49 protein-coding genes, 1 tRNA gene, 2 pseudogenes and 1 riboswitch (1 of these 53 only partly in view) are annotated in these 51,992 nt (G+C 44.3%); of the genes and pseudogenes, 31 read left to right on the forward strand and 21 right to left on the reverse strand.

Features of this window, described 5'->3' with window-relative positions; all coding sequences use genetic code 11:
• On the forward strand, positions 1-177 hold the final stretch of the coding sequence (locus KQI39_RS06695; RefSeq protein ID WP_216417339.1) for a protein kinase domain-containing protein. Its footprint begins 3,462 nt before the window's first position; 177 of the gene's 3,639 nt are visible here — the last part of the coding sequence; the start codon falls outside the window, past its left edge; it ends in the stop codon at positions 175-177.
• A gap of 28 nt (positions 178-205) precedes the next feature.
• Here the strand turns inward: KQI39_RS06695 and KQI39_RS06700 are convergent, their stop codons facing one another.
• The 3 genes from KQI39_RS06700 to KQI39_RS06710 form a co-directional block, all read right to left on the reverse strand.
• Complete coding sequence (locus KQI39_RS06700) at positions 206-907, reverse strand: protein phosphatase 2C domain-containing protein (protein WP_216417342.1); 702 nt, start codon at positions 905-907, stop codon at positions 206-208.
• Between the two features lie 13 nt (positions 908-920).
• Positions 921-1,271: a DUF2500 domain-containing protein gene (locus KQI39_RS06705; protein WP_148445007.1), complete on the reverse strand. Its 351-nt coding sequence runs from the start codon at positions 1,269-1,271 to the stop codon at positions 921-923.
• Positions 1,272-1,538: 267 nt separating this feature from the next.
• Positions 1,539-1,622 (reverse strand) — tRNA-Leu (locus KQI39_RS06710).
• A 238-nt stretch (positions 1,623-1,860) separates the two neighbouring features.
• Between KQI39_RS06710 and KQI39_RS06715 the strand changes: the two genes are divergently transcribed.
• From KQI39_RS06715 to KQI39_RS06735, 5 genes are all read left to right on the forward strand, one after another.
• On the forward strand, positions 1,861-2,937 hold the full coding sequence (locus KQI39_RS06715) for a carbamoyl phosphate synthase small subunit (RefSeq protein WP_015527400.1): 1,077 nt from the start codon (positions 1,861-1,863) through the stop codon (positions 2,935-2,937).
• A complete protein-coding gene (gene carB / locus KQI39_RS06720; RefSeq protein WP_216417344.1) occupies positions 2,937-6,152 on the forward strand; it encodes a carbamoyl-phosphate synthase large subunit in 3,216 nt (1,071 codons plus the stop codon). The genes KQI39_RS06715 and carB overlap by 1 nt, the downstream gene beginning before the upstream one ends.
• A 169-nt stretch (positions 6,153-6,321) precedes the next feature.
• A complete protein-coding gene (locus KQI39_RS06725) occupies positions 6,322-7,224 on the forward strand; it encodes an undecaprenyl-diphosphate phosphatase (RefSeq protein WP_216417346.1) in 903 nt (300 codons plus the stop codon).
• Between the two features lie 34 nt (positions 7,225-7,258).
• Positions 7,259-8,149, forward strand: a complete 891-nt coding sequence (locus KQI39_RS06730) for a hypothetical protein (RefSeq protein WP_216417348.1) — start codon at positions 7,259-7,261, stop codon at positions 8,147-8,149.
• Between the two features lie 90 nt (positions 8,150-8,239).
• On the forward strand, positions 8,240-9,847 hold the full coding sequence (locus KQI39_RS06735; protein WP_216417350.1) for a serine hydrolase: 1,608 nt from the start codon (positions 8,240-8,242) through the stop codon (positions 9,845-9,847).
• A 4-nt stretch (positions 9,848-9,851) separates the two neighbouring features.
• Here the strand turns inward: KQI39_RS06735 and KQI39_RS06740 are convergent, their stop codons facing one another.
• Positions 9,852-10,772: a helix-turn-helix transcriptional regulator gene (locus KQI39_RS06740; RefSeq protein ID WP_173761792.1), complete on the reverse strand. Its 921-nt coding sequence runs from the start codon at positions 10,770-10,772 to the stop codon at positions 9,852-9,854.
• Positions 10,765-10,977: a TOBE domain-containing protein gene (locus KQI39_RS06745; RefSeq protein ID WP_216417352.1), complete on the reverse strand. Its 213-nt coding sequence runs from the start codon at positions 10,975-10,977 to the stop codon at positions 10,765-10,767. Before KQI39_RS06745 ends, KQI39_RS06740 begins: the two co-directional genes overlap by 8 nt.
• Before the next feature lie 194 nt (positions 10,978-11,171).
• Between KQI39_RS06745 and modA the strand changes: the two genes are divergently transcribed.
• From modA to KQI39_RS06760, 3 genes are all read left to right on the forward strand, one after another.
• On the forward strand, positions 11,172-12,026 hold the full coding sequence (gene modA / locus KQI39_RS06750; RefSeq protein ID WP_216417354.1) for a molybdate ABC transporter substrate-binding protein: 855 nt from the start codon (positions 11,172-11,174) through the stop codon (positions 12,024-12,026).
• Positions 12,027-12,090: 64 nt separating this feature from the next.
• Positions 12,091-12,786, forward strand: coding sequence for a molybdate ABC transporter permease subunit (gene modB / locus KQI39_RS06755; RefSeq protein WP_216417356.1), 696 nt, complete (start codon positions 12,091-12,093; stop codon positions 12,784-12,786).
• Complete coding sequence (locus tag KQI39_RS06760; RefSeq protein ID WP_216417358.1) at positions 12,786-13,835, forward strand: sulfate/molybdate ABC transporter ATP-binding protein; 1,050 nt, start codon at positions 12,786-12,788, stop codon at positions 13,833-13,835. Before modB ends, KQI39_RS06760 begins: the two co-directional genes overlap by 1 nt.
• Before the next feature lie 89 nt (positions 13,836-13,924).
• On the opposite strand, the gene KQI39_RS06765 is transcribed toward KQI39_RS06760, so the two are convergent.
• Positions 13,925-15,010, reverse strand: a complete 1,086-nt coding sequence (locus KQI39_RS06765; protein WP_216417362.1) for a PucR family transcriptional regulator — start codon at positions 15,008-15,010, stop codon at positions 13,925-13,927.
• A gap of 109 nt (positions 15,011-15,119) precedes the next feature.
• Entirely contained in the window at positions 15,120-16,235 is a 1,116-nt protein-coding gene (locus KQI39_RS06770; RefSeq protein WP_216417364.1) for an ABC transporter ATP-binding protein, read from the reverse strand.
• A gap of 336 nt (positions 16,236-16,571) precedes the next feature.
• On the opposite strand from KQI39_RS06770, the gene KQI39_RS06775 reads away from it, so the two are divergent.
• The 3 genes from KQI39_RS06775 (at position 16,572) to KQI39_RS06785 (ending at position 19,727) form a co-directional block, all read left to right on the forward strand.
• The gene (locus tag KQI39_RS06775; RefSeq protein ID WP_216417366.1) at positions 16,572-17,030 is read left to right on the forward strand and encodes a transcriptional repressor; all 459 of its coding nucleotides are present in this window, start codon (positions 16,572-16,574) and stop codon (positions 17,028-17,030) included.
• 265 nt (positions 17,031-17,295) lie between these two features.
• Positions 17,296-17,637 (forward strand): DUF6110 family protein, encoded by a 342-nt coding sequence (locus tag KQI39_RS06780; RefSeq protein WP_216417368.1) that lies wholly within the window; start codon positions 17,296-17,298, stop codon positions 17,635-17,637.
• 14 nt (positions 17,638-17,651) lie between these two features.
• Positions 17,652-19,727, forward strand: a complete 2,076-nt coding sequence (locus KQI39_RS06785; protein WP_330653965.1) for a heavy metal translocating P-type ATPase — start codon at positions 17,652-17,654, stop codon at positions 19,725-19,727.
• 74 nt (positions 19,728-19,801) lie between these two features.
• Here KQI39_RS06785 and KQI39_RS06790 read toward each other — a convergent pair whose 3' ends face one another.
• On the reverse strand, positions 19,802-20,746 hold the full coding sequence (locus tag KQI39_RS06790; protein WP_216417370.1) for an AraC family transcriptional regulator: 945 nt from the start codon (positions 20,744-20,746) through the stop codon (positions 19,802-19,804).
• 212 nt (positions 20,747-20,958) lie between these two features.
• Here KQI39_RS06790 and KQI39_RS06795 point away from each other — a divergent pair, with 212 nt between their 5' ends.
• Positions 20,959-23,076 (forward strand): glycoside hydrolase family 36 protein, encoded by a 2,118-nt coding sequence (locus tag KQI39_RS06795; protein WP_216417372.1) that lies wholly within the window; start codon positions 20,959-20,961, stop codon positions 23,074-23,076.
• Between the two features lie 208 nt (positions 23,077-23,284).
• Here the strand turns inward: KQI39_RS06795 and KQI39_RS06800 are convergent, their stop codons facing one another.
• Positions 23,285-24,478, reverse strand: coding sequence for an MFS transporter (locus KQI39_RS06800; protein WP_173761797.1), 1,194 nt, complete (start codon positions 24,476-24,478; stop codon positions 23,285-23,287).
• 183 nt (positions 24,479-24,661) lie between these two features.
• Here KQI39_RS06800 and KQI39_RS06805 point away from each other — a divergent pair, with 183 nt between their 5' ends.
• Positions 24,662-25,507, forward strand: a complete 846-nt coding sequence (locus KQI39_RS06805; RefSeq protein ID WP_216417374.1) for an AraC family transcriptional regulator — start codon at positions 24,662-24,664, stop codon at positions 25,505-25,507.
• Between the two features lie 14 nt (positions 25,508-25,521).
• On the opposite strand, the gene KQI39_RS06810 is transcribed toward KQI39_RS06805, so the two are convergent.
• On the reverse strand, positions 25,522-25,971 hold the full coding sequence (locus tag KQI39_RS06810; protein ID WP_216417376.1) for a helix-turn-helix transcriptional regulator: 450 nt from the start codon (positions 25,969-25,971) through the stop codon (positions 25,522-25,524).
• 480 nt (positions 25,972-26,451) lie between these two features.
• Between KQI39_RS06810 and KQI39_RS06815 the strand changes: the two genes are divergently transcribed.
• On the forward strand, positions 26,452-27,075 hold the full coding sequence (locus KQI39_RS06815) for a sugar O-acetyltransferase (RefSeq protein WP_216417378.1): 624 nt from the start codon (positions 26,452-26,454) through the stop codon (positions 27,073-27,075).
• Positions 27,065-28,426: an MATE family efflux transporter gene (locus tag KQI39_RS06820; protein ID WP_216417380.1), complete on the forward strand. Its 1,362-nt coding sequence runs from the start codon at positions 27,065-27,067 to the stop codon at positions 28,424-28,426. Before KQI39_RS06815 ends, KQI39_RS06820 begins: the two co-directional genes overlap by 11 nt.
• Here KQI39_RS06820 and KQI39_RS06825 read toward each other — a convergent pair.
• Both KQI39_RS06825 and KQI39_RS06830 read right to left on the reverse strand, forming a co-directional pair.
• Positions 28,419-29,705 carry a Na+/H+ antiporter NhaC family protein gene (locus KQI39_RS06825; RefSeq protein WP_216417382.1) on the reverse strand — a complete coding sequence of 429 codons (1,287 nt, stop codon included), beginning with the start codon at positions 29,703-29,705 and terminating at the stop codon, positions 28,419-28,421. The two genes, KQI39_RS06820 and KQI39_RS06825, sit on opposite strands and share 8 nt — an antisense overlap.
• Positions 29,706-29,776: 71 nt before the next feature.
• Positions 29,777-30,583, reverse strand: a complete 807-nt coding sequence (locus KQI39_RS06830; RefSeq protein ID WP_148444990.1) for a Cof-type HAD-IIB family hydrolase — start codon at positions 30,581-30,583, stop codon at positions 29,777-29,779.
• Positions 30,584-30,865: 282 nt separating this feature from the next.
• On the opposite strand from KQI39_RS06830, the gene KQI39_RS06835 reads away from it, so the two are divergent.
• Complete coding sequence (locus tag KQI39_RS06835) at positions 30,866-31,399, forward strand: YgjV family protein (protein WP_173761804.1); 534 nt, start codon at positions 30,866-30,868, stop codon at positions 31,397-31,399.
• 156 nt (positions 31,400-31,555) lie between these two features.
• On the opposite strand, the gene KQI39_RS06840 is transcribed toward KQI39_RS06835, so the two are convergent.
• The 4 genes from KQI39_RS06840 to KQI39_RS06855 form a co-directional block, all read right to left on the reverse strand.
• Complete coding sequence (locus tag KQI39_RS06840) at positions 31,556-32,914, reverse strand: M20 family metallopeptidase (RefSeq protein ID WP_148444988.1); 1,359 nt, start codon at positions 32,912-32,914, stop codon at positions 31,556-31,558.
• Between the two features lie 92 nt (positions 32,915-33,006).
• Complete coding sequence (locus KQI39_RS06845) at positions 33,007-33,666, reverse strand: SDR family NAD(P)-dependent oxidoreductase (RefSeq protein WP_216417384.1); 660 nt, start codon at positions 33,664-33,666, stop codon at positions 33,007-33,009.
• Complete coding sequence (locus tag KQI39_RS06850) at positions 33,663-34,223, reverse strand: ECF transporter S component (RefSeq protein WP_173761805.1); 561 nt, start codon at positions 34,221-34,223, stop codon at positions 33,663-33,665. Before KQI39_RS06850 ends, KQI39_RS06845 begins: the two co-directional genes overlap by 4 nt.
• A 13-nt stretch (positions 34,224-34,236) precedes the next feature.
• Positions 34,237-35,211: a nucleoside hydrolase gene (locus tag KQI39_RS06855; protein ID WP_216417386.1), complete on the reverse strand. Its 975-nt coding sequence runs from the start codon at positions 35,209-35,211 to the stop codon at positions 34,237-34,239.
• A gap of 117 nt (positions 35,212-35,328) precedes the next feature.
• A riboswitch (PreQ1 riboswitch) is annotated at positions 35,329-35,373 on the reverse strand.
• A gap of 212 nt (positions 35,374-35,585) precedes the next feature.
• Between KQI39_RS06855 and KQI39_RS06860 the strand changes: the two genes are divergently transcribed.
• From KQI39_RS06860 to KQI39_RS06870, 3 genes are all read left to right on the forward strand, one after another.
• A complete protein-coding gene (locus KQI39_RS06860; protein ID WP_216417388.1) occupies positions 35,586-36,074 on the forward strand; it encodes a hypothetical protein in 489 nt (162 codons plus the stop codon).
• A gap of 12 nt (positions 36,075-36,086) precedes the next feature.
• Positions 36,087-36,557, forward strand: a complete 471-nt coding sequence (locus KQI39_RS06865; RefSeq protein ID WP_216417390.1) for an ABC transporter substrate-binding protein — start codon at positions 36,087-36,089, stop codon at positions 36,555-36,557.
• Positions 36,558-36,731: 174 nt separating this feature from the next.
• Positions 36,732-37,169 carry a PBECR2 nuclease fold domain-containing protein gene (locus tag KQI39_RS06870; protein ID WP_216417393.1) on the forward strand — a complete coding sequence of 146 codons (438 nt, stop codon included), beginning with the start codon at positions 36,732-36,734 and terminating at the stop codon, positions 37,167-37,169.
• 338 nt (positions 37,170-37,507) lie between these two features.
• Here KQI39_RS06870 and KQI39_RS17310 read toward each other — a convergent pair whose 3' ends face one another.
• Both KQI39_RS17310 and KQI39_RS06880 read right to left on the reverse strand, forming a co-directional pair.
• Positions 37,508-37,651 carry a hypothetical protein gene (locus KQI39_RS17310; protein ID WP_253293093.1) on the reverse strand — a complete coding sequence of 48 codons (144 nt, stop codon included), beginning with the start codon at positions 37,649-37,651 and terminating at the stop codon, positions 37,508-37,510.
• Between the two features lie 241 nt (positions 37,652-37,892).
• Positions 37,893-38,732 carry a helix-turn-helix domain-containing protein gene (locus tag KQI39_RS06880; protein ID WP_216417395.1) on the reverse strand — a complete coding sequence of 280 codons (840 nt, stop codon included), beginning with the start codon at positions 38,730-38,732 and terminating at the stop codon, positions 37,893-37,895.
• A 325-nt stretch (positions 38,733-39,057) separates the two neighbouring features.
• Here KQI39_RS06880 and KQI39_RS06885 point away from each other — a divergent pair, with 325 nt between their 5' ends.
• The 5 genes from KQI39_RS06885 (at position 39,058) to KQI39_RS06900 (ending at position 42,424) form a co-directional block, all read left to right on the forward strand.
• Positions 39,058-39,669: a CHC2 zinc finger domain-containing protein gene (locus tag KQI39_RS06885; protein ID WP_216417397.1), complete on the forward strand. Its 612-nt coding sequence runs from the start codon at positions 39,058-39,060 to the stop codon at positions 39,667-39,669.
• Positions 39,653-40,171 (forward strand): hypothetical protein, encoded by a 519-nt coding sequence (locus KQI39_RS17670; protein WP_330653967.1) that lies wholly within the window; start codon positions 39,653-39,655, stop codon positions 40,169-40,171. Before KQI39_RS06885 ends, KQI39_RS17670 begins: the two co-directional genes overlap by 17 nt.
• 30 nt (positions 40,172-40,201) lie before the next feature.
• On the forward strand, positions 40,202-41,068 hold the full coding sequence (locus KQI39_RS17675) for a DNA primase family protein (protein ID WP_330653968.1): 867 nt from the start codon (positions 40,202-40,204) through the stop codon (positions 41,066-41,068).
• 113 nt (positions 41,069-41,181) lie between these two features.
• Positions 41,182-42,156: a MobV family relaxase gene (gene mobV, locus KQI39_RS06895; protein WP_216417399.1), complete on the forward strand. Its 975-nt coding sequence runs from the start codon at positions 41,182-41,184 to the stop codon at positions 42,154-42,156.
• A 76-nt stretch (positions 42,157-42,232) separates the two neighbouring features.
• On the forward strand, positions 42,233-42,424 hold the full coding sequence (locus tag KQI39_RS06900; protein WP_216417401.1) for a hypothetical protein: 192 nt from the start codon (positions 42,233-42,235) through the stop codon (positions 42,422-42,424).
• A 153-nt stretch (positions 42,425-42,577) separates the two neighbouring features.
• Here KQI39_RS06900 and KQI39_RS06905 read toward each other — a convergent pair whose 3' ends face one another.
• Both KQI39_RS06905 and KQI39_RS06910 read right to left on the reverse strand, forming a co-directional pair.
• Complete coding sequence (locus KQI39_RS06905; protein WP_216417403.1) at positions 42,578-42,742, reverse strand: hypothetical protein; 165 nt, start codon at positions 42,740-42,742, stop codon at positions 42,578-42,580.
• A 540-nt stretch (positions 42,743-43,282) separates the two neighbouring features.
• Positions 43,283-43,495: a hypothetical protein gene (locus KQI39_RS06910; protein ID WP_216417428.1), complete on the reverse strand. Its 213-nt coding sequence runs from the start codon at positions 43,493-43,495 to the stop codon at positions 43,283-43,285.
• A gap of 196 nt (positions 43,496-43,691) precedes the next feature.
• Between KQI39_RS06910 and KQI39_RS06915 the strand changes: the two are divergent.
• The 4 genes and pseudogenes from KQI39_RS06915 to iadA all read left to right on the forward strand — a co-directional run.
• A pseudogene (locus KQI39_RS06915) lies at positions 43,692-44,804 on the forward strand (DDE-type integrase/transposase/recombinase); the annotation flags it as partial.
• Positions 44,761-45,387 carry a uridine kinase gene (gene udk, locus KQI39_RS06920; protein WP_008391942.1) on the forward strand — a complete coding sequence of 209 codons (627 nt, stop codon included), beginning with the start codon at positions 44,761-44,763 and terminating at the stop codon, positions 45,385-45,387. The pseudogene KQI39_RS06915 and the gene udk, both read left to right, overlap by 44 nt.
• Positions 45,388-45,508: 121 nt before the next feature.
• Positions 45,509-46,954, forward strand: coding sequence for a Na+/H+ antiporter NhaC (gene nhaC / locus KQI39_RS06925; protein WP_118254341.1), 1,446 nt, complete (start codon positions 45,509-45,511; stop codon positions 46,952-46,954).
• A gap of 81 nt (positions 46,955-47,035) precedes the next feature.
• Positions 47,036-48,196: a beta-aspartyl-peptidase gene (gene iadA, locus KQI39_RS06930; RefSeq protein ID WP_216417407.1), complete on the forward strand. Its 1,161-nt coding sequence runs from the start codon at positions 47,036-47,038 to the stop codon at positions 48,194-48,196.
• A 221-nt stretch (positions 48,197-48,417) separates the two neighbouring features.
• On the opposite strand, the gene KQI39_RS06935 is transcribed toward iadA, so the two are convergent.
• Positions 48,418-49,149, reverse strand: coding sequence for an aldo/keto reductase (locus KQI39_RS06935; protein WP_216417409.1), 732 nt, complete (start codon positions 49,147-49,149; stop codon positions 48,418-48,420).
• Positions 49,150-49,292: 143 nt separating this feature from the next.
• Between KQI39_RS06935 and KQI39_RS06940 the strand changes: the two genes are divergently transcribed.
• Both KQI39_RS06940 and KQI39_RS17315 read left to right on the forward strand, forming a co-directional pair.
• A complete protein-coding gene (locus KQI39_RS06940; RefSeq protein WP_253293095.1) occupies positions 49,293-51,242 on the forward strand; it encodes a recombinase family protein in 1,950 nt (649 codons plus the stop codon).
• A pseudogene (locus tag KQI39_RS17315) lies at positions 51,217-51,792 on the forward strand (ABC transporter substrate-binding protein); the annotation flags it as partial. The gene KQI39_RS06940 and the pseudogene KQI39_RS17315, both read left to right, overlap by 26 nt.
• Positions 51,793-51,992: the final 200 nt, after the last annotated feature.

Genomic DNA, 51,992 nt, shown 5'->3' on the forward strand with positions numbered 1-51,992 from the left:
GATATTCCTTATGCCTATGTGGATTTTGAGAAAGAGATGGTATATGCGCTGGGACGGGATGACGACAGATATTATGGTATTCCTTTCTACGGGTACGGAGAGATGAGGGAAAAAGCGGAGCAGATCCTGGGAGCCAGAAAAGAGAAAACTGTGGATATCACATATATTTCCGAATGATTTTGCCAAAATGTCCGTATCACTGACGTTATTGTCTGGAACAGGGAGCATCTAACTCACAGAGTACATAGCTCATATCATCAAAATTTCTGGTGTTTATCATTTTCTGATTCAGGAGATCCTGATTCTGCACAGAAAAGATACCGGAAGTGAGAGGAACGTTCAGGCTGTTCATTCCATCGGATAAAAGAATGATCCTTCTGGCACCAGGTTTTGTCCAGCGATAAAAACGCAGATAATAAAAAAGAGGGCAGTTCATGGTCAGATAGGTTGAATTTGGGGTATTTCCACTTTGGGGTGAAGAAACGGTCTGCAGGCGGTTGGAACTGTTAATGTTCCATAATATGCATCCATCTCCCAGATGTACACCGATAAATCTGCCGTTTTTGTCCATGGAAATGGCGAGTATGGTTGTTGCCAGCAGTCTGGGAGCGATCTGCATTTCTTTTGCCATTTTTTTCAGTTCGTTATTTATTGTCCGGGTGAGCTGCATTTTGATATCGGGAAGTGCGTTATGGAGATATTGCTCAAAATTAGAATGAAGATTCCGGGCCAGAATACTTGCAGTTACACTGGCTGCAATGCCACCATAGGGGCTGCTTCCAGCCCCGTCGCATAAAACAATGGTTGTCTGTGTGGCATCGGAAAGTATTCTGATCTGATCCTGACACCGGCTGATATCAAATCCGTGGCATTTCCCGGCAGTGCGGAAAGATCGTACATGAATCATAGAAAGTGTCCTTTCAGCGGATTGGATTGGTTATTTCTCTCTGGAAGGAGAGGATGGTGTTTCCCTGATAGCGGATAATTCCGATATCATTTACAGAAAAAAGTACTTTATGATTTTCAAAGGTTCTGAGTTTTAAACGTTCTCCGTCTTCACATTCAACGAGATACCATCCAACCATGTGTGCACCTGGAAGTTTTGCGAGGATTTTTACACGTTTTGTGATGACAGGCTTGGTTTTGTCGGAATTTTTTATAAAGTAGAAAACTATCCATGCTAAAATGGAGATGCCGGCCAGTACAATAATAAATGCTATGAAAGTGCTGAGAAATTCGTTGGGATCGTAATGATCAAATCTGATAGTCATATTTTTTCCTCCTGTTTTACATATGAATGAAGTTAATTGGTAATTGGTGTCTAAAGTTTAGGGCTTCATGATCGGATCCTCCTTTTGTAAATGTGTTGTCCTTTGAACTGACTACATCATAGCGAAAGTGGGAGAGAACCCGGGTTTTACTTTTTTCTCCGGATTTTTTGAGGAAAAATGAGAAAAATAAAAAGAGCTGCTGCCTCTGGATAAATATTCATCCGGAAGCAACAGCTCCTTTTTGATTTTGGATAAAATAAAAAAGAATGCAGGAAATGGGACTTGAACCCACACGATCTTGCGACCACAGGCACCTGAAGCCTGCGCGTCTGCCAATTCCGCCATTCCTGCATTTTTTCAACCGGCTTACTTCACTTTGTTTAGCTCCGCTCGTCGACTGCTCACTTATAATAACCCAAGAATTGAATAATGTCAATAGAAAAATTCAAAAAAATTAAAAAAATTTGAAAAAAATATTTCGAGTTAGTTTTATGCATTTTTTTTGTATAGGGTGTTGAAAAATGGCGATTCCTGTGATACAATCTTGAAGATTTAGGATAAAATAAGAGAACAAAGAAAGGGAGATTGTATGAAAGCATTTCTGATATTGGAAGATGGCCATGTATTTACAGGAACCAGCATTGGTTCTGCAAGGGAAGTCATCAGTGAAATTGTCTTTAACACTTCCATGACCGGTTATCTGGAAGTAATGACAGATCCTTCTTACGCAGGACAGGCGGTGTGTATGACATATCCGCTGATCGGAAACTACGGAATCTGTTATGATGACCAGGAATCAAGGAAGCCGTGGATTGACGGATTTATTGTACGCGAATTATCACGAGTTCCCAGCAACTTCAGAAGCGTAGACACCATTCAGCATTTTCTGAGCAAAAACGACATTCCGGGAATCGCAGGAATTGATACCAGAGCACTGACTAAGATCCTTCGTGAGAAGGGAACCATGAACGGAATGATCACAGTTGACGAGAACTATGACCTGGATACAATCATCCCCAGATTAAAAGCATATACAACAGGAAAAGTGGTAGAGAAGGTTTCCTGCCGTGAAAAGGAAGTGCTTAAGGGGAACGGACCGAAGGTTGCCCTTCTTGATCTGGGCGCCAAGAAAAACATTGCACGCTCACTGAATGAGAGAGGATGCCAGGTTACTATTTACCCGGCTCTGACATCCGCAGAAGAGATCCTTGGAGACAATCCGGACGGCATCATGCTCAGCAACGGCCCTGGAGATCCGAAGGAATGTACTTCTATTATTAAAGAAATCAAAAAACTCTATGACTCTGATGTGCCGATCTTTGCCATCTGCCTTGGACATCAGCTTATGGCTCTTGCAACGGGCGGAGATACCCATAAGATGAAATACGGTCACAGAGGCGGAAATCATCCGGTTAAAGACCTTGAGACAGGAAGAGTATATATTTCTTCCCAGAACCATGGCTACGTTGTAGACGCAGAGGGCCTTGAGGAGAAAAATATCGCACATCCTGCATTTGTAAACGTCAACGACGGAACAAACGAGGGTATGGCATATAATGGAAAGAACATCTTTACGGTACAGTTCCATCCGGAAGCATGCCCGGGACCACAGGATTCCAGTTACCTGTTTGACAGATTCATGAAGATGATGGGAGGAGAGAAATAATGCCAAGGAATAAGGACATAAAAAAAGTACTTGTAATCGGCTCAGGTCCGATCGTAATCGGCCAGGCAGCAGAGTTTGACTATGCAGGAACCCAGGCATGCCGCTCCCTGAAGGAAGAGGGCATGGAGGTTGTACTTTTAAACTCCAATCCTGCTACCATCATGACAGATAAAGACATCGCAGACAGAGTTTACATCGAGCCTCTGACTGTTGAGGTCGTAGAGCAGCTGATCCTCAAAGAGAAACCGGACAGTGTACTTCCTACACTGGGCGGCCAGGCAGGACTGAACCTTGCCATGGAGCTTGAGGAGAAAGGCTTCCTGAAAGAGCATAACGTACGCCTCATCGGTACCACAGCAGCAACCATCCGTAAAGCTGAGGACCGTCAGGAATTCAAAGATACCATGGAAAAGATCGGCGAGCCGGTTGCAGCATCCAAGGTCGTTACAACCGTAGAAGATGGTGTGGAATTTACACAGACCATCGGATATCCGGTTGTTCTCCGTCCTGCCTACACACTTGGTGGAAGCGGCGGCGGTATCGCGCACAACGAGCCGGAGCTTCGTGAGATCCTTGAAAACGGTCTTCGTCTTTCCCGTGTAGGTGAGGTTCTTGTAGAGAGATGTATCGCCGGATGGAAAGAGATCGAGTACGAGGTAATGCGAGACAGCGCAGGAAACTGCATCACAGTCTGCAACATGGAGAACATTGACCCGGTTGGTGTCCATACCGGTGACTCCATCGTAGTTGCTCCTTCCCAGACACTTGGTGATAAAGAGTATCAGATGCTCCGTACATCTGCTCTTAACATCATCACAGAGCTTGGTATCACAGGTGGATGTAACGTACAGTACGCCCTTCATCCGGAGAGCTTTGAGTACTGCGTCATCGAGGTTAACCCTCGTGTAAGCCGTTCTTCCGCACTTGCAAGTAAGGCTACCGGTTATCCCATCGCCAAGGTTGCAGCCAAGATCGCACTGGGCTACACACTGGATGAGATCCCGAACGCCATCACTGGCAAAACATACGCAAGTTTCGAGCCGATGCTGGACTACTGTGTCGTTAAGATCCCGCGTCTGCCGTTTGATAAATTCATCACAGCAAAACGTACACTGACCACACAGATGAAAGCTACCGGTGAGGTTATGAGTATCTGCCATAACTTCGAGGGCGCTTTAATGAAAGCCATCCGTTCCCTGGAGCAGCACGTAGACAGCCTGATGTCCTACGACTTCTCCCATCTTTCCGATGAGGAGCTCCTTGACGAGCTGAATATCGTAGATGATCGCCGTATCTGGAAGATCGCAGAGGCACTCCGCAGAAATATTTCCCAGGAGAAACTTCACGACATCACAAAGATCGACATCTGGTTCATCGACAAACTGGCTATCCTGGTTGAGATGGAGCAGGCTTTGAAGACTCAGAAACTGGACAAAGACCTCCTTCTGGAAGCAAAACGTATGGAGTTCCCGGACTACATCATTGCAGACCTGACAGGTAAGACAGAAGCGGAAATCAAAGACCTTCGTAAAGAGTACGGCATCCGTGCCGCATACAAGATGGTTGATACCTGTGCGGCAGAGTTCGCGGCAGAGACACCATACTACTACTCTGTATACGGCGATGACCAGACAGAGAACGAAGCAATCGAGACAAAAGATAAGAAAAAGATCCTGGTACTTGGTTCCGGCCCGATCCGTATCGGACAGGGTATTGAGTTCGACTTCTGCTCTGTACATTGTACATGGGCATTTGCGAAAGAGGGATATGAGACCATTATTATCAACAACAACCCGGAGACTGTAAGTACAGACTTCGATATTGCAGATAAGCTGTATTTCGAGCCACTGACACCGGAAGATGTTGAGAATGTAGTAAATATCGAGAAACCGGATGGAGCTGTTGTTCAGTTCGGTGGACAGACAGCCATCAAACTGACCGAAGCACTGATCAAGATGGGCGTTAAGATCCTTGGAACATCTGCTGAGAATGTAGATGCCGCAGAGGACAGAGAGCTCTTTGATGCCATTCTTGAGAAATGCCAGATCCCGAGACCGAAGGGACACACTGTATTCACAGCAGAAGAGGCGAAAAAAGCTGCCAACGAGCTGGGATATCCGGTACTTGTCCGCCCGTCCTACGTACTTGGAGGACAGGGAATGCGTATCGCTGTCAGCGATGAGGATGTGGAAGAGTATATCGGAATCATCAACCAGATCGCACAGGAGCATCCGATCCTTGTTGATAAATACCTCATGGGTAAAGAAATCGAGGTCGATGCGGTATGCGACGGTGAGGACATTCTGATCCCTGGAATCATGGAGCACATCGAGCGTGCAGGTATCCATTCCGGAGACAGTATTTCCGTATATCCGGCACAGACCATCAGCCAGAAAGCAAAAGACACCATCGCCGAGTACACACGCCGTCTTGCACAGGCACTTCATGTAATCGGTATGATCAATATTCAGTTCATCGTTGTAGGCGAGGATGTATATGTCATCGAGGTTAACCCGCGTTCCAGCCGTACAGTACCGTACATCAGCAAGGTAACAGGAATCCCGATCGTTCCGCTTGCAACAAGAGTTATCCTTGGACATAAGATCAAAGAGCTTGGTTACACACCGGGACTTCAGAAAGAAGCAGAGTACTTCGCAATCAAGATGCCGGTATTCTCCTTCGAGAAGATCAGAGGCGCAGATATCAGCCTTGGACCTGAGATGAAATCCACAGGTGAGTGCCTTGGTATTGCAAAGACCTTCAATGAGGCTCTTTACAAAGCATTCATCGGAGCAGGAATCCGTCTTCCGAAACACAAACAGATGATCATCACTGTTAAGGATGAGGATAAAGAGGATATCATCCCGATCGCAAAACGTTTCGAGGCTCAGGGATACCGTATCTTTGCAACAAGAGGTACTGCAAACGTCCTGACTGAGAACGGAATCAAGGTAACACGTACAAACAAGCTGGAGCAGCCGTCTCCGAACCTGATGGACCTGATCCTTGGCCACAAGATCGATGTTGTCATCGATACACCGCCACAGGGTGTTGAGCATCAGAAAGATGGTTTCGTCATCCGTCGTAATGCCATTGAGACAGGTGTTAACGTACTTACAAGCCTTGATACTGCAGAGGCTCTGGTTACAAGTCTTGAGAATACAGACCTGAACAACCTGACTCTGGTAGATATTGCGACAATCGACAATCATTAAGAGTTGCGAAATGTAAAAAATATGTAAATTTTGCGAAATAAAAGATTCAAAGTTTACGAATTGAAAAATATGTAATATACTGATAAGGACGGAGCTGCTGTTTATATACCGGCTCGGTCCTTATCTTATTTTTGCACAGAACGAAACGTGCTTTTGGAAAGGAGTTAACATGAGTTTTATAGAATTGCTGAAGGTTATCCTTCTTGGCATTGTGGAGGGAATCACAGAGTGGCTTCCGATCAGCAGTACCGGACATATGATCCTGGTAGATGAATTTGTCAAGCTGAATGTGTCCGATGCATTTATGGAATTTTTCCTGGTAGTGATCCAGCTTGGCGCGATCATGGCAGTGGTTGTTCTGTACTGGAACAAGCTGTGGCCTTTTTACATAAGGAAGATTCCCAAAAAAACACAGATGGCCCTTCGTAAACAGCCGGCAGTATCCAGAGGAATCCTTACATTTGTGGAGAAATACTGTGATAAGGAGAAATGGATTCTGTGGTTCAAGATCCTGGTGGCATGTCTGCCGACGATCATCATCGCACTTCCGTTTAATGACATCATTGAAGAGAAATTTTATAACTACGTTGTAGTTGCGATCACACTGATCGTTTATGGTGTTCTTTTTATTGTGATTGAGAATTACAATAAACGCCGCAGACCAACCTGTACCAGACTGGATAAGCTCACATTTAAAACCGCACTGATTATTGGCTGTTTCCAGGTTCTCTCCGTAATTCCGGGAACGTCCCGTTCCGGATCTACCATTATCGGAGGAATCCTTGCCGGAACCTCCCGTACGGTTGCGGCCGAGTTCACCTTCTTCCTGGCAATTCCGGTTATGTTTGGTGCAAGCCTTCTGAAGCTTGTGAAATTCGGATTTGCTTTCAGCTCCACAGAGCTGATCATCCTGATCATAGGCGTACTGGTATCCTTCGTGGTATCAATCCTGGCGATCAAATTCCTGATGGGATATATCAAGAAACATGATTTCAAGGTATTTGGATGGTACAGAATCATTCTCGGAATCCTGGTTCTCGGATATTTTATCGGAAAAACATTACTTGCGTAAATATGTGTAAACAGTAATTCTGGAGGTAATTATTATGAAATATAAGAAAATTATGATTGCACTGGCAGCAGCTGCAGCACTGAGTGCGGCCGGCTGCGGAAGTTCCTCAAAAGATACAGTGGAAGTAACTCCGACACCAGTTCCGACTGCGGCACCGACTGCAGCCCCTGCGACTTCCACACCGCTTCCGACTTCTACGCCGGCACCGAAGCTGATTGGTGTAAAAACAAGCACTGCAAAATTTGTATATCTTACCAACAGTACCAAGGGTGAAATCCGTGAGATTTATCTCCGTGCAGCCGGCGGAACAGAATGGGGCAAAAATCTCGTTCCTGCGGAATCTACCATCAAAGATGCGGAGCAGGTACAGATGTATTACACACCGGATTCTGCCACAGATGCAATCTATGATATGAAAGTTGTAGACGGAGATGGAAACGCATATGAGATTTACAGTGCAGAGCTGGGCGATATGGAGAAGGCCAAACTGATGATTCAGGACGGTTCTGCATACCTGACTTACATGAGCTTAAGCGATAAGAGTGAAAAGAGTACACAGGGAAATGTGGAGACTGATAACAGTGAATCTGACAGTACAGATTCCACAGACAGTACAGATACTTCCAGTGTGACCGATACTTCTTCCACAGATGACAGCTCTTACGACAGTTCTGATAACAGCAGCTATGATAACAGTGATGATGGAAGTTCAGACAACAGTTATGACAGCGACGATAACAGCGATGACGGAGACAGCGGAGATTACGATAACAGCGATAGCGGAAACTATGATGGCAATGATGACGGCGGTTATGTAGATGACAGTGATAATAGTGGAAGTGGAGACGATGTCATTGATGACAGTAACAGTGGCAGTGATGGAGACATTGTCTGGGATGATAATGGAGACTGGTCAGAAGAGTAACCAAAATCCGAATATCCCGTAAAAGTTACATAAAGGTACATACAGGAGGAAGGGCCTGCCGGGAACTCCGGCAGGCTGTAAAAAAGAGAAATGGAAGAGAAAAGAGTAAAAGTTAATAACAAAAAACCGGGAATTGCTGTGCTTGCGTGTTTATTTATGCTGACAGCAATTTTTTGCATTGTTCTGGCAGGAAACTGCCGTGAGGTAAAAGCGGAGTCCGGCACAGAGAAAATCCTGTTTCAGGATAATAGTGGAAGGCACCTGAAAAAGTCCGGTGCAAACTGGTGTCTGCGGGATGCAAAAAACAAAAAGATTACAGGACTGCAGTACCTGGCAATTCCGGAAACAGATTTTTTGCACCGTGGCATTTACATGTTCGACAGCAATGGACGTCTGATACAGAAACGGGCCGTTTATTATTTTAAAAATCTGACGGTTCGTGGAATTACATTTCAGGGATATTATGTTTCGGATCCCAATGGCCGTTTTACAAAAGGAGAAAAAGGCCTTGTAAAAATTGCAGATCAGAAAGTAAACGGAAAAGCTTTCGGGGGCTATTATTATGCGGGCGATCGTGGCAGATTAGACGGAAAAACTTATGTCCGTTATATAAAGCAGAGAAAACTTCATGGTATGGCGCTGAAAAGTGGCTATTATTATTTCAACGGCGTGGGAAAAATGTGTTTTGGAACACATTTTCATAAGCTGAATATAACCGTAAACGGAAAGAAATTTAACGGAAGTTATTATTTTGGAAGTGGAAACGGCCGACTGACACAGAAAGCCGGATGGATTACCTACAGAAGCCGCAAATACTATATCGACAAAAATGGAAAGATGGCAACCAATTGCTGGAAGAGCGGTTATTATCTGAAATCTGACGGTACCATGGCCAAGACAATGAAAACGCCGGATGGCCAGTATGTAGACTGGCAGGGAAGAAAGAGCACAAAGTCTGAGTATAAATTAAGCGCTTTTAAGGCTGAGATGGAGCATTTTGCGTCTGCTTACGGAGGAAACTGGTCCATTTACATAAAAGATCTGAAAACCGGAAATATTGTGAATGTAAATGATCAGGCAATGTATCCGGCAAGTACCATCAAAGCTTTTGTCATGGCATCTACCTACGATCAGATCAGACAGGGAAAAATGCAGTACAGTTCCAGCGTTCGAAATCTTTTGTGGGATATGATTACAGTCAGTGACAATGAAAGCTACAATGAGCTGGTAAGACGCCACGGAGGCGGAAGTTTTGTAAAAGGAACCGCGGTAGTAAACCAGTATCTGAAAAAGAATGGATATACAAAGACAGGCTGCCACAGTTCCCTTCATCCGTCATCCTCTTCCTGGGCAAGTGACGGAGGAAGAAATACCGCATCCGCAAAGGACTGCGGAAAACTGCTGGAACAGATTTACCGTGGCAAATGTGTGTCCAAACAGTATTCCAAGGAAATGCTGAATCTTCTGCTCCATCAGACTGTACGCTATAAAATTCCTGCAGGTCTTCCATCCGGAGTGGTATGTGCCAACAAAACAGGAGAAACAAGTTCTGTTCAGCATGATATTGCAATTATTTACGGAAAGAAGAACGATTATGTATTATGCGTATTTTCAAGTGGTGCGTCCGAAGGGCATCTGCAGTCCGGAATCCGGGCGGTATCAACCAGAGTATATGAATATATGAACGCAAACCATTAAGTAATTACAGGGTGATAATTTCTCCTGTATGTGAAGTATCATATCCGGTCTGAAGAGAAAGGGTGCGCCGGAAATTTTCGGATGCAATGGTATCTGCCACTGCCTGAAAACCGGGAGCGCAGAGGTTCTCGGAACGCAGGATGAGATACAGCGTTTCCTCACAGACAGGAAGAAATGTAAGCCCTGGAAAACTTCTGGCAGCACAGCTTTCGCCAAGAGCGGTGTCAGCCTGTCCACCGGCAACGGCAGCGGCGGTGGAATAGTCGGAAACCAGTTCGTTGCGGTATCCGGATATGGCTTCCGGTGAAATTTCGGAAGCCTTCAGCTGCCGGTCAAGAAGAACTCTTCGGCTGCTCCCTTTTTCGCGGTTTGCAAAAATAATGTCTGCCCGTGTAAGATCTGAAAAATCCCGGATATTTCTGGGATTTTCTTTTTTTACATAAAAACCAACCGGATACTGGCAGAACCGGATTGCTGTCAGAGAAACTCCTGGAACAAGACTTTTGATATCCTCCGGGGAAGCGGCAGCACAGGCCAGGTGGACTTTTTCAAAATAGAGGGAATACAGTCCGTTGTAGGTATTCATATGAGACTGCAGTACCGGAAGGCTTCCAGGAGTGGAAGGAAGCTGATTTAAGAGAAGATCCAGGGCAGGGGAAGACTGTCCGCTGATGATCAGTCCACTGGAGTGGAGAAGATAGTCTCTTTTCAGAAGAGAACTTTCCGGCTGATAGTCACGGGTCTGCGCCGCAGTACTGATCTGCGCTGCTCCATCCAGATACTGTGCTAACTGTTCTTCGCTGACACGAAGCTGCTTGCCGATTTTTGAGGAAGAAAGTTCGCCTCTCTTGATAAGTTCGTATACGGTTGTCTTTTTGATTTTCAGTTTATCGGCGACTTCCTGGGCTGTGTAAAATTTATTCATCGATTCCCACCATAACGCTGGTAGCCTTGATTACCGCATAAGCGTCAGAGCCAATTTTCAGTCCAAGTTCCTCCACAGCGGCACAGGAGATGGTTGCTGTGATGATATTTCCTCCGCCAATATCGATGGAAACAATGGAATTTACGGCGCCTTTGTTGATGTTGATGACTTTTCCCTTTAACTGATTACGTGCACTGAGTTTCATAAAAAAATTCTCCTTATCTTCTAAGATTCTGATATTACAGTGAAAACTGTCTAGTGTATTTCATGATAGCATGTGTATGAAAAAACAGCAATGGCCTTACGCTTGACAAGAAACATTCATTTGGGTAAAATTAGACGAAACCATTCAAAACTGAATGAAACTGAACGAAACAGAAAAAGGAGAGGAACAAAAAGATGAAGAAAAAAATCTTAGCAACTCTTACAGCAGGAATTCTGACAACAGGCCTTATGACCGGAAGTGTTTTTGCGGCAGACACAGAGGTGAAAGGTGATGAGAATCTGAAAGGTGAGGTTTATGTTTTTATCGCAGCCAGCCTCAGCAATTCCATGGAAGAGATCCAGAAAGATTTCAATGAACTTTATCCGAATGTGACAATCTACTACAGCGCAGACAGCTCAGGTACACTGCAGACACAGATTGAGGAAGGCGCACGCTGCGATCTTTTCTTTTCAGCAGCAGATAAACAGATGGATGCCCTCACAGAGGAGAAACTGACAAAAGAGGACACCGTTGTTGACCTTCTTGAGAATAAAGTTGTTCTGATCAAACCAAAGGACGGAGAGACAAAGGTAACAGGATTTGAGAACATCACAGTTGCCGAGAATATGGCGCTTGCAGGTGAGGATGTTCCGGTTGGACAGTACGCCCGTGAGATTTTCAACAACCTTGGAATCATGGATGATGTAAACGAGATGGAGATCAACGAGTGCAAGAACGTAACAGATGTACTTGCTGCAGTCAGTGAGGGAAGTAATGAAGTTGGTGTAGTATATGCGACAGATGCTGCATCCGTTGCGGATAAAGTAGATATCATCGCAGAAGCACCGGCAGCCAGCCTTCAGACTCCGGTTCTTTATCCGGTAGGACTTATTGAGGATAAAGAAGCATCTGAGGATGACACCAAGGCAGCAGAGGCATTTCTGGATTATGTAGAGTCTGACGCTGTGATCAAGGTATTTGAGGACTATGGATTCACAGCATATAAGGCTGAGGACAGCACAGACTCTGAAGACAGTACCTCCAAATAATCATTATGCAGAAAACCGGCAGTAATTTTTTGAAATACGGTAAATGCCGGTGCAGGAATGAACGATGACAGAATTTTTGAAAGAAATAAACTGGAGTCCTCTGTGGATTTCATTAAAAACAGGTCTGGTGGCTACTGTGATCGCCTTTTTTCTGGGGGTATTCTGCGCCCGTAAGATCATGAAACTGAAACCAGGAGCCAGAGCAGTACTGGATGGTATCCTTACCCTTCCTCTGGTACTTCCGCCTACAGTGGCAGGATTTTTTCTGCTCCTGATTTTCAGCCTGAAAAGACCGCTTGGAAGTTTTCTTCTGGACAATTTTGATATTAAGATCGTACAGACCTGGAAGGGCTGTGTGATCGCGGCTGCAGTGATTGCATTTCCGCTGATGTACCGCAATGCACGTGCTGCTTTTGAGCAGGTAGACGTGAATCTGATTTACGCGGGCCAGACATTGGGAATGAGCGATAACCGGATCTTCTGGAAGGTGGTTATGCCTGCAGCAGGACCGGGAATTGCTTCCGGAACGGTACTGGCTTTTGCACGTGCCATCGGTGAGTATGGAGCAACTTCCATGCTTGCCGGAAATATCCTTGGAAAAACAAGAACGGTTTCGGTAGCCATAGCTGCAGAGACCGCAGCCGGAAACTATGGAACTGCAGGCTTCTGGGTCGTTGTGATTGTGCTGATTTCCTTTGTGATTGTAGCGCTGATTAACATTGTATCCGGAAGAGGAATGAAGACAAGAAGGTGGATCTGATGGCAGTCAGTGTAAATATCGAAAAGAATTTCCGGGATTTTTCCCTGAAAGTACAATTTGAGGGCAGCTCGGCAGCCATCGGGCTTCTTGGAGCATCCGGCAGCGGAAAGAGCATGACGCTGCGATGCATTGCGGGCATTGAGACTCCGGATCGGGGTAAGATTGTAATTAACGGAAAAACAGTCTTTGATTCGGAAGCAGGAATCAATCTGAAACCACAGAAACGGCGGATTGGCTATCTTTTCCAGAATTATGCATTGTTTCCAACCATGACCGTAGAGCAGAATATCCGATGCGGTTACCGTGGGGAAAAGGCCTCCGTCCAGGAAAAAGTGTCGGATTTGATCCGGCGTTATCATCTGGAGGGACTGGAAAAACGTCTTCCACCCCAGCTTTCCGGCGGGCAGCAGCAGAGAGTGGCACTGGTCAGAATGATGATCGGAGAGCCGGAAGCAATCCTTCTGGATGAACCGTTTTCCGCACTGGATGGATTTCTGAAGGATGTGCTGCAGAGAGAGATGCAGGATTTTCTTAAGGATTATCCGGGGGATATGATTCTTGTAACTCACAGCAGAGATGAGGCCTATAAATTCTGTAAAGAGCTTTCTGTTGTGGATGGAGGACGTATCCTCGTGACCGATGAAACGAAGCGGTTGTTTGAGAATCCCAGAATGCTGGAAGCGGCAAAACTTACCGGATGTAAGAATTTTTCAGCAGTTCAGCGGCTGGGAGAACACGAAATTTATGCCACAGACTGGAAAATGAAACTTCATACAGCAGAAAAAGTGGCAGAAGATATTACGCACGTGGGAATTCGTGGACACTGGATCCGGCCGGAAGAGAAGCCTGGAGAGAACTGCCTGGAAGTGCAGGTGGATGAGTATATTGAAACAACGTTTGAACATCAGTATATGATCCGTAAGAAAGATGAGGAGGCAGCAGCCGGTTTGTGGTGGATGCGTCCCAAGAACAGTTTCATGGAAGATCCGGACATGGGACTTCCCAAGTATCTGTATCTTCCACCGGAACATCTGATGCTGCTGAAATAAAAATATCTCTGTAAAAAATAAAATCCCGGAAATATCCGTCAGATATTTCCGGGATTTTTTTGTGCTATGTACTATATTTTCTGAGATATTTATTTTCCATGATTCCGGGAGTAGGTAATGTAATCCGTTACCATCATGGCAAGTTTAAAAGCCAGTGCATCTTCGAAGGTACGGATATCCAGTCCGAATCGTTTTTGAAGCTTTTCAAAACGGTACACCAGAGTATTTCTGTGTACATAAAGCTGTCTGGATGTCTCGGAAAGATTCAGGTTGTTTTCAAAGAAAGTTCGGATAATATTCAGTGTTTCATCATCAATAGAATCCAGAGACTCATCTCCGAAAATTTCATTTACGAACATGTCACAGACCTGCGTCGGAAGCTGATAGATCAGGCGGCCGATACCAAGGCGGTTGTAGCCGAAGACATTTTTGTCTACATAAAAGATTTTTCCGACTTCTAGAGCAGTACGCGCTTCTTTGTAGGCATCAGAAAGCTGCATAATATCGTCGGCAGCATTGCTGTAGGAGACCCAGGCAGAAGTCATGGCTTCTGTATTCAGCATATCTACAAGCATACAGGCAATTCCGTCAAGCTCTTCATAGCCCTCTGTGCTCTGAAGCTCACGGACAACAATAATGCCGGAATCATCCAGGGCAGTGATAAAGTCACGGGTCCGGGCGGAAAAGATATTCCGGATGGTTGCCAGAGCATTTTCATCTTTATGCTGTTTGGTTTCCACAAGAAATACTGCACGGCGGACAGAAGGTGCAATGTGGAGACGGGCAGCTTTGTTGAAGGCTTCCACCTGAGAGTAGCGCTCCAGAAGAAGGTTCTGCATGAAGGAATTTTTGTCCGTTTTTTCCGCATAGGCAGTAAGAAGGCTTTCTACCTGGCAGACAGCAAGTTCTCCGATGGTAGAAGCAGAATCCGTGGAACCCCATACAGTCAGAAGCATATCGCCGGATGTGCCGTTTAATTTGTAGAGGTTGCAGGAACGGTTGGAAATGCATAAAGCAGGATCTTCACGGAACTGGGTGAGTTTTTCGGCAGATGGAAGCTTTCTGTCTCCGGTGGAAGCGAAAACTTGATTACTTTCATTCAGAATACAGAAATCCAGTCCACTGATCCGGTTCCAGTCATCCAGACATTTTTGAAGTGTTTGCTGTATTTTCATAAAAATTGAGTCCTTTCTGTAGATGAAGTGAAAATTGTGCAGAGTAAAAAAGAAACCCCGGGAAAATATATCCCCGGGGTTAAATTCATTTTTTGTAATTCGGTAAGAATTAGTTTGTGATTGTAAGCTCTGTCTCTTTGTCGAAGAAGTGAGCTTTCTCCATATCGAATGCAAATCTGATCGGATCACCAGTTTTAGCTGTTGTACGAGGATCAACTCGTGCTGTAACCTGAGTTCCGTCAACATCGAAGTACAGGAATACTTCGGCACCAAGAAGCTCGTAAACTTTAACTACAGAGTTCATTGGTTTGCTTGGAGATGTCTCAAGGAACATCTGAGAATCATGGATATCCTCAGGACGGATACCAAGAACAACTTTCTTTCCAACATAGCCTTTGTCTTTGAGAACTTTAGCTTTAGCTGCCGGAACAATAACCTCATGCTCGTTACCGATTGTAGCGATCATGTTGCCGCCTTTTTCGGAGATAACAGCATCAAGGAAGTTCATCTGCGGAGATCCCATGAATCCTGCAACGAAGAGGTTGCCTGGTTTCTGATACAGGTTCTGAGGTGTATCAACCTGCTGAACAACACCGTCTTTCATAACAACGATTCTGGTACCAAGTGTCATAGCCTCTGTCTGGTCATGTGTTACATAGATGATTGTAGCACCAAGTCTCTGATGGATCTTGGAAATCTCGATACGCATCTGTACACGAAGTTTAGCATCCAGGTTGGAAAGAGGCTCATCCATAAGGAATACCTTAGGATTACGAACGATAGCACGTCCCATGGCAACTCGCTGTCTCTGACCACCGGAAAGAGCCTTCGGTTTACGATCAAGAAGTTTGTCAAGGTCAAGGATTCTTGCTGCTTCACGAACTGCTTTATCAATCTGATCTTTCGGAACTTTACGAAGTTTAAGTCCGAATGCCATGTTATCATAAACTGTCATATGAGGATACAGAGCGTAGTTCTGGAATACCATTGCGATATCACGGTCCTTAGGCTCAACATCGTTCATGACTTTGTCACCGATCTTAAGTGTACCACCGCTGATCTCCTCAAGACCTGCGATCATACGAAGTGTTGTAGATTTACCACATCCAGATGGTCCTACGAAGATGATGAACTCTTTATCTTCGATCTCCAGGTTGAAATCTTTAACTGCCTGGAAGCCGTTTGGATAAGTTTTATTAATGTGAGATAATGATAAACTTGCCATTGTTGTTTCCCTCCAAAATTAATATATTGTTTTTTACGTAATTTCCTTTGCTGGTTAACAGTATATCGAAAATGAAGGAAAAGAGCTAGAGCTGAATCGTACAAAGTTTCCGGCAGTTTCTTGTCATTCTGACGAAAAAACGAAAGGGGATTTTTCGTCATTTTGTCAAAACGACGGTTTCGTATGGATAGATTCACGAATTATTATACCGCATTCCGGCGAAATCCTCAATAGACGAAAAAATACCCAAAGAGTTATTTATAACTAACCATAGTTGGAGTATACTAACTTATTAGATAAAAGAAAAGTTTTCTCAATAATAAAGGAGGGATCAGAATGCAGAACGCAAAAGCTGAGAAAGAAGAAAAGAGAACAGGATGTTACCGACATACACAGATGCAGAAGGATCTTATTATAGAGAAGCTGAAAGAGCGGGGATTAAGGATCACCAGACAGAGGAGAATCCTGCTTGATATCATTCTGGAGGGGGAGTGCTCCTGCTGTAAGGAAATCTACTACAGGGCTTCCGCACTGGATCCGAAGATCGGTGTGGCAACGGTATACCGTATGATTAATACACTGGAGTCCATCGGGGCCATCAGCCGCAAAAATATGTACCGGGTAGCCTGCAGTACCAAGGGAGCCTGCACAGTGGAGCTGGATGATGATACCATCTGCCATCTGTCCGGGCAGAAACTTAACGAAGTGATCCTTGCGGGACTTCGGGCCTGCGGAGAGATCAATGAGCAGAATATTCGTACACTTGCATTGCTTCCGGTTCATGAAGTGGGATAAACACAGCAAAGAGATATTCCCTATATAATAGGAAATAAAAGGTTTGTACAGACTAAAAATTAGAAAAACGAAACTATTAGTAAAACTTAACTGTTAGGGGAAATTAACTGAAAATTCAACAAATTGTGTTAAATTCACAAAAAAAACACTGGACATTTTTTTACAAGCATTTTATAATGATGAAAATACCGGGGCAGGCATGGGAAATTGTCCACCGGAAATCATTAAAATGATAAAAATTATATATTTAGGAGGAAAAATTATTATGGTAGATTTTAAATTCAAAAAATCAGGACTTTTTGCAGCAGGTGTTCTTTTTGGAACAGCAGGAATCAAGATCCTTACAAGCAAGGATGCGAAGAAGCTTTACACAGGATGCACAGCAGCCGTTTTAAGAGCTAAGGACTGCATCATGAAAACAGCTACAAGCCTTCAGGAGAACGCGGAGGATATCTACGCTGAGGCTAAGGGAATCAATGAGGAGAGAGCCGCAGCAGAAGAGGCTGTAGAGGATGTTGAGACAGCAGAAGAGACTGCAGATGAGGATGCGTTCAAAGAGACAGCAGAAGAGACAAAAGAAGCCGCAACTGAAGAGACAGCTGAGTAAAGAGGCGATTTCCCGTGAAATTTTATATTAAACATGAGACAAGAGGCCGCCTTCGTATCCATCTTGCCCAGAAGCGAATGAGCTATGATCAGGCAGATACATTACTGTATTATCTTGAGAATCTTGACGGAGTGGCTTCCGCCAAGGTATATGAGAGAACCTGCGATGCGGTTGTGAATTATCAGGGCAGCAGGGATGCGGTCATCCGCGGTATCAGAGAATTTCATTATCAGGATGTGGAAGTACCTTCACAGGTGCTTCAGAGCTCAGGAAGAGCACTGAATGCAGAATATCAGGAGAAGCTGATCTCCAAGGTCATTTATCATTATGGAAGAAGACTTTTCCTGCCATATCCGCTGAATGCAATTTATACAACAGCTACTTCCCTGAAATATATCTGGAAGGGAATCGATACACTTCTTCACCGCAAGATCGAGGTGCCGGTTCTGGATGCAACTGCAATCGGTGTATCCGTACTGCGTCAGGACTTTGGTACTGCAGGTTCCATTATGTTCCTGCTTGGAATCGGTGAGATCCTGGAAGAGTGGACACATAAGAAATCTGTAGGTGACCTTGCAAGGACTATGTCACTGAATGTTGGCAAGGTATGGCTGAAGAGAGACGATCAGGAAATCCTTGTAGAGTCCGGAGAAGTTCAGCCGGGAGACGAGGTTGTCGTACGTATGGGTACTGTAATTCCGTTTGATGGAAGTGTTACGGATGGAGAGGCTATGGTCAATCAGGCGTCTCTTACCGGTGAGTCTGTACCTGTATGCAAGAAAGAAGGCAGCGTTGCCTATGCGGGCACTGTTGTGGAGGAAGGTGAGATCACCATCCGTGTGAAGACGGTAGGTGGTTCCAGCCGTTATGATAAGATCGTCACCATGATTGAGGAATCCGAGAAGCTGAAATCTTCCCTGGAAGGAAAGGCAGAGCATCTGGCAGATAAGCTGGTTCCGTATACTCTTGGAGGAACTGCACTTACATATCTGATTACCAGAAACGCTACCAAGGCTCTTGCGATCCTCATGGTAGATTTCTCCTGTGCACTGAAGCTTGCAATGCCGATCTCCGTACTGTCCGCGATCCGTGAGGCCGGTACACATAAAGTTACAGTAAAAGGCGGTAAATACCTGGAGGCCATGGCAGAGGCAGATACCATCGTATTTGACAAGACCGGAACTCTGACAAAAGCGAAACCAACCGTTGTAGATGTGGTTTCCTTTGATAACAACAATCCGGATGAGATGCTTCGTATCGCCGCATGTATGGAAGAACATTTCCCGCACTCCATGGCCAAGGCCGTTGTCAGTGCAGCCAAGAAGAAACATCTGGCACATGAGGAGATGCATTCCAAGGTTGAATATGTAGTGGCACATGGAATTTCCACCACGATCGAGGACCATAAGGCAGTGATCGGAAGTTATCACTTTGTATTTGAAGATGAGAACTGCGTGATCCCGGAGGATGGTCAGGAGAAATTCGACAGCATTCCGGAGGAATATTCCCATCTGTATCTGGCCATTGACGGACGTCTTGCAGCTGTGATCTGTATTGAGGATCCGCTTCGCGAGGAGGCAAAAGCTTCTGTAGAGGCACTGCGCGCGGCAGGAATCTCCAAGATCGTTATGATGACAGGAGACAGCGAGCGTACAGCGGCAGCTATTGCCAGACGTGTGGGCGTGGATGAATATTATTCCGAGGTACTTCCTGAGGATAAGGCCAATTTCATCGAAAAAGAGAAGGAAGCCGGAAGAAAGGTTATCATGGTCGGTGACGGAATCAATGATTCTCCGGCACTTTCCGCAGCCAATGTGGGTATTGCCATCAGCGATGGCGCTGAAATTGCCCGTGAGATCGCAGATATTACCGTAGGTGCCGATGATCTTCAGGAACTGGTTGTTCTGAAAGAAATCAGTAATGCACTGATGAAGCGTATCAGACGTAATTACCGTTTCATCATTACCTTTAATGCAGGCCTTATCGCCTGTGGTGTTGCAGGAATCCTGCAGCCGACTACATCTGCACTTCTGCATAATACTTCTACACTGGCGATCAGTCTGAAGAGTATGCAGAATCTGCTTCCATAGAAAGTTCGATAATAAAATAAATCCAGCCGGATTACTAATGAGATATAAAATCTCTGTGATCCGGCTGGATTTTTTTATGTCACAGGAAAAGGTTCACTTTCCAGTTTCAGCCCATCTGCCATATGATACCGCTTTTTTTCCGTATCCGAACGAAGAGGACGGGTATGCAGGCTCCGGTACCGGGAGGGACTCATATGATAAAATTTTTCGAAGGTATGTGCAAAATGCTGCCGGCTGTTATATCCGGAAGAAAAGGCAATATCCGTAATGTGCAGAGTACTGTTGCACAGAAGAAAGGCGGCCTGTTCCATACGCTTGCGGTTAATGTAAGTGTTGATGGTGCAGCTGTTTTTTTCTGTAAAAAGCGCCTGGAGGTAGGACTTATTGATCCCTGCATATGCGGCAATGGCAGGAATATCAATGTCTTCTAGATAATGCTCGTCAATATAGTGGAGAGCTTTTTTTAGATAAGCACTTCCCTGTGTGTTCCGGCTGGAGCGGGAGCAGAAGGCAAGCTCTGTAAGCATCCGGCCAAACAGAAGAAAGAAGAGAAATTCTTCCTCTTTTATCTCACCGGAACCTCGCTGCAAAAAGGTGAGAAGATCTTTCAGGCTGTATCCGAAATTCCTGGAATCTGTGCCGGAACAGAATCCCCGGGAGGAGTCCATAAAGGTCCAGAACCGGGAAAATCCGGGATCTTTTTTCAGAAGAAGATCCAGAGAAACCGGGCTTTTTTCGGAAGTGAGGGAAAATTCCAGATTCAGGATCGAGCAGGGAAAACCATCCGGGATTTCAAGCCTGTGAGGGACATCCGGTCGGATAAAGATAAACTGTCCGGATTTCAGCGAAAATTCCCTGTCCTGTTCCTCATCCATGCAGAAAACCCGGCAGGAACCGGAAGTAATATACATGATCTCATAACTGGAATGGGTGTGATGGTCCATATGGTAATAAGGAAGGGAAAGGGCATAAAAAGCGGAAATATGAAAATATCTGGAAGAGTCCTGAAAAATATCCATTTGGCAAACCTCCTGATCGTCAGAAAATATTATGGGATAACGGCGGCACAGGATCAGAAACCTGTGAAAAAATATCTGTGAGACAGTATAGCACAGAAAAATAAATACGACAATATATTGCATTTTTACATTCAGGGGATGATACCTGTCACCTTGCAAAAGATCAGATGCTATACTGAGATCAAGATTACAAAAACGGGAGGATATTTTGTATGAGCTACAAAAACGGGAACATGAAAACAATCGAATTACATGAAAACGGCCTGGATATCCAGTTCCGTATCCGTGAAAACGGCGTGGTAGAGCTGGCAGATTTTTCTTCACAGGAAGTAAAAAAGGCAGCCATGGAGCCAAAGGAAGACATCTATTATCCGGCTGTTGAGATCCACAGAAGCGGTACCGGCAGCCTGAATATGCATGCTTACAAAAATAACATCAATCAGTCCTCTGTGGACTTTGTCTATGAGAATCATGAACTGAAGGAGCAGGAAGGCGGAAAAGAGCTGGAGATCGTAATGGTTTCTCCGGAAAAGCTGAAAGCCGTTTATCATATGCGTCTGTTTGACGGGATCCCAGCAGTACAGACCTGGACAGAGATCACCAATGAGGGAAGCGAGGATCAGGGACTGACTCATGTTTCTTCCTTTATCTATCAGGGGATTTCCAGAGGCGGAGAGAAGCCCTATTACAAAAAAACAGATATCTATGTGCCGTTTAACAGCTGGTGCTGCGAGGCACAGTGGCAGAAATATGACGCCGAGACACTGAATTTAAACGGAATGGTTGTAGACGGATTCAATCATCAGGGATATGGCCTGAACCGTTATTGTTACAGTGGAAAGGGAACATGGTCCACCTGCGAGTACCTTCCAATGGGAATTGCTGAGGACAGGGAAACGGGGGAGACTTATATTTTCCAGGTTGAAAGTTCCGGACAGTGGCTGGTAGAATACGGTTCTGCTCAGGGCGGAAATCTGTATCTTACTTTAAGTGGCGCCACCGAGCAGGAGCACGGCTGGTATAAGAATCTGAAACCAGGAGAAAGCTTCACAACCGTTCCGGCAGGGGCAGCTGTTGTAAAAGGTGGCCTGAATCCGGCAGTAGCGGCACTGACCAGATATCGTAGAAAAGTACGAAGGGTAAATCCGGACGATGAGAAACTGAATGTGGTATTTAACGATTACATGAACTGTCTGATGGGAGATCCCACAACAGAGCGTGAGCTTTCTATCATTGACAAGGCAGCGGAGCTGGGATGCGAATATTACTGTCTGGATGCGGGATGGTATGACGATGGATTCTGGTGGGACCGTGTCGGCGAATGGAAAGAAGCGTCCGGAAGATTCCCTGGCGGCCTGAAAGAAGTCTGCGATTACGCACACAGTAAGGGAATGAAAATGGGACTCTGGCTGGAGATCGAAGTTATGGGAGTTGCCTGCGAACTGGCAAACAAACTTCCGGACGACTGGTTTGTCTGCCGCCATGGAAAACGTCACATTGACAACAAACGTTACATGCTGGATTTCCGCAATCCGGAAGTACGAAAATACTGCCGTGATGTAGTGGACAGGCTGATCAGGGATTACGGTGTAGAGTACTTTAAAGTGGACTATAACGTAACCATGGGATACGGAAGCGAGTTGAACAGCGACAGCTGTGCAGATGCCATCCGTGAGCATTATGAATACCTCCATCAGTGGTATGAGGAGATCTTCCGTGATTATCCGGATCTTGTTGTGGAGAACTGCGGTTCCGGCGGACAGCGTATGGACTATGGCATGCTGAAAGTCTTAAGCCTGCAGTCTACCAGTGACCAGACCGATTATCTCTACAATGCCAATATTGCTGCCAATGTAGCCAGTGCGGTTGCTCCTGAGCAGGGTGGTATGTGGGTATATCCGTATGAGGATGAAGAAGAGCATGTGATCTACAATGTGGTAAACGGTATGCTCCTTCGCCCGTATATCAGCGGTATGGTATGGAAGCTTGGCGAGAATTCCATGAACCGTATGAAAGAGGGAATCGCCCTGTATAAGGAAATCCGTGAGGAAGTCCGTGACGGTGTGCCGTTCTTCCCGCTGGGCTTCGGTACTCTGAAGTCGGAAGTTCTCGCTTACGGAGTAAAAGCAGAGAAGAATACCTATCTTTCTGTATGGACACCGGGAACAACAGAAGCGGTGATCCCGCTGGAAGATGCAGAGCAGATCAGTAAGGTATCCGTAATCTATCCGAAAGAAGAGATGTGCGAATATAAGATCGAAAATGGAAATCTTGCAGTGAAGATGCCGCAGGAAAAAGCAGCCAGACTGTTTAAGATCGAGATGAAATAAGAAAGATATAAAGTCCTTTTTATTGGACTGTAAAAACGACGAATGATGAAAATTACAGGAAAATAAAAAGAGTGATACAAGGCAAGATGCAGATAAAAATACAGCCAGGAGTATCGGAGGTAGATTCTGATATATTCCTGACTGTATTTTTTATAGCAGTAATTTATGGAAATGCTATAGTCCCGGTAAATGGACAGTATTGTTTGATTTATCGGATATCCGCACCCGGTTTCATGATCTGAAGCAGGATCACCGCGCAGATGATCGCTCCGATACCAGGGATTGCACCGCCGATTCCCACAAAACGAAGACCGGCATATTTCACGATCACACCACCCATGGCAGAACCGGCCGCAATACCAAAGTTAAAGAAAACCGAGATCAGAGAAGAAGCCAGGTTTACACAGGCCGGATGTTCTCTGGTAGCAATTTTCAGGAAATGCATCTGCAGCGGTGAGTTCAGAAGATACATCACAACACCCAGGATAAAAAGTACCAGTCCTCCGCTTACCAGATTGTGGGTGGCAATGGGAAGAAGCAGCAGGCATACAGTCTGTATCACATAGATCAGAGGCAGCAGGCGGATGCCGGTCTTGTTTGCCACCTGACCGGAACTTACGTTGCTGGTGATAGCCGCAATACCGAAGATCAGAAGCGCAAGGCTTAACATGGAATCCGGAATATGAAGCTCCTGCTGGAAGATCGGTGTCAGGTATGTATAAAAACAGTAAGTGGAAGCACCGGCCAGAAAAACAATGGCACAGCCGATGGAGATCCTTTTATCCAGAAAAAGCTTAAACTGTTCCAGGATACTTCCTGCTTTCAGACGGTTCTGCCGTGGCAGTTTCATAAACAGAAGTGCCAGAAGAGCCAGAGTTGCCACAAAGATCGTGATAAAAGCCGCACGCCATCCAAAAACATGAGTGATGGTGGAAGCGATAGGCACACCGATGACCGAAGCAATACTGAAGCCTGAAAAAACACCTGCGATTACACCCGGGATATGCTCCGGGATGGAGGCAACATCTTCCGCATACGTCATGGAGATGGAAACCACAGTACCGGAAACCACAGCTGTAAGGATACGGAACACCAGAAATACCATGTAATTGGTAGCAATGGCACAGATCAGGTTGCAGAGTGCAAACAGTGAAATTCCCAGCATGGTAATACGGAAACGGTTATATTTTCCCACATAGGCGGCCAGAAACGGAGTGCCCAGGCCATAGGCGAACGCAAACAGAGATACAATACTTCCGGCCTGTGTCAGCGAAATCCCGAATCCGTCCGCAATTTCCGGCAGGATACCGATCACCGTATATTCACTGGTACCCAGAAAAAAGCTGAGCATGATCAGACCTACAACAGCCGGATTAAAAAATCGAGCTTTGGATGATGACATGATAATAAGTCCTCCCTCAAAAAGAAATAAAGATCAAGTTTCTGCATCAGAGAGATCGTTTTTCAACAGAAAATCTACCTCAATGCGGTAAAAAGAATATCACAATTTCCACCGTGTTTCTTGTTTACAGCTGTCAGATTTTTGTAGTATATTGATATCAGAAAACGGGGAGGAGTAGAAAAAATGGCAATACCGGTATTTGGAAAAGAACAATATCCACTGCGCAAAGAGTCCGGACTTTCCTATACGATCTCGGATATTTACAAGCATGTGCCGCTACATACCCATAATCATTATGAACTTTTTATTATTTCAGAGGGTACGGCCTATCATTTGATCAATGATTCCGTGCAGACGGTGAAAAAAGGAGACCTGTTTTTTATACGCCCCAATGATATGCACAGCTACAGCTTTTTTCACTCAGAGAATTTCTGTGTCCGGAATCTGGGCTTTTCCACCCAGGTGCTTCGAAATGTTTCCCTGTTTCTGGAGCAGGAAGAAAAGATGGATAAACTGATAAACAGTGAGATGCCGGCCTATGTTCATCTGGAAGGGGAAAATTTCCGCAGGGTTCTGGAAGCGATGGATATGGCCGGAGATCTGGTAAACGGCAGCCACCCCCGGCATGCAAGATATCATGCACAGTGTATCATTGCACTTCTTCTGGAGGATTATTTTTTCACTTACGATGAAAAAGACCCCTGGAACCAGATGCCGTCCTGGTTGTCAGAACTTCTCTTAAATATGTCCAGGATCGAAAATCTTCAGGAAGGTTACGAAAAAATGTGTGAGCTGGCGCCCTGTTCCCCAAGCCATCTCTGCAGGCTGATGAAACAGATCTGCGGGAAAACTCCTACTCAGTATATCAACCAGGAACGTCTGAAATACGCGGTCTATCTTCTGGCCCAGACAGACAGGGAGATCCTGGACATCTGTGAGTGCTGTGGATTTTCCAATGTGAGTCATTTTTATCATCTGTTCCGGGAACAGTTTGGCGTGTCACCGGCAAAATTCAGGAAGACAGTGTGATCTGACGGCAGCAGTTACCTGGCTTTTCGAAATTCACCGGGGCTCATGCCGGCCCATTTCCGAAAAGATTCCGCATAATAACTGGCACTGCCAAAGCCGGTGGAAAGAGCGATTTCTGTTATAGTCATATCGGTTTCCCGGAGAAGCAGGGCGCTTTTGTTCAGGCGGTACTGATTCAGATAGAGATTTGGGCTCTGGCTGAAATATCTGGAAAAGAGTTTGCAGCATTTGCTGATACCTACGGAACCGGCAGCCGCAATTTCCTTAAGGGAAATCCTGAAAGCGTAGTTCTGCTGGATAAAACCAGTCATGTTCCGGATGGTGGTAAGATCTGTATTGGTATGGTCTTCGGTCCGGGAGGCAGAGGGCAGATGTTCAAGAAGCAGAGCCCAGATCAGGGAAAAAGAGGACAGGATCCGTAAAGGAGCAGTTTTACTCTTACGGTGTACATAGATGTCTGTCATTTGTTTCAGAATCTGTGCCTGCCAGGAAATCCCGGGATCAAAAATAAAAAAGGGAACTTCGTTGTTCCGGATCAGAGGAAGGACGAAGTTTTTTTCATAGGCAGGTAATGTGCACAGAAGCATGGGGTGGATGAGGATGCAAAAAAATTCACATTCCCTGTGACTTTCAGAAAATCCGTAATGCATCTGCCTGGAAAATCGTAGACCATTTTTTCAGAAAGGTCATCCTTTAAGCCTATATAGATCATATTCATACCTCGCAGGATTGTTATAAAGTTAGATAGAAAACCGATAGAATAACTTAAAAATATACAATATAATTATAAAACGAAAAGATGCTTCGGTCAATGTCCGCGTAAACTGTGAGGCAGATATAGTGGAGCATGCCGCCGTCCTCTCCGGAATCACTCACAGTGCGTCAGGAGACATCGGGCATTTTTTTGAAGAAAACAAAGTGTATTTATAAGAGAGGGATTTACAATGGACAATATTTACAGAAGAGATCACGAAATGGCATACATCTCCGATGATGCAGTAGTGGCGCAGCAGAAAGAAACAAAAAAGGCCGTCCGGGAGTACAATGAGGCCATGCCTTTTGACCCGGAAAAAGGAATGGAATGTCTGGAACGTACAGGACTGAAACATAAGAAAAACGTATATTTTGAGCCACCGTTTCACTGTGAGTACGGAAGCCATATCGAAGTCGGGGAGAATTTTTATGCCAACACCCACTGTGTGATGCTGGATGTGGGAAAGATCACCATCGGGGATAACGTACTGTTTGGTCCTAATGTAGGTATTTGCACAGCCGGACATCCCATCCATCCGGAAAGCCGTAATTCCGCTTTTGAGTACGGGATTCCTGTCACCATCGGGGATAATGTGTGGATCGGCGGAAGCTGCTGTGTTCTTCCTGGTGTAAAAATTGGAAACAACGTTGTGATCGGCGCGGGAAGCGTAGTGACAAAGGACATTCCGGATAATGTATGTGCAGCCGGAAATCCCTGCCGCGTGATCCGCGAGATCACCGATGCAGACAAGCCATATTACTTTAAAGATCGGAAATTTGATGAGGAGGCATGGGCAAAAATAAATGAAAAATAAAAAAGACCCGGCATTCACCAGAAAGCTTATAAGCCTGGTGATGCCTATCGCTTTTCAGCAGTTTATGCTGGCGCTGGTCAGTGCATCCGATGCCCTGATGCTGGGAGTGATCTCACAGGATTCTCTTTCCGCAGTATCTCTGGCGGGGCAGATAACATTTATCCACAACCTTCTTCTGGAAGCAATGACCATCGGCCTTTCTCTTATCGCAGCCCAGTACTGGGGAAAGGGAGATATTCCGGCAGTGGAGCGGATCTTTGCCTTTGTGATGAAAGTTACCACTGTGATCTCTCTGGTCTTTACCCTGTCCGCGCTGCTGATCCCGGGAATGCTGATGAGGATCTTTACCAATGATCCGGTACTGATCCGGGGCGGTTCCCTGTATCTTCGTGTGATCGCGGTATCCTATCTGCTTACCGGAATCTCGCAGATGTATCTCTGCATCCTGAAAAACAGCGGCAGAGCGGCAAAAAGCAGCATGATCAGTGCCACCAGTGTGGTAGTAAATATTTTTATCAATGCAGTGCTGATCTATGGATTGTTCGGAATGCCAAGAATGGAGATCGCCGGAGCCGCACTGGCAACAGTAACGGCCCGTATCATTGAAGTTACATGGTGCGTTCTGGAAACTGTGGGAAAAGATCAGGTAAAACTCCGGGCAAAATATCTCCGCAGAGACGATCCTGTTCTCAGGAGAGATTTCTGGAAATATACAACGCCGGTGATCTGCAATGAGATCGTCTGGGGAACCGGATTTTCCATGTATTCCGTAATTATGGGACATCTGGGAAGCGATGCGGTAGCTGCCAATTCCATTGCGAGCATTGTCAAAAACCTGGCCGGATGCTTCTGTATGGGACTTGGAAACGGTGGCGGTATCATGGTAGGAAACGAACTGGGAGCCGGAAAACTGGAGAAAGCCAAAGAATACGGCAGAAGGCTCTGCCATCTGTCTGTTTCCAGCGGAATCGTATCGGGACTGGTGCTTCTGGCATTCAGCCCGCTGATCCTCCGTGTGGCCAATTTAAGCGTTACAGCGGAAGGATATCTTAAGGGAATGCTGCTGATCTGTGCTTACTATATGATCGGACGTTCCGTAAACGGAGTAACCATCAGCGGGATTTTCTGTGCAGGCGGAGACAGTAAGTTCGGATTGTACTGCGACTGTATTTCCATGTGGTGCATTATGGTCCCGCTGGGCCTTATCGCCGCGTTTGTGCTGAAACTTCCGGTGCTTGCGGTATACTTTGTCATCAGTCTGGATGAATTTGTGAAGATACCGGCTGTGTATCTGAATTATAAGAAATATTGTTGGGTGAAAGACCTGACAGTAAAAACAGACCCTACCTGATCAAATGCACGACCAGCCCCCACAGCGGCAGTAGATACAGATAAAACGCTACTCCGATACTGCTGTTTGGCGCACCGATGGCAGCCAGTGGAACGGCTCCTGCAATGGACCAGGGAATCATGGGTGCAATGACCACCACCGTATTTTCCAGGTCCAGGGCAAAGGAAGATTTTTCCGGATTGTTTTCCCTGCACAGCTGGCTGGTGAGCATGATGGCAAGGGTCTGGTTGCAGGAGATGGCGGAAGTGACAATGGAAGTCAGTAAGGTTGTGCCATAAGGGGTGATCCTGGAGCCCAGTTTTTCCATCAGGGCTTCAATTCCGTTCAGAAATCCGGTTCCCTCAAACATGCCGGAATAGCAGGAAGAAATTCCAACGATCAGGTAAACACGCAGCATGGAAAGAAAACCGCCGCCGCTCATCAGCTTCGCAATTTCCCCATCAGAAGGAGAAAATCCCGAAAAACATAAAGCAGGAAGTTCCGAAACCGGAAAGTGCTGTACCAAAACCGCAATGACCATTCCCACCAGTCCGCTGATGGCAATGGTCTTTTTTACATCCACATGAAGAAGGGAAAGTACCAGCACGATTACAACAGGAAGAAGCATCAACGGCGAGAACGCATAATAATCCCGCAGCAAATTTCTGGTAGTATCCGCAGCAGATCCTGTATGGACGGAAAAACCAAGAATTCCATACAGAATACAGCTCAGTATAAAGGGAACCAGAGCACTGCGTGTCATATTCCGGATATTGGAAAAAAGATCTGTTTTCGTCAGATCGCTGACAAGAAGTGCACTGGTGGAAACAGGAGAACACCGGTCCCCGAAAAAAATCCCGGCCAGGATTGCGCCGCCGGTAAGAAAGGCTGGAATCCCCATACTGTTGGCCATAGTCATACAGATCACGCCGATGGTGGCGGCACTTCCAAAGGAGGTTCCCGTAAGGAAGGAGATCAGACAGCACAGAAGAAAAGACGCCAGCAGCATCACGGAAGGAGTACAGATGGCAGAAGCATAATATACGATATACGCAATGGAACCACAGGCCCGCCAGATCGCTGTCAGCATACTGATCAGCAACAAAGTCAGCAGAACATTTTTTACCGTGAAAATTCCGTTCCGGGAAAAACGAAGCATCTCTTTTACACTTTTTCCGTGGAGCAGCCCATAGGAAAAGAACAGAATGTACCCGAATACCAGGGCAAAAACAACAGAAGCACCGGTGACTACACATGCGATGAGACTGGCTGCAAACAGCGCCAGAAATAAAAGTTCCATAGATATTTTTTCCTCCGTGATACTGAGAAGTCTTTTCGTATTATACCAGTATGGAAATAGGAAAACAATTGTTACATTATCAGTTCACGAAGTGCATGAGCGATACCGTCCGAATTATTGGACAGTGTAACCTTATCAGCGACAGCCTTTACCGCATCTTCCGCATTTCCCATGGCAACACCACAGCCGGCGGCCTGGAGCATAGGAATGTCATTTTCGGAATCACCGAATGTTGCCGTGTCAGCCGGATCAATACAAAGGCGGCTGCACACATCAAGAAGAGCTTTTCCCTTATTGATGGAAACCGGGATGATCTCCAGATAAAAAGGTGCTGTGCGGACAACACAGAGATCATCAGGAAGATGGTTGCGGATCATATCCTGAATGTTCAGGATTTCAGTCGGATCAACAGATAGGAGAAGTTTTATCGGGGAAAAATCCAGAAAATCTGCAAGGTTATCGACTTCTATGCATTCCATCTGATTGTTCCAGCATTCGTATTCCACCTTATATCCATGAGCATCTTCCACGTAGAAACGTTCGCCGTCGTCCAGGATTACAGTGACAGGAAGCGCTTCCAGAAAGTGTAGAAGTTCCCGGGTTTTATTAAGATCCATATGGGTTTGTGAAAGAAGTTGTCCATCTGTGGCATCTATAACTTTTCCGCCGTTGTAGGCCATGAGGATGCCGTGGTGGTCACAAAGGCGCAGCTCACTGGCAGCAGAATAAAGTCCGGGTACAGGTCTGGCAGAAGCCAGCATTACCCGGACTCCCTGTTTCTGAAAGTTCAGAAGTGTGCTCCGGGTATCTTCTGTGATCTTTTTTTCATCGTTGGTAAGTGTACCGTCAATATCAAGTGCGATTAATTTTAATGTCATATAAGAATTCTCATCTCCATGTTAGACTGTGAGCAAGTAGCGAATGCGGATTGCGAATATCCGCTTGACCCAAATCAAATAAGTCCCCAGCAGGGGTGATTTATATGAGATATTATAACACAGGTGCTTTCTTTTTCCATAAGATTTGTTATTATCAGAAAGAAAAGTCAGATATGAAAGGGGTTTGTCAGAGTAAACGGAAATAGAAATATGGCTGAGATTATGATATGATCTGGAAGGAAAATATATTTCACAGAAACAGATAATAATTTTGGAGGAATAATGTCAATTCGTTTTTTATTAATACAGGGGATAGGATTTTGGGGAACCATCTTATTTTTTTTATCTTATCAGTTCAGGAGTAATAAATCACTGTTTCGGGTTCAGTTTTTTTCCTATCTGTGTTATACGGTACATCTGTTACTGTTAGGGGCAGTTACCGGTGGGATAAGCTATATACTGAATACCGTGCGTTCATTCTGCCTGGGAAGCAAAAATGATATTCTGAAAGGAAGACGGATGTGCTGCCTGCTTTGTATATTGCAGGTGACAACGCTGATCTTTACCTGGACCGGATGGTGGTCGCTGCTTCCGGTTGTGGCTAATATTGCGGCAACGATAGGTGGATACACATACAATGCACGGAAAATCCGCCTGGTTGGAATGCTGATCAATTCACCATTGTGGATCATATATGATATTGTTGTTGGTTCCTGGGCGGGAATATTAGACGAAATTGTCAGTGAATCGTCTATGGTGATATCCATTCTCCGTTATGGATGGAAAAATATGGATTCATCAGAGAGTGAAACATAATAAGACAACAGAAAACGGAAAATCATACACAAAAATTAAATGAATTTTTTGTATAAAACATATATAATTGAATTATTTTCCCTGAAAATAAAACAGGTTCCGGCAGAAGTAATCCTCCACTTCTGTCGGAACCTGTTTGACGTTTCAGTGTGTTTTTTAGATAGCAAGCAGATTTCTGATTGCTTCCATATAGATCAGGACTGCTTCTTCCATACCGGAAACCAGGATAAATTCGTCGGCTCCGTGGATGCGGTAGTCGATTCCCTCTTTTTCAGGTCCGAAGGCAATGATATTTTTGAGGGATTTTGCATAAGTACCGCCGCCGATGACTACAGGTTCGTGTTCTGTATCGCCAGTTACATCGGTGTAGGCTTTGTACAGGGCATTTACAAGCGGAGATTCTTTCGGGAAGAACAGCGGAGCGCCGATCTCAACGATTTCAATGCGGCCGTTTTTGTCTTCCAGTTTACCTTCGCACATTCTGCGTACATCTTCTTCTTTCAGTGTTACAGGAACACGGATATCAATGGTACAGGAAATTACACCGTTTTCGGTTTTTACAACTCCGTTGCAGAAAGTCAGCTCGCCGTACTCGTCTGCAAATTTCAGTCCGATACCGGAACCATCGCAGGCGGTGCCGAGATGGGAATTATAGAATTCTACAAAATCATCTTCAAATCCGGCTTTTGCAAGGCACTCAAAGGTTACGCCTGCGGCATTGACACCAAGGGCCGGTGTGCTGGCATGGGCAGGAACGCCTTTTGCGTAGATGGTCAGTTCTCCGTTTTCTTCGGTTACTTTGTATTCCTGGAGCTTGCTCTGGGATAAGGCGGATTCCAGTTTCTCTTTCAGGCCGGTATCTGCAGGGATTACGGTTGTGCAGGTGTCGCACATTGCGTTTGCTACAAATCCACCATTTACAGAAATGATCCGGGTATTTTTGGAATAGGCCATCATAAATGCACGGCCTTTTTCACCGTGGATACATGGGAAGCTGGCATCCGGGGTAAAACCGCAGGAGAGTTCTTCTGCTACCTGGTTATAATGTTCCATACATTTGGAACCGGTCTCCTCGTTGCAGCCCATGATCAGACGTACTCTTTTGTTCAGCTTTACGCCGTGGTCACGGAGAAGTTTCATGGCGTAGAGTGCTTCCAAGACGGGACCCTTGTCATCGGTGGTTCCACGTCCGTATACATGGTCGCCCTCACGGGTAAGTTTAAAAGGATCGTAAGTCCAGTCACCACCGACTGGCACAATATCCAGATGTCCGGCGATTCCAACGATTTCATCGCCCTCACCCATTTCTGCATAGCCGCAGTAGTTATCCAGGTTTACGGTTTTGAAGCCAAGTTCTTCGGCAATCTTAAGACCCTCTTCCAGAGCTTTTGCAGGGCCTTCACCGAAAGGTTTTCCTTCGGCAGGTGTGCCAAGCTGGGAGTCGATGGCAACCAGTCTGCCAAGGTTTGTGAGCATTTCTTCTGATAATGAATGGATTTCCTCTTTGATGTCCATAGTGATTTCCTCCTGTTTACGGCGTTTTTTGGAACGCTGAATATTATGAGGTCTATTATAACACAGATCAGAAAAGATAGCAGAAGAGATTTTTATGTTTCATCCGGCCAGATAAAGTTGCAGTTTCCGGCTTCCAGGCCGTCGATGAGAATATTCTGACCGGTGCAGAAGCGGTTTTTTACAGAGATAAAATAAATCCATTCCGCAGCTTCTTCCACAGTCATCCACCGCTTCATAGGAGTCAGATCCATGATCTGATCCCAGAGTTTTTTGTCCTCCATGACCGGACGGTTCAGCTCGGTCATGACGCCGCCGAAATCCAGACTGTTGCAGGTGGCCTGGTAAGGCGCAATCCGCATTGCCACATTTTTGGTATAGGCCAGAACGCCGCCTTTGCTGGCTGCATATTCTGGGAACTCGGAGCCGGTGTGACCGCTTGCGGAACCGATCATCACAATGGAGTAAATATTGGCATGGATTCCGTAATGTTCGGTAATGGAAATGGTTCCTTTTAAGTTTACGTCAATGTCATTTCCGTCCTGCGTTCCAGCATTGTTGATCAGGATATCCACAGGAGGGAGTTCCGGGTAGGAATCCTTATTCCGGATATCCAGGCAGAAATGGGTATATCCAGGCGGCGCGATCGTAGCAGCATTTTTATCAAATCCATAGACTTCATGGCCTTTTTTCAGAAAAAACTCCGCGCATCCTTTTCCAATTCCGGAGCTGGTACCTGTAATAAGAACTTTCATCGGATAAAACTCTCTTTCATATTTTTGCGTAAGGCACCGATCATAACAGCAGCCAGTGCAAGACAGAGAACACGGTCAATGTAATCGGTGACAAACTGGACCACAAAACAGCTTCCGACCATTCCAAGAGGTGTTTTGGAAAGAAGCTGTACAAGAATGGAGGAACCAGAAGAGGTGATTCCGCCAAATAAAAACGCGGTGATGCAGGAGCTGATCAGGGTTGATGGAAGGGTGATTGCAACAGCTGCCGGAAAAATCTGCCATTTTTTTGGCTGGAATTTCCGGTATACAAGACCGGTCACAAAACCGAGAACAATTCCCACCGGAGCATAATACAGAGAATAAATATCCACAGTCATTCCCATCAATAATCCGCTGATGAGATTAGGAAGCATGCCATAAAACGGTCCAAGAATGGAAGCAATAAATACAGTACCGATACTGTCGAGATAAATGGGAAGTTTCAGAAAAAGCGCGATCTGTCCGCCTACGAAATTAATACAGATGGCGAAAGCGATCAGGCAGATTTTCTGTACGTTTATTTTTTCTGTTTTCATATTCAGTCACTCCTTATATTAAATCCTGCAAAATATCTAGTTTTTCCGGTTCCAGGCCAAGAATCCTGGAGAGGAACAGCTGGAAGAATGCGTATACGTCTACTTCGGTCAGTACTTTTGTATTTGGAGTTTTTCGATAAAAATTCATGGAATCTACAACGGACTGTCCGAGAGTAATGCCTCCGGTTTCAATCTGTACATAGGAATCCAAACCCTGGCAGATATCTGGATTCAGGAAGTATGCCACTGCCAGTGGATCATTGATGACACAGCCAATGATATGCTCCCATTCCCAGTGGAAGTCAAAATAAAATTTCGTGATCTTTCGGATAAATTCACCGGTTTCCTTATCCAGGCGGCAGATGTATTCCAGAATAGTAGGAGTGAGAACGATCTTTCTTGTCACATCAAGACCGATCATGTGTATCATTTTTCCATTCTTGTAAAGGGTGTCATAGACCAGTGCGGCAGCATCCGGATCGCACCAGTAGTTGTACTCTGCAACAGGAGAGCAGTTTCCGTGGCTTTTGAAGGAACCGCCCATAGATACCAGTTCCTCGATCTGGTCAAAAGCTTCCGGGTCTTTCTGAATCAGTTTGGCAAGATTGGTCATCGGTCCGAGTGCGATTACGGAGACTTTTTCTTTTTTCAGCACATCGGCCAGAAAATCTACGGCACCGATTTCCTGCTGATATCCAAGCACCCTGGGCAGAAAGCTTTCGCCAAGACCATCTGCACCGTGAGTGTCCAGAGCGTTTACATAGTCACGTTTCAGAGGCTTGTTTTCGCCGATATAAACCGGTATATCCAGCCGGTTCATATGCGCTAGGATTTTTTTGGCGTTTTCGAATCCCATTTTCACCGGGGAATTTCCGCAGACAATGGTGATTCCAAGCACTTCGACTTCCGGTGATTTTAGAGCCAGCATAATCGCAAGGCTGTCATCGATTCCCGGGTCACAGTCAATGATAATTTTTCGTTTGTTCATTTTGTTCCTTTCCAACTTATGTCAAAGCAAAAAAAATGCTATTGTTTATCACCTCCAATAAACAAAAGCATCAGCAAAAAGGCTGCTTATTACGTGCAGCCGGAAATTCTTTTTTTACTTTGCCTAGTTTTTTATACTGGGAGGTTTTCGAACCAGTTTCGTTGCATATTTTAACATATGATTCATGACGTGACAATATTTTTGAGAAAAAAAGCACAGCAGGATTTCTTAACGGAAATTATGTTGACGCAGGATAACCCGGCATTGCATCATGGAAATCAACCGATCTTTCTACGCTTGAGATTGCCAGAGTGGGAATCAACAAAGGCAGTGTGCAGGTAGATCTTTTTTAGGAGTGGTGTGAGAAAAACAATGTGAAATGCCAGGTCGAGCTTTATGAGAGCAGTGAGCAGAGATATGCAGACATGAACAGCGGTAAGCTGGATGCCATTGTTTCCACAACGGTTGCGGAGAAAGAAATTTCCAAATATCTCTGGAATTCCATTGTGAAGATCGGATATTCCCCATACTATTTTGCAGTCAGCAAAAAAAGTCCGGAATTATATGATGAGATGGAAACTGCTCTTTTGCAGGGAGAAGTTGATACGATTTTTCCTGTTTACGGCAGTTACTGGATCGCGGAAGATTATGCAAATCCGGAAATGAATGTGAGACAGTTCCTTCAGAAGCATGTGATCCTTGTTGTGCTGGTTCTCAGTGTTGTACTGGCACTGATCATGTTAAGATGTACGAAGACAAGATCCAGTCCAAACAGGGCAGAAGAGACTGAGAAAACGGATAATACCTTTGAATTTGAACCTTTTAGGACCTTTATGCATATCCTAACAGCAGAAGTTTCTTAAAGGAGTATCTGCATGAAAAATAAAAAATGGATTTCACTGACGGCAGCAGTGGTTTTGGCGGTGACCGCGCTGCCGATGACGGCTTTTGCTGCTAAGAAGGACGGGGCAGAGGAGAAGATTACGAAGGTTACATTAAATGAGGTAGCGCATTCGATTTTCTATGCGCCGCAGTATGTGGCGATTGAAGAGGGATATTTTGCAGAGGAAGGTCTGGACTTGACACTGGTAACTGGTTTTGGCGCAGATAAAGTTCTGACAGCTCTGATTTCTGGTGAGGCAGATATCGGTTTCATGGGAGCGGAAGCATCGATCTATGCATACCAGGAAGGCGCCACCGACCCGGCAGTAAACTTTGCCCAGCTTACCCAGCGCGCCGGAAACTTTCTTGTGGCAAGGGAAGAGATGAAGGATTTTAAATGGGAAGATCTGAAAGGCAAAAAAGTTCTTGGCGGCCGTAAAGGTGGCGTACATATATCAATGTAAATTATGAGACGATTGTGATTTTGTGTAATTGGGTGGATGGATTGAATAGTGCGAAGAATCTAGTTTCTACTTGTACATAGTAAAGCACCTGTGTTATGATAATAACGTAGACTGGTTGTGCAAAAGGGCGCAATCACAAACCAAGAAAAGTTATTGGCAGAAAGGAGAACCATTATGAAGTATAATCAGGTTCGTATAGGAGATGGCGTTATCGTTAAAGAGAAAAATATTGTAATTCACAGCCTTGGAACTCTAGACTGGGATATTTATGATTGTATTTCCAGTAACCACATAGCTGATGAGGTGATTATTACAGAAGAACAAATGATGCATATTCGTGAAAGGCATCCAGAAGCATACATAGATACGATGCATTACGTAAGAGACATATTAGATGATCCGGATTATATTTTCAGGGACAAACGTCCAAATACTGGTTTGGTTGTTAAAAAGATCCTTAATGGCGAGGAAAGTTCTCTTCTGGTATTGAAAATCATAACTTCTGATGATAATAAGGATTATAAAAATTCTGTGATTACCAGTTGGAAAATAACTGAGAAGAGGCTGAATAACTACTTGCGTAACAAGGATGTTATTTACAAAAAAGCATAATTGGGGTATAATATGTATAAGATAGTAAAGAGATTATTTGAGGTGGTAAATTTCGTTGCAACCACGCACCCTATGGGTTAAAAGAGATGCAGGAGCCGCGACGCCTGCCAAATAATCTCTTTCATCTATAAATGCTCTGTTCCGAAAGGATAGGGCTTTTTATTTTGCAATAAAACGTATTCTTTCTTTCAATTCATCACTAAATTCTTCCAGATCCTCCATAGTAATAGCACCTTCATTTAACAATGAAGTTATATTGTAGATACAGTTAAAACGGTGATCATTCTTAACTGTACACCTGTATCTTTTTTATCATTCCGTATTCGTTCTTCCAAAGCTCAGAAATTTTCTGAAGGTCTACCATCGCCATTTAATAAATCAATATACTCTTTATTCAATTTGTCCATATAGGCTTCTTGCCAATCGGCAATTTTTTCTCTGAATAATACCCAGTCTTTTTTCGTAAATCCATATTCTGACATATTTATAATTCTCCTTCGATTGTAAAAGAAATCTTGATATATTTTATTATCTGCCATATCTGGCAATATTCAAGCAGGGGTATCCAAAGGGGCGGCACTTCCCTTGGCACACGATTTTCCGTCAGGAAAGTCTAGTGTGTTATACCTTTATAAAATTGTGGCTGCCGGGAAGAAATTCTATATCCTTGCGATTATCCCCAATTCCCGGCATTCTGTGCTGAAAGGTATATCCATACTTACGTCAGCTATTCTCTGAATTTTTCTCAGATACACTATTGTCACAGATATATTTTGCCAAATTCTGCACCATTGCAAGTCCCTCATCATTCAGATCTGTTGTTTGCCCCATATAATAAGCTACTGCATTTGCTACGTCAGTACTTGTAATATCGGAAGCCGGCTTATCAGGCAATGCATTCCGGATCATCTGTACGGCTTCGGCTGTAGCAACCGCTTTTGTTGGTTCTTTTTTCTGCATACCAGATTTAATATCACGTAATATTGCCATAAACTGAATCTTGATTTTTTCAATGTCTGCTTCATTTGCTCCTAATTTTTGTGAACTTACAAACTGCTTATCTTTTATAATTTCTTTTCTTTTTGATGGCTCTGCAGTCATCATATAAGTTAGTTGATCAACAGCAAAATCAATGACTTTATTTCGTGCCATGATGCCCTCAGCAATGGTATCATCAAAATAATTCCGAATCATAATACATAATTTTGGAAAATGTTCATGTTCCAATAATCGGTTTAAAATATCTACATCTATTCTTCTGGTAATCAGTCTCGTTACCGCTTCTTCCGACAGTCCAAGTTCCGATATATCATAACTTTTGGGTGAAGTAATCTGAGTGATTCCAAGCAGATAATCAGTAGAAACATGAAAAAACCTGGCGGCATCTATTACAATGCTTATATTAGGATTTTTTGTTTCACCGCTCTCAATACGACTGATTTGTGAATGAGTCACATGAAGCTGATCAGCCAATTGTTTTTGGCTTAAATCATGGTCTTTCCGCAAATTACTCAATCGGTAGGCAAGACTTGTTTCATCTTCTATTAAATCAGATTTTCCCATTGTTTCGTCACCTCCTAAACTACTTCCATTATATCTGTGCCTGTGCAAATTTGTAATTTTTTATCAAATCGTATTCTTGATTTTCATTGTACGTGAATAAATCAGGGGTGCGATTTTTTCATGCTAAACTGTCACCATGATCGATCAGACAGAACCTTGAAAACTAAATGACCGTTCCGGAACTTCATAAACCGCCACGATTTTCTGATTAGAAAAGAGCGCTCACAAAGAGACGACACAGCGCCGAGAAGGGTTGCCTGTCAGGAAAGGAACTGGATAAAACGGCACAGCTTTAAATTCAAACTTATACGAGGAGGAAAATAGAATGAGATTATTTGAAACAATAAAAGAAACTGTAACAGTCGGACAGGCTGCCGAATATTATGGCATGAAAATTGGAAGAAACAACATGATCTGTTGTCCATTTCATAATGACCATCACCCAAGTATGAAACTGAATACCACTTATTACTACTGTTTTGGTTGTGGTGCTACCGGAGATGTGATTCAGCTTGTTGCAAATCTGTTCGAACTGAGTAACTATGAAGCTGCCAAGAAAATTGCTGTAGATTTTGGTATTACACCAGACAATCCACCAGTAATAGCAGCTTTGAAAAAGCCAGAGTACATGGAAACAAAGAACAGACAGAAAGAATTACGTGAATGCCAGAAAATAGTCTGTGAATATCTTCATCGTCTGGAAAAATGGAAAGCACTGTATGCACCGAAACGACCAGATTTACCTATGGACGAACGATTTGAAGAAGCATGTGAAAATCTGAGTTATATCGAATATCTGGCAGACTATCTGACCTTTGCAGATGAAGAGGAAGGCTTTGAAGTTGTAAAATCCATGAAAGAAACAGGCTATCTGGGAGATTTGAAATATCTTTCAGGGCCTCGTGATGAGGAGGATACATATGAAGAAGCAGCTTAGTAACTATCCAGTTTGGTTTGACGGAACCAATATCAATGAAGCTGCCTTTTGTGAGGAATTTCTCCATACGCATAAAATACTCTTTGCCAACAATGCATTTTTTACTCCGGAGGGGCGGATTACTGATGATCTGCCCCTTCGTGGGGAAATATTCGAAAGTCTGAAACATTATGCCATTAACAATGTTCCACGCAAAGTAACTAATATTCTGGAAGTTATGAAACTGGCAGCTTATATAGAGGATTTTCCACCGGAAGCCAATAAAATTCATCTTGCAAATGGAACGCTATATATAGATGGTACATTTATCCCTGAAAAACCAGATATTGTACGAACACGTCTTCCGGTCAATTATAATTCAGATGCACCAGAAGCTGCCACATGGCTGTCGTTTTTAGATCAACTGCTCTACCCAGAAGATATTCCAACTTTACAGGAGTTCATAGGATATTGTCTGATTCCAAGCAACAAAGGGTGCTGTGTGCCAGTGGCACACGTTTAGCACCGACCGAAGCGGAGCGTAGACCAACGAATGATGATTATAAAGGGTAATGGTGGCGAGGGAAAATCACAAATTGGTGCTGTTCTTAACAGCTTGTTAGGCTCAAATATGAAAGACGGAAGTATCGGTAAAATTTCTGAAAACCGCTTTGCCAGAGCTGACCTTGAACACATTTTATTATGCGTAGATGATGATATGCGAATGGAAGCTCTGAAACAGACCAGCTATGTAAAATCCATTGTTACTGCTCAGGGGAAAATGGACTTGGAACGTAAAGGAAAGCAAAGTTACCAGGGGTGGCTTTTTTCCAGACTGCTTGCATTCAGCAATGGTGATTTGCAGGCATTGTATGACCGAAGCGATGGATTTTACCGAAGGCAATTAGTGCTGACAACAAAGGAGAAAACTGCTGATCGTGTAGATGATCCCTATCTGGCAGAAAAAATGAAGAATGAAGCTGAAAGTATTTTTCTCTGGGCATTTGAAGGGTTACAACGGTTAGTCCGTCAGAATTTTAAATTCACAGAAAGTCCCCGTATCAAGGCGAATCGTGAAAATGTGAAACGAGACAATAACAATGTACTGGAATTTTTAGAATCAGAAGGATACATTCGTTTTCAGCCAGAAGCAAGTGCAAGTTCCAAGGAACTGTATGAGAGCTATCGGCTCTGGTGTGAAGAAAATTCTATGACTGCATTAAAAAATCGTAGTTTCTCAGATGCTATGATTGCTGTTCAAACAAAATACAATCTGGTACATTGCAATACAATAAAAAATTCTGCCGGGCGACGAGTATGGGGATTTACGGGAGTAGAGGTTATTACAAAGCCGTCCTATACAGATGGTTTTATGGACGCTTCCCAGTGTACGTACGTACCAAAAGAATGGACAAATTAAATCTGGTACGTATGTACGTAGTAATTCAATGTAAGTTACACATTATATTTTTCAGGCTGGCTGTCGGAAATAACATGACAGTTAGCCTGTTTTTGGGAAAGGAGGAAGTACAAATGCAGAAAGCACAATACGGTATTTTAAGATTTGCAAAATACAAAGGACCTGAAATCAGCAATATTGAAGCACACAATGAACGAAAAAAAGAAAAATATGCCAGCAATCCGGATATAGATAACAGTCGAAAAAATCTGAATTATCACTTGATTGAACCAGTCGGAAAGTACCGGGCAGAATCGAATCGACTGATTGAAGAATACGGATGCCGGACACGCAAAGACAGTGTACGTGTTGTTGAAGCCTTGATTACTGCTACACCAGAATTTTTCAAAGATAAGAAAAAAAGTGAAATCAGAGCGTATTTCCAAACCGCTTTGGAATTTATTGAGAAGTATCAGGATTCAAAGACAATCCTTTCGGCTGTGGTGCATATGGACGAGAAAACTCCGCATATGCACCTTTCTTTTGTCCCGATAACTCAGGATGGAAGACTTTGTGCAAAAGAGATTCTTGGAAATAAGAAAAAGCTGACCTGGTGGCAGGATGAGTTCTGGAAACATATGGTAGAAAAATATCCAGATTTGGAACGAGGAGAAGCCGCCAGTATGACCGGGCGTGAACATATTTCGCCACGACTTTTTAAAGAAGCAGCACATCTTACCCGGCAGGCTAAGCAGATTACTGATTTACTGGAAAACACAAATTTCTTTAATGCTGGTAAAAATACAGATAAAGCAGTAGAACTTTTACAAAAATTCTTTCCTGCAATGGAGAACTTTCAGACACAGGTTCGGAAATATGATAAGACAATAAGTTCCTTAAAGTCAGATAATGCAACGTTACAAAAGCAGAAACAGGTTTTATCCAGGCAGGTAAAAGAAGCAACGTCCAGTAGTATCCAGAAGAAAATGGACGATGCCAGACTCAGAGCTGACTATGAAAATCTCCAGAATCTGATGAATCGTATTCCACCAGAAATACTGGAACTGGCAAAACGAGGACAATTAAACCATTCAGATCGTGAACGATAAATTTATTTTAAAGTGGACAGACACGAAAACTGTCCACTTTTTATATGATAGTTATAGAAAAATTAACAGAAAGGATGTGATAACCTTGCGGAAGCCAACGTATTATCTCTGGCGTAACGATTTTTCTTCACAGGAAGAATTTGAAGCTGAACGTAAGAAATATGTGGATATTGGATTTCGTGTTGTCACATTTCTGGATGGGAATTCAAACACCAATATTCATGATGGAATTAAAGCACTGGTTAAAAATCACTGGGGTAGTGTATAATTTAACCAGTGTTTTAATTATACACTTGACGGGTGGCACACCAAAATCAAGGCATTCAGGCTCTTTTGTTTTGCCCCGGAAAAGGCAGGGTACCACTCAGGGTACCAAAGCCGGTACCCTGCGCAGTACCCTAAAAGGCATCATGATCAGGCTTTATTTCTCCTGAATTTCTTTGCCGCTGATATGTTCAATTTCTATTTCAAAAAGCTGTACAGCTTTTCCCGAGCGTTTGATTTCCTCATCGATCAGTTGTTCATTCGGATAGTATTTCACCGCAATCTTTTTCAAGATTTCCGTTGTTTCTGCACTTTCTTCCAATAAATGGCATCTGCCAAATATAACCGTGCTCTATACAAACGGTGCCCACTTCTCTTCTTTGATGGTTTCATTTCCATAAACAGTAAAACATACCTTGTCGCTGGCTTTTAATGCATCGACTTTATGTTATCCAGCATTTTATAACAAACTCATTTTTACTTTTTCATGCAAATTAAAAAAAGTCTCAGCATAAGATAATCTGACGTATTTTCCCGCAGATTATTTTATCCTGAGACTTCTTGTGTTATCATCTTTGATTGAAACCTGTAAATATAATGAAAGAAGCAGAAATCCCACCGACCAAAGTTTGATTTCTGCTTCAAGCAATAAACATAGCTCTCGCCACGTCCTCTCTTATGATAACAATCAAAACAGAAAATTACAACCATATTTCTCAAGATTTTTATAACAGATTTTTATAACAAAATAATAGATTCTCTTGATCTGACCCTGATCCCATGTACCTGTGGGCACTCTGGATCCCTGATCCGCCATGGTTCCTATAAACGGAAGATCCCGCTTAAGGACCGTATCATTACTTTAACGGTTGTTCGTGTTTACTGCAAACACTGCGGACATACCCATGCCCTTCTTCTGTCTTCCTTTGTACCTTATTCCCAGATTCCCCTGACAGTACATATATCCAGTATCCTTGCCTGTGAACAGAACTCCTCTATTCGTCCCGTTCTTGCAGGTCAATGCTGTGTTGACGAAAACAACATCAGATCCATCTTCCGTTCCTACCGGCTCCATTGGCAGGAACGTCTCCGTTCTGCCGGTCTGACACTTTTCAAACTTGCTTTGCTCGTAACAGGCTGCTTTTCCTGTTTCCGTAGGCAGTTTATGCAGATTAAAACCACCTGCAACAAACTTTTTCTTTTACCAACATAACCTTACACGACAGATACTTCCTGGTCCGTTATCCTTTAGAAAAAGGAGGAAAAATTAAATGAAACAGGAAAAACAGCAGGCGATTGCACTGATGCGCTATGGCGCAATCGCACCACTTATTGCCGGTCTGGATGAAGACTATCCAAGCAAGACCGCTTTTTACATGGAACTATCCACCAAAGGACTTGTCGGACCGGATGGCCGCGTGCATCACTATGCACCCTCAACCATCGAAAAATGGTATCTGGATTATCAGAACCACGGGTTTGATGCCCTTATCCCGAAAGGACGCTCTGATGCAGGTATGAGCCGTAAACTTGATGATGAATTGCAGGAACGGATCCGGTATTTTAAAACGAATTATCCACGCATGTCGGCGGCAGCCATTTACAGACAGCTCAAAAATGATGGTTTCATCATAAACGGACAGGTTTCCGAATCCACAGTCTGCCGCTTCGTCAACCAGCTCCAGATCGAACTGCGGCAGACTCCAAACCGGGATATGCGCCGTTATGAACGCCCGCATATCAATGAGGTGTGGTGCGGCGACAGCAGTGTCGGACCACACCTTACTGATGCAGATGGCAAAAAACACCGTATTTACATCATTGCCCTGATTGATGATGCCAGCCGTTTTATTACCGGGATTGACGTCTTCTACAATGATAACTTCATCAATCTGATGTCCGTCATGAAATCAGCCGTATCAAAGTATGGCCGGCCAAAGGTACTGAACTTTGACAATGGAAAATCTTATAAAAACAAGCAGATGGAACTCCTTGCTGCCAGGATCGGTACAACACTCAGCTACTGCCAGCCATATACCCCAACTTCAAAAGCCAAAATCGAGCGCTGGTTCCGTACATTAAAAGACCAGTGGATGGCTTGCCTTGATATGCGTGATTTCCGCTCGCTGGATGAACTGCGCGGAAGCCTGTATGCTTATGTGCAAAGCTATAACCTGGCACCTCATTCTTCCCTGCGCGGCATGTCACCACAGGATCGTTTCTTCTCTGAGCCAGATCATATCCGCTGTCTTACGCAGGATAATATCGACTAAGACTTCCTTCTGGAGATTGAACGGCGTGTTTCGGCAGACAGTGTCATCGTCATTGACCAGATCGAATATGAAGTGGACTGCCGGTTCGCACGCCAGCGGATCCGGCTCAGGTAAGTCTACCTTTACAAACAGAATCAAAGCTTATTTTGGGGATGACGTGGCGGTTTTATACCACGACAATTACTATCGCTGTCAGGATGGTGTCCCGTTCGAGCAAAGAGTGACGGTAAACTACGATCATCCGGATTCTCTGGAGACCGACCTTCTGATCGAGCATTTGAAGGAACTGAAAGCGGGAAGATCCATTGACAGTCCGGTCTATGACTACAGCCAGCACAATCGTTCCCACGAAACAGTCCGGATCGACCCGAAGCCGATCATCATTGTAGAGGGAATCCTGTTTCTGGCCGATGAACGCCTGCGCAGCCTGCTGGATATCAAGGTTTATGTGGAAGCAGACTCGGATGAACGAATCCTGCGCCGTATCTCCAGAGATGTATCGGAGCGCGGACGTGATCTGAATGGCATCATCGAACAGTATCTGACCACGGTAAAGCCGATGCATTATCTCTATGTAGAACCGACCCGTTCCAAGGCAGATGTGGTCATCAACAGTGGTAAGAATGATGTGGAGTTTGATCTGTTTGTGTCAAAAATCGGTCAGCTTCTGGAAGAACGAGAGAAAGAAAATTAAAAAAGTACAAACTTTTAGTTGTGGCCCTTCTCCTTTTCTGATATAATAAGTCCGGATTTTAAGATTCTGCCGTGATAAAATGTGAAACTGTCGCGAATGAGGCTAAAAGGAGGAATTACAAATGAAAGAAAAGAAAAAACGGGCCAAACGTCTGCCCACCTTTGCGGAATCGATCACACCGATCATCGCAATGCTTCTGATCCTTACCATTGGAAAGGGCGTGTTCGGCTACAGCACGGAGCCGCTCCTGATCATGGTAGCAGCAATCGCGGCATTTATCGCGTTCCGTGTGGGTGTTACCTGGGATGAGATGATGGATGAGATCTGTACCAAGATTGCAAAAGGTATGCCGGCAATTCTGATTCTGGTATGCGTTGGCGCTATGGTTGGTACCTGGATGGCAGCTGGTACCATTCCGATGATGATTTACTATGGTGTTCAGATTGTAAACCCGAAATTCATGCTGGTTACAGCATTTCTGATCGAGGCTGTTGTATCGGTTGTTACCGGTACTTCCTGGGGTTCTGTCGCAACCATGGGTGTTGCCCTGATGGGAATTGCAAGTGCTCTGGGTGTGTCTCTTCCGGCTACCGCAGGTGCATGTATCGCAGGTTCCTACTTCGGTGATAAGATGTCTCCGCTGTCTGATACCACGAACCTGGCTCCGATCGCGGCAGGCAGCACACTGTATGAGCATATCGGACATATGTTTTACACCACCGTTCCGGCAACCATCGTTTCTCTGGTGGTATATGCCATTGTTGGTATGAACGCAGATGTAAGTGCAGATATCACCTCTGATACTGTTACTACCTTATTGAGCCAGCTTTCTTCCATGTACAGCTGGAACCTACTGCTCATCATTCCGGTGCTAATCGTGCTGGGAGGTTCCCTGTTTCAGAAGCCAACCATTCCGGTTATGCTTCTTTCCACCTTTGTAGCTGGCATAGAGGGTGTTTTCATTCAGCATGTAGCAATGGGTGATGTGTTAAAGGCAACGGTAAACGGCTTTAGTGTATCTATGATCCATCGCGCAGGCTTCGACACCGAGACTTGTTCCGAGGCGGTTACCAAGCTGTTAAACCGTGGTGGTATGAACGGCATTATGAGTACCACACTTCTGGTATTCTGTGCATTCTGTTTTGCAGGCATCATGAGCCGGGCCGGCTGTCTGGATGTTGTACTTCAGAAGATTTTAAGCGTGGCAAAGAGTACCGGCGCACTGATTACCGCAACGGTGGCAGCCTGCATTACCATGGCACTGACTACCGGTAACTCTTATCTTTCCATTCTGATTCCTGGAGAGATGTTCCGTGACGCTTATAAAGAGCGCGGACTTGCGGCAAAGAACCTGTCCAGAACCCTTGAGGATGCCGGTACTGTAGTGGTGCCGCTGATTCCGTGGTCCGCAGCAGGTGCCTATATGGCATCTACCCTTGGTGTAGAGACCCTGGATTACCTTCCGTGGGCAATCCTGTGCTACACTGGCTGGATCTTTGCAATCATCTGGGGCTTTACCGGATTCGGTATCGCAAAGCTTGCTGATGAGAAGAAAAAGGAGAACTAAATACGAAAGTCTTGTTCCACCGGGATTCCTGATTCCGGTGGAATTTTTGAAGAATAAAGAAAAGGCAGGAGAATAGACATTATGATCAAGTTACTGAAAAACGCGAATGTTTACGCACCAGAGAAATTGGGAAAAAAAGATATCCTCATTGAGGGAGAGAAAATCCTTCTGATGCAGGATTCTATCGAAGGCTATGAGGGACTCCCGGGAGTGGAGACTTATGACCTGGAGGGAAAAATCGTTGTTCCGGCTTACATTGACATGCATGTGCATATCACCGGAGGCGGTGGAGAGCAGGGACCGGCATCCCGTGTACCGGAGTCTCAGCTCAGCGAATTTTTAAAAAACGGTATTACCACCGTGGTTGGCCTTCTGGGTACAGATGGCGTAACCCGCAGTGTAGAGAATCTGGTAGCAAAGGCCCGTGCCCTGACCGAGGAAGGCATGACCGTGTATACACTGACCAGCTCCTACGGTTACCCGCCGACCACCCTGACCGGAAGCGTAGAGCGCGATATCATCCTGGTTCCGCCTATGATCGGTGTGAAGGTAGCTGTATCTGACCACAGAAGCTCCAATCCGGGCGGGGAAGAGCTGATCGCCCTGGCTACCGCAGCCCGCAGAGCCGGTCTGCTCAGCAACACACCGGGGCTGGTGACTATGCATATGGGTGACGGAGAGGGAAGACTGGATCCGGTATTCTATGTTCTGGATCATTCCGATGTTCCGGCCAAGAACCTGCTACCGACCCATATTTTACGTAATCCGGGCCTGATTGATGCCGGTGCGGATCTGGTACGCCGCGGCGGTTACATTGACTGCACCGCCGGTGCCGATGATATAGAAGTAGAATCTGATGCCATGAAGCTTTACGAGCTCTTACATCGCGAAGGCGTGAAACTGGATCATGTCACCATATCCAGTGACGCATTCGGAAGCCAGCCACGCTTCAACGAGGAGGGCGAGTGCATCGGCCTGACATACGCATCTCCGAAGTATCTGCACCGCACCATTCAGATCCTGGTAAGAGAGGGTATGCCGCTGGAGGCTGCCTTACAGCTTCTGACCAGCACTCCGGCAGTGCTCCTTGGTCAGGAAGGAGTCAAGGGCTGTGTAGCAGAGGGCGCAGACGCAGATCTTCTGGTACTGGATGAAAATCTCGACATCAACAGCCTGTTTGCCCGTGGCCAGGTGGCTGTGTGGGAGCAGGAAGTGAAGATGAAAGGCAGATTTGAGCAGTAATGTTTTTATGATATGAATTGAAAGAAGCGAAGACCATCATGGTTGATAGGTTTTCGCTTCTTTTTATTTATTCTGATATAATTAAATTGACGATGATACGATTAAAAGAAATAATGAAATACAGATGAAAACCAGAATCATAGAAGATGGGTAAAAAAATATGAGAGAATATGCCACGCCATCATATTGCTCAACGATAAACAGATCTGCCAATCTTACCTCTATTTGTCAAAATTCATTGCTTCTCTTTCTTCTTTTGTCAAAGCCCATCCCAATGCACCGGCATTATCATTTGCCTGTCTTACAGAGCGAACTCCCGGAATCGGAACTACCTTGACACGTTCCTGTGTTATGAGCCAGTTAATTGCCACCTGTGCTATGGTTTTTCCATGGGCAGTAGCTATATTTTCCATGATCTCCATTAATGGCTCCATTTGTTTAATGTCAGTCTCTTTTGGTTTAGAAAAAAGCCGCTTCACAAACGAAGTCCCATCGTTCCTTTCTTTTGTCAGATCCAGATGACCAAAATACGAAGTTATCACATATTGAATTGGCACCTTTTTCCCATCACGATAGTTTCCTGTAAGTGTCCCCTCAGCCAGTGGCGCATATGGAATTATGGAAATGTTCTCTTTTTCACATATCTCAAACACTCCATTTGTTTCCGGGTATCTACGGATTACATTATACCCCACCATAGCACTTGTAAGGGAAGAGCCCTCAGATTTCAATGTTTTTGATGCTCTTTTTATTTGCTCTACATTAAAATTACAAACTCCAACTGCCCGGATTTTTCCTGCCCTCAACGCATCTGCCATATAGCGCATATATTCTTCAATCCGATCATTTTGTGGAGGCATATGCATCTGATATAAATCAATACACTCCACTCCTAATCTTTTCAGGCGCCCATCCAACGCCTCCAGCAATGCCTTAGGATCGTCTTTTTTCACGGAATTTTTTTCTGTGTAAGAGGGTTCATTTTAGATGTTTTTAAGGATCTTAAAATTTTGTCATATACATTTTTTATTCTGGATATACAATATAATTACATAGTGGATAATAATCATATTTACATTTCGTGGAAGGAACATCTATGAATGCAGGGTATGTCCGTCTCTCCAGAGATGATGATAAGAGAAATTATGTTTCCATAGAAAATCAAAAGCTGATTATCAACCAGTATGCAGCAGATCAAGGCGTGGTTATTGACCGCTGGTATGAAGATGATGGCATTTCCGGTTATATCTTTGACAGACCGGGATTTCAACAAATGATGGTTGATCTGGATAAAGATATTGATACCGTATATGTCAAAGACTTTTCACGCCTTGGCAGACATAATGCAAAGGTTCTGCTTCTTCTGGATGAATTTCAGGAACGTGGAAAGCATCTGGTCGTGATTGACGATAATTATGATTCTATGGATTCCAGTGACGATACGATTGGTATTAAGACATGGTTTAATGAACGATATGTGAAAGACACCAGTAAGAAAATCAAACGTGCCATAGGAGCCAGGCAGAAAGAGGGAACACTGATTACCAGACCACCGTTTGGCTATCGCCGTAATGAAAAGGATAAGACTGTTCTGGAAATCGTACCAAAAGAAGCTGAATATATTAAACAAATTTATGACTTATATCTTTCCGGTTCTGGCTACCGCAAGATTGCCACGTATCTGACCGAGCAGGGAGCACCTACTCCATCTATGATACAGCGTGAACGTGAAATAGAAGAAGGCAGATTATCCAAAAGGCAGGTAGCATCTAAATGGTCTGATGCCATGATAAAAGAAATTCTGGATAATGATTTTTACATTGGTACCTTTCGTTTGAAAAAACGTGCAAGAAATACGGTTCATGGCAAAGATAAACGTGTACCAAAGGAAGAACAGTGTATTTTCGAGAATCACCACCCGGCAATTATTGATAAGGCTACTTTTACTCTGGTACAGGAATTAAAGGAAAAACGTAACCGCACCAATTATCGGGGAAGCCGGGGACAGTGGCTTGGCTCAGAGATTCCGAATCCTTTTGGCAGTTGTCTGTTCTGTAAGGATTGCGGAAACCGTCTTACACCAATTAAACGTCAGACTTCCAGCAGGGAACGGAAATATTACATCTGTACCACTTATAATACCAAGGGCAAACGTTATTGCTCCAAGGCACATTTAATTGAAGAAGATGATTTGATGGAAGATGTTCTGACCTATATCAAAATGTGCCGAAATGCTCTCTGTGAAGTTATTTCCACTTATGATTTAAAGGATTTTGAAGCAGAAAAGAAAACAATAGAGGAAAAACGGCAGGAACTGCACATAGCTATCAATGAGCGAAAAAGTCAACTGAAAGTTCTGCTTACACAAAAAGTAAAAGATCTGGCGGTTGCTGAGGAAAATGAAGATTTAATCAACGAGACTTACGATTCTATGCAGAAAGATTTATTTGCTCAGATTCACGGCCTGGAAATGCAGATTAAGGAACTGAATGAAACTGCCATAGAAACGCCTGATGTAAAGGATAAACTGAAGAATGCCCTTGAGGTGGTAGACAAAATCATTGCCGGAGAAACTCTTGACCGAAGAGATATTGAGCTGCTGATTGAAAAAATCGTGGTGGACGAAGATGGGATGCCTGAAATCACATTAAAATATGGATTATCCAATCTGATCAGTTACAGTCCGGCAGATGAAATGAACCGCAGAGAAAATACCATTATTGCGGTTGTGATGAAACTGATTGCTGAAGATGAACGTGGGTTTACTTCTGCAAAATATCTATCGGAGCATATTACTGATTTGGGATTCAAGAAAACAAAACAGAGTATACTTCCATATATTGAACTGATGAAGGAACTTGGGATTCTTGAAGCTACAGATAATCCGCTGAAGCCATACAATATTATAAAATCAAAAGAAGAAATAGCACAGCTTGCCAAAGACTATCTGCCGAATTTATCACCAGAAACCACTGCAAAACAGCTATCAGATGATTATTTACATGGTATTAGTGACGACAGGTGGCATGCCGGAAATGGTATTTGAATATATTCTGAAGAAAAATGGCATCGACCCACAGAAAGATCTGACTATCGATCAGAGTATTGACTTCGGTTCTACTGCAGCGGCTTTTACAGGGGATGATTCTGCGGCGTATACCGTAGAGTTCGAGCCATCTGCCACAATTCTGGAAAAGGAAGGAGCAGGCTATGTGGTGGCATCGCTTGGTGAAGCATCCGGGTATGTTCCTTACACATCTTACAGTGCAAAAGCAAGTTATATGAAAAAAAATCCGGAGATCATCCAGAAATTTACCAATGCACTTCAGAAAGGAATGGACTACGTTCAGAGCCACACGCCGGAAGAAATTGCAGAGGTGATCGCACCACAGTTTAAGGAAACCGATCTCGACACGATTACTACTATTGTAAAACGTTATTATGATCAGGATACATGGAAAGAAAATCTGATTTTTGAAAAAGACAGCTTTGAGCTTCTGCAGGATATTCTGGAAGATGCAGGAGAGCTGAACACACGTGCAGAGTATGAAAAACTGGTGGAGACAGAGTATGCACAGAAAGCGTGTGAGAGTTAAATGATAAAAGTTTAAAAAAGTTTAAATATCATGAGAAAAGCCTGCGGTTTTTGCAAAAATCGCAGGTTTTTGTATACATAACTATAAATGAGCAAGTTCGTGATTTTGCATAAAAGAAAGACACCTCGATTCCATGTGTTGTATAATGAAAGTGCCAAAACAAACATTTGCAACATTTACGAAAGAAGGTGTCTCTCGCA

The sequence above is a fragment of the Blautia sp. MSJ-36 genome (assembly GCF_018917985.1).
In the GTDB taxonomy this organism is placed as follows: Bacteria; Bacillota; Clostridia; order Lachnospirales; family Lachnospiraceae; genus Blautia_A.

Coding starts and splice junctions, on each gene's coding strand:
- KQI39_RS06700 (WP_216417342.1), bottom strand. CDS start 907: ATGATTCATGTACGATCTTTCCGCACTGCCGGGAAATGCCACGGATTT.
- KQI39_RS06705 (WP_148445007.1), bottom strand. CDS start 1,271: ATGACTATCAGATTTGATCATTACGATCCCAACGAATTTCTCAGCACT.
- KQI39_RS06715 (WP_015527400.1), top strand. CDS start 1,861: ATGAAAGCATTTCTGATATTGGAAGATGGCCATGTATTTACAGGAACC.
- carB (WP_216417344.1), top strand. CDS start 2,937: ATGCCAAGGAATAAGGACATAAAAAAAGTACTTGTAATCGGCTCAGGT.
- KQI39_RS06725 (WP_216417346.1), top strand. CDS start 6,322: ATGAGTTTTATAGAATTGCTGAAGGTTATCCTTCTTGGCATTGTGGAG.
- KQI39_RS06730 (WP_216417348.1), top strand. CDS start 7,259: ATGAAATATAAGAAAATTATGATTGCACTGGCAGCAGCTGCAGCACTG.
- KQI39_RS06735 (WP_216417350.1), top strand. CDS start 8,240: ATGGAAGAGAAAAGAGTAAAAGTTAATAACAAAAAACCGGGAATTGCT.
- KQI39_RS06740 (WP_173761792.1), bottom strand. CDS start 10,772: ATGAATAAATTTTACACAGCCCAGGAAGTCGCCGATAAACTGAAAATC.
- KQI39_RS06745 (WP_216417352.1), bottom strand. CDS start 10,977: ATGAAACTCAGTGCACGTAATCAGTTAAAGGGAAAAGTCATCAACATC.
- modA (WP_216417354.1), top strand. CDS start 11,172: ATGAAGAAAAAAATCTTAGCAACTCTTACAGCAGGAATTCTGACAACA.
- modB (WP_216417356.1), top strand. CDS start 12,091: ATGACAGAATTTTTGAAAGAAATAAACTGGAGTCCTCTGTGGATTTCA.
- KQI39_RS06760 (WP_216417358.1), top strand. CDS start 12,786: ATGGCAGTCAGTGTAAATATCGAAAAGAATTTCCGGGATTTTTCCCTG.
- KQI39_RS06765 (WP_216417362.1), bottom strand. CDS start 15,010: ATGAAAATACAGCAAACACTTCAAAAATGTCTGGATGACTGGAACCGG.
- KQI39_RS06770 (WP_216417364.1), bottom strand. CDS start 16,235: ATGGCAAGTTTATCATTATCTCACATTAATAAAACTTATCCAAACGGC.
- KQI39_RS06775 (WP_216417366.1), top strand. CDS start 16,572: ATGCAGAACGCAAAAGCTGAGAAAGAAGAAAAGAGAACAGGATGTTAC.
- KQI39_RS06780 (WP_216417368.1), top strand. CDS start 17,296: ATGGTAGATTTTAAATTCAAAAAATCAGGACTTTTTGCAGCAGGTGTT.
- KQI39_RS06790 (WP_216417370.1), bottom strand. CDS start 20,746: ATGGATATTTTTCAGGACTCTTCCAGATATTTTCATATTTCCGCTTTT.
- KQI39_RS06795 (WP_216417372.1), top strand. CDS start 20,959: ATGAGCTACAAAAACGGGAACATGAAAACAATCGAATTACATGAAAAC.
- KQI39_RS06800 (WP_173761797.1), bottom strand. CDS start 24,478: ATGTCATCATCCAAAGCTCGATTTTTTAATCCGGCTGTTGTAGGTCTG.
- KQI39_RS06805 (WP_216417374.1), top strand. CDS start 24,662: ATGGCAATACCGGTATTTGGAAAAGAACAATATCCACTGCGCAAAGAG.
- KQI39_RS06810 (WP_216417376.1), bottom strand. CDS start 25,971: ATGACAGACATCTATGTACACCGTAAGAGTAAAACTGCTCCTTTACGG.
- KQI39_RS06815 (WP_216417378.1), top strand. CDS start 26,452: ATGGACAATATTTACAGAAGAGATCACGAAATGGCATACATCTCCGAT.
- KQI39_RS06820 (WP_216417380.1), top strand. CDS start 27,065: ATGAAAAATAAAAAAGACCCGGCATTCACCAGAAAGCTTATAAGCCTG.
- KQI39_RS06825 (WP_216417382.1), bottom strand. CDS start 29,705: ATGGAACTTTTATTTCTGGCGCTGTTTGCAGCCAGTCTCATCGCATGT.
- KQI39_RS06830 (WP_148444990.1), bottom strand. CDS start 30,583: ATGACATTAAAATTAATCGCACTTGATATTGACGGTACACTTACCAAC.
- KQI39_RS06835 (WP_173761804.1), top strand. CDS start 30,866: ATGTCAATTCGTTTTTTATTAATACAGGGGATAGGATTTTGGGGAACC.
- KQI39_RS06840 (WP_148444988.1), bottom strand. CDS start 32,914: ATGGACATCAAAGAGGAAATCCATTCATTATCAGAAGAAATGCTCACA.
- KQI39_RS06845 (WP_216417384.1), bottom strand. CDS start 33,666: ATGAAAGTTCTTATTACAGGTACCAGCTCCGGAATTGGAAAAGGATGC.
- KQI39_RS06850 (WP_173761805.1), bottom strand. CDS start 34,223: ATGAAAACAGAAAAAATAAACGTACAGAAAATCTGCCTGATCGCTTTC.
- KQI39_RS06855 (WP_216417386.1), bottom strand. CDS start 35,211: ATGAACAAACGAAAAATTATCATTGACTGTGACCCGGGAATCGATGAC.
- KQI39_RS06865 (WP_216417390.1), top strand. CDS start 36,087: ATGAAAAATAAAAAATGGATTTCACTGACGGCAGCAGTGGTTTTGGCG.
- KQI39_RS06870 (WP_216417393.1), top strand. CDS start 36,732: ATGAAGTATAATCAGGTTCGTATAGGAGATGGCGTTATCGTTAAAGAG.
- KQI39_RS17310 (WP_253293093.1), bottom strand. CDS start 37,651: ATGTCAGAATATGGATTTACGAAAAAAGACTGGGTATTATTCAGAGAA.
- KQI39_RS06880 (WP_216417395.1), bottom strand. CDS start 38,732: ATGGGAAAATCTGATTTAATAGAAGATGAAACAAGTCTTGCCTACCGA.
- KQI39_RS06885 (WP_216417397.1), top strand. CDS start 39,058: ATGAGATTATTTGAAACAATAAAAGAAACTGTAACAGTCGGACAGGCT.
- KQI39_RS17670 (WP_330653967.1), top strand. CDS start 39,653: ATGAAGAAGCAGCTTAGTAACTATCCAGTTTGGTTTGACGGAACCAAT.
- KQI39_RS17675 (WP_330653968.1), top strand. CDS start 40,202: ATGATGATTATAAAGGGTAATGGTGGCGAGGGAAAATCACAAATTGGT.
- mobV (WP_216417399.1), top strand. CDS start 41,182: ATGCAGAAAGCACAATACGGTATTTTAAGATTTGCAAAATACAAAGGA.
- KQI39_RS06910 (WP_216417428.1), bottom strand. CDS start 43,495: ATGGAGCCGGTAGGAACGGAAGATGGATCTGATGTTGTTTTCGTCAAC.
- udk (WP_008391942.1), top strand. CDS start 44,761: ATGAAGTGGACTGCCGGTTCGCACGCCAGCGGATCCGGCTCAGGTAAG.
- nhaC (WP_118254341.1), top strand. CDS start 45,509: ATGAAAGAAAAGAAAAAACGGGCCAAACGTCTGCCCACCTTTGCGGAA.
- iadA (WP_216417407.1), top strand. CDS start 47,036: ATGATCAAGTTACTGAAAAACGCGAATGTTTACGCACCAGAGAAATTG.
- KQI39_RS06940 (WP_253293095.1), top strand. CDS start 49,293: ATGAATGCAGGGTATGTCCGTCTCTCCAGAGATGATGATAAGAGAAAT.